Below are 57,671 nucleotides of genomic sequence, written 5' to 3' on the forward strand. Positions count from 1 at the left end.
ATCGCGCGATCTTAATAAACCGTGGATGCTGGTCGTAAATGAAGATTACCATTACACAGTTAAAATGCTTTAAAACCCCTTGATTTTACTGAGGTCTTAAAGCATTTTCTGATCTCAGATGTTACGCTCTCTAAAATGGCAGATCATCGTCAGAGATATCGATTGGCTCTGGATTCCCATACTGTGAATTATCATAATTTGAGCGTGAATTAGATTCAGTTTGACGATTAGTCTGATGGTTATTATTGCTTCGGTTTGATTCAAGAAAACGAACATTATCAGCAATAACCTCTGTAACGTATACCCGTTTTCCTTCATTATTTTCGTAGTTTCTGACCTGTAATCTACCTTCAACCGCTACTAATCTACCTTTTCTACAGTAGTTTGCTACGGTCTCAGCGAGTTGTCTCCATACTATAATCGGAATGAAATCCGTCTCTTGTTCACCTTGATTCTTATATGGACGGTCTACGGCGATTGTAAACTTCGTTATAGCTACACCCGCCGGTGTATACCTCAAATCCGGGTCTCTAGTTAATCTACCCGTAAGGATTACACGGTTTAACATAGGATACTAGCCTCTTCTCTTGTTATTGTCTTAAAGATGATTGATAAACCTCTTTGAGTCCCCGAGAAATATTATTTACTCCTTCAGCCCAGGTAGGTGATTGATTACCAGATCCATAAGCCTCCAATACTTCATCCACCAAATTGTGGTCTAGTTCTTTAGATAGGTTCTCCAGGTGTTCAATACCTTGCTGAAACTGGTTATTCTCAATGCACAAAATTAAATGGACCAATGCATCTCGTTTTTTAGAGTCAAGATATTGAAGCCATTCAGCCCAAATCCAATCATTGATTTTTTTTATATAGTTCTTGTCACGAACTTTCTTTTGAGGGGTTCTATTATCTAAAAAACCGATTAATTTAAGCTGAGTAGCACTTAATAACTCAGCGGGATGCTTTTTATTTCTCCGCTTCTGGAGCTTCGCTAAATTAACCCCGTTTTTCTGACGAAGGCCATTCAGGATCTCTTCTCGAGGTCGGTTCTCTATTTTTTGAATAAAATCTAGAATCCCCCCGTGTTCTGCACAAGTAAAGCATTTATAAACACCTTTTAAGCGGTTTAATGAGAGTTTATATTTGCCTTTGGACAAGCTCTCACCACACCAAGGACAGCAAAATTCTGTTTGCTCTTTATTAAGTGTATTGGATCTTACTTGCAAACCGGCCGATACAGCATATTCCACAATATCAGGCAAGTAACTTGCGGTGCTCATTTTGATTCACCCCTTGGATGTATGAATGCGGGATCTGAACCCAGTCCCTTTTCATCGTTATCTTTTTAGACATGAAAACAGTTCTAGCCGATGCAATCTCTGGCTGATGACTAAAGATAGTCTGGAAGATATACAAAACCACCTCTGTATGCCAGCACGATCGTTTAAGTTGGATTGCGGGACAATCATGTGCAATGACAATCTGTCCCTTTATGTAAGTAGCTGCAACGAGATAGTTACCTTCCCCTTTTGAAGAAGATAATGCTACAAAAATAGTGAGCGGGTTTGTCTCGTTCTGATTTTGTTGTGTAAATACAGCTTTTACTTGATCAAGTTTTTTTGGTTTTGTACTCTCCACAGGAGATTCCTCCTTAATTTTGAATTTATAAAGCAAAAAAAGCCCACATCCGTTTGGGATGTAGACTTTTTGGAAGATCACCTAAAGTGATTATGTATTTAAAATTAAATTATCGAAAGCATGAAGAAACCAAGTAATTAAGATAGGAAAAGTAAAACCTTTACAGATCCTTCAACATAACATTGCCCTTTCATAAATGAATCCGCAATTATACCAATAGCTCTTAATATACAGTAGTATATCGATCCATTCATTTCACAGAGGTTTTATCATCATCTTATAGACGTTCATAAAAACTGTGAGATTGTATTGGTATCCAAAAATTAAATATAAACTAATTATACTGACATGAATTCACTTTTTCAAGTGCATCTAACCTTAAGTTTGCCGAATTATTATGTTAATTTGTGTGTTATAATTCATGCATTCAATGAAACATAATTATGGGAGGACAACATGAGAAAATTAATAGTTATTCTGCTCTGTTTTCTGCTAGTTACACCAGCACTAAACGGTAAAAGAGCACAAGCTTCAGGTCTAAGCACGGAAACAAGCATTAAACAAATTGAAACATCTGGGAATTTAACGATGTACTTGAGCAATAATGGTGATTTAATGAGTTGGACTACAATACAGGATGGCAGCCCAAATATTAAGAAAGTTGCGGGCGACATTCAACAATTTAGTCTGGATTCATCTAGTGGATACATAGCAATTAAAAGTAACGGAGAAGTCATAAACAAATCAAATAGATTTTCTAATGATGAAGTAGACTTGAAAAGAATTGGAAAAGTCAAACAGGTGGCTCACAACATTTATGAATATCGCTTTATTAATGAGAAAAATGAATTATGGGCGTTTTCCATGAATGCTTGGGGTAATCCGGTCACTCAACCTGAAAAAGTAATGGATAACGTAAAACAGGTATCGACGTCTGATAGCGGAACCTTTATCGTAACGACTAAAGATGAATTATGGGCTTATGGAAATAGTATGAGCTATGCTATAGATGCAGGCTTTGAGCTCGAGAACGGGCCTGTTAAAATAATGGATAATGTGGAAAAGGTTCAGTTAGGTTCAGATTACGATTCATTTGTTATAGCGTTAAAAACGAATGGTGAGGTATGGGGATGGGGAAAAAACCCCTCCTATCAGATAGGTAAAAACTTACCTGATATCGTAGAAGAGCCTTCCTTCATTATAAGTGACATTATTGACTTGAGCGTTGGTGCGAATTACTCTATGGCGATTGATAGCGAAGGACAGCTATGGGGTTGGGGAGGCAATATATATGGCCAAATTGGAAATGATTCAGTCGATGCTGTAGGCACACCAAAAATGGTCATGCAAAATGTTTCAAAAGTAGCAACATCTCTAAATGATTGGGACAAAGCAACTTTTGTAGTTCGCAATGATAATACTATTTGGGGTTGGGGTAGTAATAGCTACAACATCCTAAGTTCTTCTACTTCCAAGGACATCTTAACACCAATAAAAATTATTGAAATTCAGAATAAACCTTCTGTTGTTACAGGAGTGTATAATAACGCGAGTGAGTGGGCTAAGCCAGAATTGGTCGAAGCGGAGAAAAAAGGACTTCTCTCTCCAGTTATTAATGAGTCATTCAAGGCGAAAATAACAAGAGAGAAATTTAGCGAAATAGTTATTAAGTTCTACGAGGCACTTACGGGTGAGTCTCTTGCTACAGTAGCTAAAAATCCTTTTACCGACACTGTTAACGCAGAAGTCTTGAAAGCATACGATCTAGGAATTGTTAAAGGTATCTCTCCAAGCAAGTTTAGTCCGAACAATTTTATAACGCGAGAAGAAATGAGTGTAATGCTCATAAGAGCCTTAGATAAGGCTAAACCGGAGTTTGATTACAATTATGATTATTTTAGATTCGAGGATGAAAAAGAATTTTCAACATGGTCCCAGTCTTCTATTAAACTTCTGAGATCTATGGGTATAATTCTAGGTGATACTAATAATAATTTTAATCCCAAAAAGTCGACTACAATCGAAGAAGCTTCAGTTATGGTGTATAGACTTTTGAAAGCTGCTGACAAATAAAAAAGCCCTTTAGGGGCTTTTTTTATTCGCTAACAGCACTTAACAGACGTGTAATAGCTTCATTTGATACGGGTTGGATTGGTTCTTGTACCACTTTGGGACGACTTTTAAATGGAGGGATAAGCTCAGATTTTAACTCACCATTTTCAACATATGAGAAGCTAACAGAGAGATCTTCTTTCAGAAGATTATGGTCCGTTGTTATTCTAAACAAATGAGTTTCCTTAATATCTAGAAATGCGTTTGCTTCAGTAAACTGACTAGCGACAATAAGAACCTTTTCCTTATTATCCCCGAACCGAATCTGATTCAGAACCTTCTCACGCTGGCCCTTGTCTCTTAAGGTGGCAATCTGAAATTGCATGCCTCGGACTGTGCAAAGGGCATCAAACGGCACATGTGAGGCTTCCATCTGGGTAGCTGGATCTACCTCGTAAAAGCGTGAATAAAACTGGGAAACCATTAATTTACTTAAAACCTCTACCGTTAGAGCTTTTTGAAACTTCTGATATCCAAGTAACTTACGAGCCGGATTAGATAAGCTATAGATTGGTAACATTTTATTATTCTCTTTTCCTGTCATCGTGTGCTCAACCAGGTATCCCTTATCCAACAGGAAAGAAACGTTCTTTTTACCTCGTCTGATGTTCCCAGGGTTTAATATTTTCGCTAATTGTACCCTGGTTGCAAAGTAGAGGAACCCCATCTTCTCTACCACCAGTCGTTGTGCGGTATTCAATGTTGAGGGCTTTAGTTTGATCGTATCAGAGGGCTGCCGTCCCCAATTTATAAAATACTTGTTGCCTATATGAAATGGCGAAAGATCCGAACTCATGATGAATGTCCTCCCTGTTTTAAAGGGGAGACCATGTTGGCCTCCCCTTCGTTTCGTTTTAAATCGTAAAGGCGTTAAATGGCAAATCAATCAGAGTTAAATCACTTTACTTTGGATACTGCCACCCATTTCACTTTTCGTAACATCAATTCGTTGCACTCGAACACGCACGGTATCTCCCTTTTTAACTTTACCTACCTTCGGTTTCGGCTGCCGGCACAGGATGTCTACCCCTTCTGATAAATTGACGAACACACCGTACTCAACAACGCCCGAAACGCGGCCCTTGTAGATATTGCCCTCCGTGTATCGGGTAGCGCATTCTGGCCAAGGGTTTTTATAAAGCTGTTTGCTGCTTACTTTCAGCGTCTTACTTTCCTTCTCCAATCCGATGACCTTAACCCGAATGCTCTCCCCAGTTTTATAACGATCATGCATGTTGTCGATCCACTCATAGGATACCTCGTCCGCTTGAAGGTATGTTTTGATGGCTCCAACATCCAGATGCAAAGAGCGATTATTGACACGAGTAATTTTAGCTTCAATGATCATATTCTCTCGAAGCCGATCCCAAGTCAGTCCTTGAAGATGGTCAATAGCTTGTTTACTTGATGCACCAAAAATTGCTGAATTACGGTCAAGTTGAAGAACTTTATAATAGATTGTTGTACCGACGGCATCTCTCAATTGTGCTCCGTTTTCAAACTCAGTTTCGTCGATAGGGATAATTCCTTTGATATGACCTACGAATACAATACCGCACACCTTGCCGGCATGAGTTTCAACACCATCCAGTTCAGCTTGCATAATACTGCGGTTCTGACGGGCTTGATAGACCAATTCCCAGGCTTCTTGCTCAATTTGGCTTTGCAGTTGCTCCTCATTTTCATTTACGACCTTCAACAGGACATCATTTTGGACAATATTACTCATTTGTATTTCCTCCTTGAAATGGGTTATTCTTTAAATTTCCAGAAACTATTAGTGGTATCAGGTATTTCTTCTTCAATAACCGTTGGCTGATCTGATGTCTTCTCTTGTATATCCTTTTGGGATTCTTGTTGAGCATCCGTCCTGGATTCTGATTTGATCCTTTCCGGATGGGATTTGTTCAGGCGCCGATCAGGAGGTGGCTCTGGCAGAGGAGCTTCTGCATAAAATCCTGAGATTTCTTTTTCACTGATCGCTGGCTTCACCTTTTCCTGCTGGGTCTGTATCGGTTCCACTTTTGGCTCTTTGTCTGCTTGATAGTCAATAATTTTGAATTCTGAATCTTCTTCAACTGTTGTAAATTCGTCATCTTGGCCATTAGTATCAAAGAATTCATTCTTTTCTACCAAGATGTTGTTATTATCCAATGTATCTCTCGCAAGAATGGGAGTTTCCAGAGTCAGTTCTGTTTGAAGAACCTCTTCGGTTTGAGAAGGTTTTTCTTCCTTGTGAGAAAGGATCAGTTTAGTTTTAAGAACAGAAAGTGCAGCAAACTTATCAGATAGATTTTGTGATATTATCTTCCATTGCTTCTCGTCTTTTTCGAGTCTCTTTTTAAAATCAAATTCGAAATCTTCCCAGGTGTATATGCGGTTGATGGGGATTTTCAGACTCTTCACAGATTTGACGTAAATAAAAGATAGGATCAGCATGCCAATTAGACATATCAGGCAGAATACATTAGTTAACACAGGCATCGTATTGCCAGAAAAGTTACTCATCATCCGGTTGATTATGCTTCCGATCATCCAGTCAAACGAAAGGATGCAACCATAAAGTGACAGGTAGTTAACTTTTTTAACGCACTTGTATACGACAATATGTCCTGTTAAGCCAAGGATCCATATGAAGAACGGGATACCAAACCCCAATGGATATAATCCAAGAAATAAAGCCATTAATCCGATTAAAGAAAAGAAGAACAAAGATGGTATGTAAAGCCGTAAAGCGATGGGTACGTATTTTAAAAGGATTTTCACGACATTAATTTGTACCTCCTTCAATAGCACCATCGACGAAGTTAACAACAATCTCTGATCCTGTAGCGTCAGAATATGCTAACAATGGTACATAGACAGAACAAGCTTTATCGATTTCATGAGATAAGATTGTAGTGAGCTGTTCCCTCTTATGTGGGGATAGTTGATGGATTCTTTCAACCAACGAATGGTCAGTTACACAATTTATAGCAAACTGGATTGCATTTGCTGCGTTCGTTTGGGTATTCAATGCCAAATCACTCCTTTCAATAGAAATAAAAAATGCGGCGTACTGAGAGTCCACATAATAAGAAGACTCTAGCACGCCGCATCTACGGTAGTGTTAGTTAAAGTGTATTCAATTAATACTTCACTAGTTTATCATGATTTACATCAACAATCAAATTAAACTTGATATACCACTCACATTTAACCCTATCTGTAGTATAAATCTATCCTCAATACCTGTTAGTTTAAGGAGTTACCAAGTAAGCCAACCACTCGTGCGTTTATAATTATGTAAGAGCTCGTATTGCTCGCTACGCATGAGTCGTTTCATTTTTGTTCTATATTGTTGGTAATCATGCTTTCTATCAGCTTTACTTTCTTTGTTATAATGAACACTTTTTATTCCCTTACGGAAATCTTTGACCTTTTCTTTTCTGGGATCTTTGAGCTTAATACGATTTTCCAGACTTTGCTGGTGCACCTTTTCCCCGAAATACATCTCTTCCCACGCGAACATCTTCATCCCCGTTATGCCGGGTTAGATTTGGCTTTTGAAGCCATGACCTAGGCATAACTAATAGAAGAAGATCTTTGGATTAAACATGTAATCACCTCAGATAGTGTTAACCCTTATTTTAACATATAACTCTTCATTGATGTATCACTTCCTGTTGACACTGCTACTACACGGTAGGTGCTAAGGCAGCTTGTCCTTAATTTTATTGATAATCTTAATCTTATACGTTAGTTCAACGACATAGGAAACATGCAAATAATCGGTAAATTTTCTAAGTAGCCCTAATACTTCGTTTATTCAATAAGAAAAGTCCTTCCACTTAGTTAATACTTGGGTTATGTCTACTTTCAACTATTGAATTAAAAAAATCATAATAAAGGGTTGTACATCTCCTTGGAAAATCACCTACATAGTGAAGAGGGAAAACCACTTCTCACAAAATGATTAACTTCTACTAATGGCTGCTACATAGTGAGGGATACACTAGGCAGTTATATCCCTAGGAGTTAAACAGGTTGTGAAACACATTTAAATTAAAAGGGGATATTTCTATGTCTTGTAATCAAACTTCTAAAACTAAAGTTTCGTTTCCCATTCCAGAGTCTGCACCAAGCCAGCTTGTTGGTACGAAAGCAAATACGAGTACTCGTTTTGTAATCTCTGATAACCATGAAACGATCAATGCAAACACCCCATTTACGAATGGGTACTGCACACTATGGCATGATACCTCTACAGGGAAGACTTCAGTAAAATACCGCATGTTCGTATGGCACCTTAATAATAGAGGAGCTAGCATGAAGTATGGTATCACAATAGGTAACAATAATACTTCGGCTTACTCTATTCATAACGTTAAAAGTACTATTGCGCCAGTAACTTCATTTGTTGAACATGGTAGATGTACAGCAGCTGCTTTGGTCGGTGAAACGATGGATTCCATCTCGCCAACGGACACCTCTGTACCAGCAGGTAAACTTGGGGTTGTTAAGGAGTGGATCGTGCCTAACAACCAGTTAATTGGTGGAATCATTGAGTTTACCGTCACCAATACTGCTTCAACTGCAATGTCTTATCGGTTGCGATCGGTTGCTGCAACAAGCACAACAGCAGATTTGAGACTGAATCAAAGTCCGGTTGTCTCCTACTTTACTGGTAGTAACGGTTCTATTCACCCACGCGGATCTTGGGATTTTGCTGAGATTGCAAGTAGTGTAAGTTACTCCGCAGGTAGTGGGTGGAAATACTACAATATGAGCAATGGTGCAACTGATAACCTGATGACCAGTGCAACATCGTACGACAGTGCAAACGCAGCTGATAGTAACAAAGGTCATTATGGAGCCAAATATACTCTCACGGTCAATCTTTCTAATCCTACAACAAGCGCAAAAACAATTAACATTTACATGGGTTCTCGCGTGAAGCCATACGGTGGAGCGGTTAAATGGAGCGGCAACAATGTAACATACAAAGTGCCAACTCTAGCGAGTCCTCCTGATAAAGTAGCCGGTACTACACAATATCAAGAAGGAGTATTGGTTGCCGAAGTCACCTTGTCTGCAGGGCAAAGTCTTTCACGCACTATTACTGCAGCTTCAGCAGGCGGATTATCGACCCCAGCACTAATTAGTTTCCAAACAAAATAATATAATTTTAAAAAAACAAAGGGCGACTTATATAGTCGCACCTTTGTTTTTTACCTTATTTACTTAGAGGATTCTATTGTGTATCCTGGGAATACGCGCTGAACCTTAACTGGAGAAGATTTCACGACATCGCGTTTGCTTACAACGTATTCCATTTTCCCCCCAGTCGATATGGTTGTTCCATTATCAACAGCTGGAGCCAATGTGACTGTCAGATCCCAATAATCGACTTTTAGTTCATCTCCCCCCTTTTGAATTCCTACTCTTACTAAATATTCTGGTCTTTGACCATTCTGATTCTTTTTAATAGTCTTCATATCGATTATTTTTGTTGACAACATTGTTGGTCCCATAGATGATGCTTCTTGTTTCAAACGATCAACATCTAAGCTTGTTGTTGATTTTTTTAAGAGATCTTCATCTCCTATATCAACTCCTGTAAGGAAAACCTGCACCGTATTATTAATACTTGCTAATTGAAGCTGTCCTACTTCCTTCATGTTCTCATCCCAAACATTTTCAGAAGGGATGCCAGTCGCATTAATAGAGACAGTCTGTGTCTTCTCATTCCATGCCACAGATGCACCTAGTGCCTTGGAGACAAAACTGATTGGTACCATTACACGGTTATTGACCATTTTTGGAGCTACATCTGTTTGTAGATTGTTTCCATTAACATTCAGCTTGATCACACCAGCTGCGTAAGCAGAACCTAACGCTCCAGTCATAACCGTGACAGTAGTTAAGATTGAAAAAATAATCTTTTTTTTCATATGATTGAAATCCCTCCCATTTACCAATATAAACGAATTTTACCCAAATAAGTTACAGAAAAAACGAATTTATTTTGCACATTGTACCTTAGAGGGAATTCCAAACTTTTTGATAAACCACAGCGTTTAGATTATAACTTTCTTTGGAGGCGAAGATTATATGAAACGTATTGTTAAAATTGGACTCGCAGGAGTGTTGCTCACTTCTGTGTTTAGCGCAGGTGCGTATGCAGCATCTGTAGTTCCTAAGGTCTTTATTCATGGTAACGACATTAAAAGCAGCAGTACAGCTCCAAAACTGATAGATGGTTCAGTATATGTTGCACTTCGTACCATTTCGGAGGGACTTGGAGCAGATATCCAATGGGACAACAAAAGCAAAACTGTTTACGTCAATTCTGATCCAAAATTCGACGGAGAATCGAGTAGTGTTTCCTATGTAAATGAACGGAATTTGGCATTCAATTGGATCATGGCTTACGATGAAAGACGAAGAGAAGATGTGTTTGCCTTAAATGCTTCTGGCTTCAAAACTGATATTTACAACGAAAGTTTCCCTTCTGGAACTTACAATATGGGCACGATAGTAGAAATGCAGCCTGTAGACCATGATGCTAAGAGCCTCACCGTACGTATCATACAGCGAGTTACCGCTGAGGATGACTACAACGTAAAAATAGAAAATTGGAAATTCACGTTTGAGGGGACGGATAAAATTAAATCGGTTTTAGTCGTACCGAAATCTACTCAGTACTTAGACCGCTACACCTTGTTCCCAGGAACAAGTTTTGGCATGTAATACTGTAAAGTAACCGTTTTAGGGTGGCTGCTTCGCAGCCACCCTAAAGCTGGTGCAATAGCTGATGTCTTAAGTAAATTAGCCAGCAGCACGATAATTCTGTAAGCTTGATCTTCTTTTAAAACTTCCTCAATCCTCAGCGTCTTATTTTTGTTCAAATCTAATCGTAATCTCCAATATTCTTTAGAAATTCAGAAATTGCAGAGGATATTTGTACTGTATTGTACTGTATGAAAAGTCATTCCAATCCTGATTGGATACATAGTAGTTCCTCATTTATTTTCTCTTTTAGATACGAATTGCTCATGATCGAACGATACAAATCTCCGTTAAATCGATGGATGACCTTTGCAGCAACCCTACGGCCGTAAATGTCATTTAAAGCATCAGATGCTTGGCCCTTGGTCCATCCTTGATCATAATCAATTCGATTTCTCTCGAGTTGGTCTCGTTGAGCAGGGCTCATCGCTAGATTACGCCACCTTGCCTCTTTCAATATTATTTTTGTCTTTATATTGCTAAGGAAATTCTCCGCAATTCCTTGAGCGTACTCCAGGGATAATGGTTCGTGATGTAAAGGATATAACTGCTTGTTTTGATTTTCGAAGATGATCCACCAGTGCTCTTCCTCTTTAATCAGGTAACAATACTGTTGGTTTCCGATACTGATATAGTACGCTCGATCCGAAAATGAATTCCAAAGGTAGATCGTTTTGGTGGAGAAAAGGTTTATTTCGCGCATTTTTTTGCCATACTCGAATGCTATTTGTTTTAACCTCTCGTGAAATTCGACAACGGATTCTCCTTCTTCCATGACAACACCAAGGAATAGGTCAAGTTCCTCTTCCTCTTCTTCCCCCAAGTCCAATCGTCCAGGAGGGAAAAGATTGCTCAATGTCATCAGGGAGTGATCTTCAGTGACACCTACCACATCTAAAACCAAACAATCCATTTTATCCGGATATAGACGGGTACCACGACCAATGCACTGAATGTAAAGACTTTCGCTCTTCGTTGGACGGGCCATGAGGATACAACTTACACTTGGTTCATCGAAACCTTCTGTAAGGATCATGCAATTGACCAGCACTTGAATAACACCGGTTGAAAATTCCTGGAGTATTTTAGACCTGGCCTCCTCTGGCAAAGATCCATCTATCGCTTTAGCCCTAACATCATACTTGGCAAGACCTTCTGCTATATCGTAGGCCTGCTTAACGTTAACAGCAAAAACAATGGTTTTACGAGATTCACCGTGCTCCAGATAAGCTTGCACGATCGTGTCAATGACGCTCTCTTTACCCATCTGTTCTCCAAGCTGCTTCTCATTATAATCTCCAGCCATCGTTTCAACAGACTGAAGATCTAATTCATCAATGACGATTTTTTTTCCTCGGACATCACAAAGGTAACGTGCAAGGATGAGATCCAGTATGGATTTTTCCAACACGATTTCTTCGTAGACTTGACCCAATGCTTGTCGATCCAAACGATTAGGGGTAGCTGTGATGCCTAACAGGGGGGGACCGTCTGCCTCAAAACAACCTAAACTCTCCAATACTTTCATGGATCCTTTAGATACACTGTGATGAGCTTCATCATAAATGACCAGGCCTGGCTTTACCATTTGTCTCCCTCGGATAAGGGTTTGGGTGGATGCAACGATTACGTCAGCTTCTTGTTCATTATCCACCCCTTTGACTTTGCCGACTTTAACGTCACCCCAGACCAATTTCATTTTTTCTGCAGTCTGTTTGAGCAGTTCATCACGGTGGGCGATAAAGACGATCGGCAAGCCGTTATTGTATCGGTCCCTGAACAGCTTAGAGATGGAGGCTGCAACGATCGTTTTACCTGCGCCTGTTGGCAAAACAATGAGCTGCCTTTTTACACCCAGTATCAGTTTGTTGAAAAAGGTCTTTTGAGCCTCTATTTGATAATCTCTTAAAGCGATTTCCAAAGAAACCAACCCCTTTTATTCATTTAGCTGAAATGGATCAGCCTCAAAATCCTCAATCTCAGTAATTCCATATAATGCTCGGAGTGAGTCAAATTCCTCAGCAAAGTTCGGATCCCCACCTCTTACTCTCTTAAGATAATCTTCTTCTTCAAAGTAGAAGATCTTATCGACTGTGGCCGCATCAAGATAGTCAGATATAATAAGGGCCTTTTGCGGATTGAGTCGTCTGACCTCATCTGATGTGACTGCCTGCCTTTCGGCCGTAGAAACCGTCTTTTTATCCGGAACCAAACCAAAAACGCTAGACGATACGCTCTCAATAGGTATAGTAGCTGTTCCACAGAACCAAGAAGCATACTCACTGGATACTTGGGAAAGACCGCTTAAAAATACTTTGGTCTTCAAGTTGTTTAAAAGGTTGGCTGCCTTATCCTCTCCATACTTTTGTCTTAGCTGTTCCACCCCTTGAATACCCAGGGCCAGACCCATACGTCTCGAGCGAGCTGTTGCTGCGACCGTGTCAATGATCGGAATAATTCCCAAGTTTGCAAACTCGTCCAAAAAGAACAGAACTGGGAAGCCATCGGTGATGTCCTGGAGCCTTTGGAGGAGCTGTTGGTACAGTACAGCCATAAGTGGGGCAGCATAAAGCGATTTGGTCTCTGGAACAGATACAAAAAGAACCACAGGCTTCTTTTGGTCACCATTCATTCCATACCTTAAATGCCGTGGTTGGATATCATTTCGTTCAGCAAAATGGACTACTCGATCATCCATAAATAGCTGCATATTCGTAGCAATAGTCACTTTGATACTCGCTAAAATCTTTTCAGAACCCGCTGCTTGTTTAAAGAGTGCATATTCACGCCGGCATAATTTATACTTGGCAAATAGAACGTCCATCTCTTCCATATCCATGAAGAGAATGATGTCCATGGCTTCCCCGATTCGAGGGCATTCCGGATTACGATATTTAACATAGAGGAAAGCTGAAACTAAAAGCGGTAATGACATATTAAGCCATGTTGAGTCCCCTCCCCCCTTCCCTTGTATTTCGAAGGCCAGACCCCCATTCATCAATATGAGTTGGGCTATTTCTTTGATTTCCGCATAATCCTTTGCAACAGCAAGCGGATTGTATCCTGGGAAATGATTTTCAAATGGTGATAAACGTATCGTTTCGAAACCACGGCGACGCAATTCCGGACCGGTCTTCCAGTACAGTTCTCCCTTGGGGTCGGTGACAACTGCAGATACTCCTTCATCTAAATCTAAAAGGTTAGGAATAAAAAAAGTACTCGACTTACCTGAACCGGTAGGTCCTACTAAGGCTAGGTGTTCATAGGATAGTTTCTGTGACATTCGAACATTTTGACCGAGGATAAACCCACCTTTCCCCATAATCGGTCGTAAGGTTCTGTAATCCATCAGACTTGCGGTACCGCGGTTATTTGTAGATGCTGCAGCTGAGCTCATTTGGACCTGCCTCCTTCGTTTATTGAAGAACAAAAAAGGCGTCTGAAGAAACCAGGGGATGCCCTGTGTCTCTCCAAACGCCTTACTTGGGGTAGTTTGGTTAAGGATATGTCTTTGTACAAATTCTAACCTATAACCAGTGGCGGTGACAACTGTCCACTATTGGTTACTCAGAAGCATTGTCGGAACTCACTCGTTTCTCTCGGGTCTGTTTACGCTTCTTTTTTATGGCGATATCCATCTCAATTACGATGATGAAGACAACTGCAAACAATAACACCGTTAGCCAGGGGATATCGATACCAAAAATAAGGCTGCAAAGTACAACAGTAACAACGTAACCCGAGATGTTCTTCAAATATAATCCTGATCTGCTTTTAAAGAATTCTTTCATCATTCTGACCCACTCCCCATATAAGAACATTCTACAGGAAATGATGGTAGTAAGTATGTACCGGTCTCTTTGGATGAACGAATTGGGAAAATATCAAAAAGCATACGAAGTTCATAAGAAGAATCTAGATGATAGTTCTCTCTAAAATATGAAATGAGTTCAGAGGTAACTTCTGGTGTATCAAAGAAAGAAGGATCTACATAGACGGATAGCTGCTCAGTCATATATCCATACTGTATGACACTAAAGAGGATCACATCTACATACTGGCTTTGATTAGTGTTGTGAGAATGACGGCTACTAAGAATGACATTTTTGTTCTCAAATTGGCTTCCTACATAAGTTGGCTTTGAAAATCGAGCTCTTTCAATGAAATAATTCTTTTTTTCAAAGATGGGCTTGCCGTGAAGCGTGGTGAATTTCGGAACGATATTCTTACGCATGGCCAGCTGAGAAATCGTCCGAAGTCTCCGGTAATACTGTGCATAGGATGTAGCAGCGTCAACTATAGGATCAGAAAGATCATTGTTATCTACGTATTCTTTAAATGAGTAGAATATTAATTCGGCTACTTCTGCAGGAGCATTGTCCATAATGAATGACATATCATTATAAATCGAAAGCTCCGGGGCAAACGTGACATTAGGATTGTTTTCTTGGATGTTGCGGATTTGTAACGTCGCTTGACTCTGGTTACCAAACGGCAGGCAACAGAACACATACCATTGTTGATTATGGTTTGTAAAATACTGCAGAAGCGGTCGCAGTTTTAGATCACTCAGTGCGTCTACTCTGGCAACCTGCCAATGTTGCATAGTTAATTCCTTAAGGTCAGCTTCTTCTACATTAATGGGTGCCTCGATATACAAGATTTGCCCAGACGCTTGATTAAAGTGAACCTTAAGATCAATATATCGGTCGTTAAGCAGTTGGAAATGAATTTTTATTCTATTCAGCTCATCGAGCGATACAGATTCATTTGAAAAACGAATTTTATAGTGAGTAAATCGATTTACTATATCCATACTCAGTCTCCTTCTGATTTATCATCAGAAGTGCTGATCTCCATTTATATTTGATGAGCTTTAAAATGAGCTTTAAAAGCACATCTCCAACGATAAAGTTGGCTTGGAGCTCCATTCGTGCCGGGAGGTGCTCATTACCGGATAAAGAGAAAGTGGGAATTAATATGTGTACGAGGAAGCCTTGTCTAGAGCGTCCTTGCATAATGTGAGTGCAGCGCTCAACTCAGATTTCGTTGTTTGATACAGTTCTTCGTGAGGCTCACTTGAGCTTAAATCGACTATTTCACTTAACTGCTTGAGTGCTTTGAACAAATCTGGAGCTGCTGCCATGAGTTTAGCTAATTCTAATGCTTGCTCCTTAGGGAGTGATGGTTGAACAAGAACTGTGGCTAACGCCTCATCTGAATCAGGTTGAAACGTTTGGTGCGTGTCTTGAAATAAGTCTGGTCCAGTTAAGACTTGGCGTCGGATCGAATAATCACTAGATTCTACACAAAGTTGTAGACCTGTTACATTTGTAATTGCTGGTGTTTCTTTAAATGTTGAATTCATGGTAATAACCTCCTGAAATGATGTTGGATATTCTATACATGAAGCATAAGTCTGTTTATAAATATTACAACTCTATCAAATCATTGAAGAAATTTAATGATGTCATTCCAAGTGGCTAATATCGTTAGTCCGATCATTAATAGAAATCCTGCAAAGTGTATCCAGCCCTCTTTTTCTGCAGAGATTGGACGAACCATTCCAATCAAAGTTACGAGAACTCTACCACCATCCAGAGCCGGCAAGGGCAGCAAGTTGAAAATGGCTACATTGAGATTCATGATTGCGGCCCAAATCATTAAATTTTGAATCGTTGAATAACTTGCTATATCGAATGTCTGTTTCATTACTCCTGCAGGACCTGATAGGTTAGATAACGCTTCGTTCCCTAAAATGATGTCCTTTAAACCGTAAATCAAGATAGTAGAGTAATGCCAGGCATCCTTCAATGTCTTTTCAAACACGTTCATAGACGAAAAATAGGAAAACAAGATATTGGTCAACAAGATAAGAGCAAGTGCCACCAGGATATTTGCTAATGGACCAGCTAAAAGAATACTTAACTTTTGAATAGATGATTTACTTGATAATAATGAATCATAGTTAGATACCGGGATGATCCTTCTTCTTTTGCCAACGCATATATAGGCATTCTCACTGAGAGGGAGCGTAAACAGATCCTCACCTTTTAAAAATGTTAATTTCCGATGTTTGTGATCTAGTTTTTTGATTAACACCTTCTCCAGATCTTGATCGTCATTAACCCTATCATAAATGGCAGCTATTCCTTCTTCATTTTTATCAAGGTAAAGCTCCTGATCAATAATAAAGTAGGTTTCATCGTCCCCGGCCATTCGTACATAACCACCAATCGGAAATAAGCGTAGGACAAATCTAGTTTGTTTCATCGTAAAAGAAAATAGTCTGGGGCCCATTCCTATAGAGAATTCTGGGCATCCTACATTAGCTTTTTTCGCGATAATAAAATGGCCAAATTCATGGGAGATAACCAGCAACATGAATATCATAACAACGGCCAAAATGGAAAGTATCATCTATTTCCTCCTAAATACTCTGGTAGTGAGAAAAATGATTGCCTATAGTAATTTTTCATGACTTTGAGGAGGAGGATATTTTGAAGCATTATAAAATGCCATCTTCAAACCCATTGATTAATATCATTAATTAAAACAATAAATTAATACCATTAAGGAATGGAAAAGAACCCTACTAGCCCTTGCACAGCGCAGGTTTCCGGGTATCGCTCTATTTTTTTCCTACTTAATCAATTCATGATAGGCAACGTATAAAACAGCAATCCCAATCCACATATTCAACGGATAACCAAAGCAATCATTAAACCCATGTTAAGCAATCCATCAACACAACATGTTTGATATTACCAACAAATATGATTATCAGGTAACACATGCTTATACTCGTTATCCACAACCTAAAAGGATATAAAAAACCGATTTCGTTTTTTAGTATTTTTGAAATTTAATTGGTTAGTACCGTTTTTTTGATTTTTAATTATAAAACAAACATGAGACATCTCAACATTCTTTTAGTTTTCAGCCAGCCAAAATTCGTACATTAAACTTTGGAGATCTTTCATCTTATGAAGAACCGTTTGGAGTTTTGAATCGCGCTGGTTGAGATAGATAGAACGATTACCCCTTTGCAAAGCATGGATCCACATGGATTCAATAAGGTGTAATTTCTTCTCTAAGTTATTTCGGTGTGCTTTAGCATCGAGAAGCTCTTTGATCTTGTTCGGATCCTTCCCTTCTTTTTTTGCAATCCGTGAAGCATCTTCTATTAATGAAGATGTTAAATCGTATTCTAATGTGATACCTAATGCAACAAATCGTTCTGATGATTCAGCTACATTTTTGAAATAAGCGGAAATCTCATCTAGCTGTTTCTCATCTTGAATTTCTGAGTAAATCATAGAGTGAAAGGCAGATGAATACAGTAGATCATCAAGAGCTCCAACAAAAATATTGTATGCCAGGTCATAACCCACTTGGCTATAATAGTACTCCATGACTTTTGCCAACTGATTTTTAACTCGTTGGTCGATGACTTCTACAACAAAGCCAGCAGCATACATTTTTTGAGAAACCCAAAGCAGAGCTCCTTCACTATCGAAAGAGCCCATTTCTTCAAATTCAGGATTCAATCCATGTACGACGACAAGCCAATCTCTTTTTTGCCTACATTCCAACCGTAAATTGAGATACTTGCCGGCTTTTTCAATAATGCTATTCATTTCTCCAACCGTTCGAACATTGAACGTACCGGAATCACGAGTGCCAGACGAGATGAGGTTTTTAACATATGTGACGTATTTTCTACTGGGTAAATAAACATGCTGACATAGCATGTCCAGAACAAATCGTTGTACACGGCGATCCTCCGCCATAAATTCAGGTGAGGATAAGAATTTGAAATACTTCACATAGAGGGCTGTGTCTGTACCGCAGTAATCAACAATCGATGATGGATTTACAAAAAGCCTACCATCCTTCTCGTAGATTTCCCCTGTATATTTTGATTCAGATATAATTCGTTTTAATGCGGAAATAGATATGGAAAGCCTATCTTTAATTTCATTTCGTGTTAATGGGATCTCGCCATTGTAAGCAGCGATATTCCCGAGGAGTAGTTTGAATTGAAGTTTCTTTGGAGTATCGTACGTAGTATTTGAAGCTTTAAACATTTCTACCGAATGTTTCATTTTAAGAATCCCTTTCTCCTCACAACCTAAGAAGCGGCATAGAAAAATAAAGGGTTTTGCTTGGAAAATCGAAAAAAATATGATAAAATAATCTCAATAAGTTTCGTTTCCTTACAAAACCCTGCCAGGTGAATTTCTAATAGAGGTTGGTCGGTCAAAACTCTCCTCTACTAGAAATAGGTTGGGTTTTTTTTTATGTATTTTTCTTGAAAATGAAAACGCACTTGCTGATTAGCATGTGCGTATGGTGGTCTCGTAAATGAAAAAGATGACCTTCGCTAGAATCACAACTAGAGAGTTACCCTATAACATGGTCGTATCTTTCTTGTTGCAAAGCATGAGCATGCTAAGTTATTCATAGAATACAGCACTTTTAAAATGAACCCTTCAAATAGGTACTAAATTTTTTGTAACTATTATCTCCTACTTTATTTAATGAAGAGATCTTTTAAAATGGTTTTTCTACTGATGTCAATTATAACAGTCATTAAATTGTATATCAAGATAAACACATTTTTTTTCATTGATTACACTCTACTTTTATTTATTTATGTATCGTTCTAATGAACATCAGATGAATATATATTTTGACTAACGTTCCCTATTTTCACAAGCTACTGCATTGTAATTGTAGCCAAATTGGTGTGCTGCTTAAGTTGTTCGCTGTGCCCCTTGAGGGTCCTGGTCTTTGGCGGCAACCCGTGCAGCAGAGATTGCCCTTCGGCTCGATAGTCCTTGGCCAAGGTAAAAATCAAAATACTCGTCGTTCTCTTAATCTTTGTTGAATGAAGAGGTAGGCGGCAGAAAGCAGGACTCGAACCGACTAGAACTGGTTGAATGCTGTCACAGACGCAACAACATGCTATTCTGTGGAAAAAGAGACCAGGAGGTTCAAAGAAATGAAAATTCCGAAACTTAAATACCCTGAGTTATACCAATGGATTACCGAATTTAAGGAAAAAACAAAATTTAAACGTAAAATCAATCTCAAATACACAAACGGCAAAGGAGTATTGGGGAGAGTAACCGTATTTGGTAATATAGAACTTGAAAAAGGATTCATTAAACATTTTATGTCTTTACAACCTAACGTTGTCAAGTTCATTCTCGCTCATGAATTCATTCACATATTTCAAGAAGAGCTCGTTAGCCTACACCAAATATTAAATTCTAAATCTCACAGATCTGTTGTTCTACGTCATGAAATGAGAGCAAATATCAACGGCGCGGCGCTTACTGGGCTGACCAACGAAGAAATTCGTGAGGCCCAGATCCAACTTTGGTTATATGAAGGACATAAGCGAAAACAACTCAACTATAAAAGTGGTTATCCCAGCCGTATGCAAATCATCAAGTTTGTAAGTAAATATAATCGTTACAGTGATGATGTAGGTTATGAGCTGTTAAATGATTATTACGAAGTATCAGGCGAAGTGCCAAGCGGACAGATAAAATCAATCAAACCAACAAAGTTTTTCTGAACATTTATTGCTAAAGGATCTTGTTCTTAGCTTAGACAAAACTGTTCCAGCAGTGAAGACCGACGAGTTAGCAAATTACTGTGATGTAATGGAGTCACGGCAGTTTGCTCCGGAATAACTTCAGCAAAAAACCACCATCAGGTCCCAACCTTACGCGGTGGTTTTTCGTTTTGGCTTGCTGTCTACGACGTTTGATCAACATATGGAGAATCCATATATAGCACCGACCGTGCTAATGCAGACCATCCTCTGGTGATCCATGCAAAAACCAACAACATTGTCTTCTTTCGGAGGCAAAAACACCTGATCAAAACTCCATCCTACTCGATTAAATCCTCGCTTGGTGATTGAAACATTGAACTCTTTACTCAACCGCTATATCAAATGTAACATCTGCTACCTTCCATGGTCGGAGTGAGCTTTCTCTGAAAAAGTGAACGTGAATGGATAAATCATGATCAAATTGTTCGCCCATTTCGCTTCCTTTCTCTGATGCAACTACTTTTAGTACCGCTGTGGTATCACTCTTTTGAACGGAAGATAGGTCAACCTCTAAATTGTAAAGCTCACGTATGATCTTTCTCGATTTAGCAACTTGTTCATTCCTTTTTCTTAGCTGATTCAAAGCAGTTTGATAACCAGGTGAAAGGTAGGCGTTGGATCCATTCATGTATTCGGAAGTATCTTCATAATCAATGTTTCTCAAGTCTTGGGCTACAACCATCGCGATTTCTTCTACACTTAATGAAGGTTCGGCAATGTCTGCAGTTGTTTCATTTGATGGCTGGGAAACTTCTATGGTTTGCTCCGTTGTAGGGTTGGATATTGGGGCTTCCTTGGCCTGTGTATCATGGATTTCGTACGCGCTTAGCGGGCCATTTACGGTGCACCCACCAAGGAGAGCGGAAATAATGATGGTAAACATAATCCTGCTGCAATGCATGATTTCTCTTCCTCCTTGCAGAAAATTAGGGTTGATTAAATGGCTAAGGGAAGGTAAAATCGCCTCTTTTTCCTGGCTTTGCAATATACAATACTTACGTAGTATTTTTATACTGCGTCAGTTTCTTGCCGGGATTGTATTCGATCGTATTCTCCATACTCTCCCTCCCCATCACTTCAGTGTTAAAACGCTCTCTTATGAGCTAAGGAAAAAGGGATAAGTTATCCCCTACCCCTCTAGTCTCTGGTATGAAAAATCGTTGGTCACAATTGTTCCGCTGAAGCCGATTTTACCCTCATAAAGTACCTTTCCTTCGCTGTTAGTCAATGATCCGACACCTATCTTTTGGTCATCAGATATGGTTCCTTTAAAGACTCTCTTATCTGGCAGTATTAAGGCTCCTTCTTTAAGAGATTGACGCCCAAATGTCCCCTCAAAGAAAGCAGATCCATTTGCAGAAAGTACGCCGCTTACAATCTCACCTTTATTAAAAAAACCTTTGATTTTTATCTTACCATCGCTTGATAGGTTCACGGTCCCTTCTCCATTCGGGAGACCATTTAACCAGGTACCCGTATATACAATATCTAATTTCTGTGAGAGCAGCGTTCCCTGTCCATTTGGTTTGTCCGATTGATTCATCTGTCCAACATACTTACTTCCCCAATTTATCTTCATACCACTATTCCCTGGTATAGCCCAACCATCATTCGTAAAGATTCGTACGTCCTGCGTAGTCACCTCATTTAGTTCAGGAAGATTTACATCGACTGTTTGACCCATGGATATCCAGTGAACAGTACCTCCTATTGTCTCCACGAAGGAGATCGGCACAAACGTTTCCTTATTAATCAGTACGGCCGGGCTGCCCATGTCCTTTCGTTCTCCATTGAACAAAATGTAACGAGAGCCGGCATTCTCACCTACGCCTGATCCAGAATGAACTATTATTTCTTGGCCATTCTGAATTTTAATGAGGGCATCCATCGTGTTATCCTGGTACTTGATTTCGGCACCCAATGGTTCAAGTATTTTTCTTACCGGTACCATTGTAATTTCTCCAATTTTAAATGGTTTTGAGCCAGCTAACTCTTGTGATACTCCATCAATAAAGATATGTACTGGGGCGTCTTCTTGAGCAAACACTTGTTGTATATTGGGTGCTGAGCAAGCCGTTGTTAATAAAACAGTACTTATGGATAACAATACTGCCATTCTTCTAATTGTCATCAATTTACCTCCAGGTAGTATTTTCTCTATCAATTGTAATCCATTTATACTTACTGTGTAAATCATGTATTACATTAATTGATTATAATTTTTTTCTTTTTTTGTTATGTTTCTATACATGAGTGGTGTGCAATTCATTATCCTCAACTGTGCATAGAATAAATGGGTCTAGCAACAAAAAAAGAGTAGTCTGTTAAACTAACAGACCACTCACTGAGCTAACGTTCCCTTTGGCTAATTGACACTTTATAACAAAATGGAGAATTCAGTTAATTTCAGGTTTTTGTAAGAGTTTCGGTAATTCCAAGTTTTTTCATCTCGCTCATATGAAACCTTCTCCAGGCCTTATACTCCTCACGATGTTTAAAGAATATTACGTTATGGATCTTGTAATATTCCTCAACATCGGGATCTCCATATGGTCCTGAAAGTTCGTTGCTTGTCCGCTGTAACAATTGGAATAGAGCATCATCCATACCTTCCTCGTTATCAAAACTACTGGAAGAATACATACTACTCACAAACGCCCTTATCTCCATTTCCTTGCAATTGGAACTTAGATGTATAGAGAGATTTTTAAAATTTATAAATGGAGAGCGCATTAAGAAAGTTGCTAAGTCTGACATTAAAGGTACATTAATAATCGGGGCGGTGTAAATACTTTAGCCATTAAAAATCAACCATAAAGTCGAAACTTGCATTCACATAATCAGCAGGATACACCGGAAGATTAATTCTTTTCTCAAAACCCAATCCAAAAAAAGATGATGGATTTTATATTATAGGAGATGAAAGTGCTTTATTAATCTCAAAGATCTTCTCAGAACGTAAAGATCAATCACGAATGACAAAAAAGCTGTTAAATATATTGCTAAAATTTGTGAAACCTAAGCAAAAAATTTCGCTATGATGAGGAAGCATTAGCTTCCTCTTTCTTTATGTAGTTTTCATACACATACCTTTTAATTAACTTCTGAATTAAACGTAGTATGAAATATCTCCAAAATCATTTTCGTTAATTATTGTAATGATTCCCCCTTATTCTATGAAATATCAATATTACCGAGACTAAGGATTACATAGTCTATGGTCTCGGTAAATAGTTTATTTGAGATTCAACTTTCGAAAAACTGCAAGCATTTCTCTCAGATAATCAACTTCGCGCTTAGAAAGATTACTATCAACCTTTTCCCAGTTAACAAAATTACTATCTTGCTTCTCAATGTAATCTTGCAAAGTTGTTGCAATATCCAGTGCTTTTTCATCATTAGCATAATCTTCCGGAACTACACCAAACAACTCACTAAACTTCTTACCCAGTACCTTGCAAATTCTAAGAGCTTCTTCGATCTCTACAGGTCTATCTTTGTAAAAAGTTTGCCTGATATCTTCGAGTCTCTGATAATTAATTCCAGTATCAATAGAAACTTGAATTTTCAATTCATTATCCTCAAAAGCATGATGAAGTGATGCCAATGCTGTAATGGAGTAAGAAGAACTTAATAAATTTCTCACTTCCTCTAATGGAATAACAGTTCCTGTTATATCCACACCTATTATGGGGGTATTTACATAGTAGGAAAGCAAGATCGTGTAATCACTGAGACCCATTATTTTTTTCCCTAAATACAACGCCTTTTCTAAGGGAATCCAAACATCAGCTGCTCTCTCATAATTTTGTAAACTTTTCTCAGAATATTTGCTTTTAGCTGCTAACTCTCTTCTGCTCATACCGTGGGCTTCCCTGTAATCTAAAATAATATCGTGGATTCTTTTTAACATAAATTACCCTCCTTTTTAAATTAAAATATACCAAAACAGGCAATTTGTAAATACCTAAACAGGCATTAATAATAGTGATCGCATCTTTATTTTACTTGGTCAGATTTATTCAAGTATTGCGTTAATTCTTACATCCTGCACTCTTTGCTATTTATTAAGTGTAATTTCTCTATTATTTGTCTACTTCTTTACTAATCTACTTCATTGTTTCCCAAATACTGTGCTTAGTTTCTATAGAAAGAAACATTATTAAGTTTCAAACAAAACAAAAAAAACCCATTGGTGGGTTTTATATGTGTGAAATCTACATTTTATTTAGTCTTCATCAAAATTGGTTCCAAATAATTGTTTGAAAGTTCCTCCAGCATACCCAAGGCATTTTCTTGAGATGAAAACCCTTGTCCAGCAGAAGGAAATGGTATTAAGAAAATATACAAGGTCTTGTTATCTAATGGTACTTCTGCTTTAAATGCTTTTTGTAACTGTCCCTTGCTGTTTCTCATATCACATGTAAAAGGTATTGTTGAAAAAATATCTTTTCCAAACATTACTTCAAGAGCATCCTTTTTAAAGCCACCTGCTCCACCAATCCCTAGAAGAATTTGCGCTTTCGATTTTATTAAAGCATTTTTTATTATACTTGCTCTAAAATTCATATCTTCTTTGAAGTCACTAAAACTTGTAGTGGTATACTTTTTGGGATTGAATCTGCCTTTAGGTTTATTGAACACCGCTAAATAGGGATTATCTTGATTCGGTTTGTCTTCAGGTGATGCTGCAACGGCTCCATATTCAATCGGCCAGATTCTTTCTGTTAACCTAGGGAGTGGCCTCCAGTCAATCAAAGCAGTTTGAATTCCCTCAGCTCTTGGCTTATAAAGTCTTCTACTAATGTACTCTTTGATTGCTTCATATGCCAGTACATTAGCAGCACCTTGAAACCAATTGTTGCTTGAGCTTCTTTCATGGGCTAAACAAAGCCTTGCAATGGCGGCATTAAATACACCAGCAGTAAAATCTTTTGTCCGTTTATTCTCATGAGTTGCAAGAAGTTGATCTGAATCTGGATAAAAAAATCCCTCTCGCCAATTTTTAGCCTCAATACTGTAATTGCTAACATCCCCACCAGCTAAAATTAACTGCGTTCTGGCTTTCACATTCTCTGTTACACTATACCCGCCTGTCCCTTCTTCATTGCCGAAAACTAAGATATCAGCATTAGGAATATCGCCACAGCCTATGTATGAGAGAAGTATTTTATATTCTTCTTTGCTTAGCCTCCAGTTTTCCACCACAAATACCCTCCTTCTAAATTTTAATCAAACTAGCATTTTACCATCATTAAAGGGAAAGGTTATCTCTTCTTCTTCTTTGGTGGATCATACGCATGATTCATCTTCCATAATTCATATCGATAAACTAAATACTGTGTAACGCATGCAGCGGTGACTAAGTAACCAACATACTCGTGTATCATAAAGGAAACAATCAGTATTAAAATTATCCCCTGTATTCGAGCGTAACTCAAAACTAATCCTCCTTATCATGCTATCAATCACCAGAATACTTATTCTCCTTTATAGGATAATGATATATTTCAATATCTTCATCTATAAACCCTCTACGTTGAGCAGCTAGCAGTGTCTCATACATGTTTGTGCGTCCAACTGGATTGTCAGTATGCAGATAGATCTTATCTGCTCTCAAAGTATTCTCACAAAAGTACTTAACCAAGTCGTATCCATTGGGCAACTCTTTACCATCTACATCTTCCCCCAAGTCATGGTCTAGGGTGAGAATAGACACACTATTGCTCTCCAGGATGTGTATTGCTTCGTAATATGTACGAGCGACCACGAAGCCTTCTGGACAGTCTCTCAGATCATCAACTAGAGGTTAATCTTATTTGTCATAGTCGCCCCTCCTTCCCTCTAAAACACATCTTTTATCATGCGATTTTTTTAAATGTATACAAGGAGTTGCTACCCTTTCCAATAGCTTCAAATTCAAAATGTTTGCTTACGAATTCATCTTTAAATATAAAGCGTTCAATTTTCTGGTATGTTGAAACCTCCTGAAATCCACATACGTAATTCGTAGCTTTATAAATAAATGAATTAAACATTACTTCATAATCAGATAACTCTGCAGCATCAATTATGATAATTCCACCCATTTTTATTGACTTATAATACTCTTTAAAAACACGAGTAATTCCCTCGCCATTTTTATCATCTTTATTCGTTGAGTACCATAAGCAACCTCTGATGTCCATTATTATGTCTGCAAACTTTATATCTACTTTGGAAAGGTTCTCTTTTAAGTTATTACCATTAAAAGAACCATCTACATAAGTAAATTTCCCATTGCTCTTGGTGGTAACTTTTCCTTCAATATTTCTGACATAATCCATCAATAGGAAATCTATTTTTTTTGGAAATATATCATAAAGCTTCTCCTCAATTCTACCCTTATTAGCACTTGGACTGACAAATACCACATTAGGCAATTTATAAATATGAGAAGCCACTTTTCTGGTATCTAAATAGAATTGGTCATACCATTTTATCTTTTTCAGGTATCTATATGTAGCATCTGGCCACTTGTATAGTTTTCCTCCCTTTATATAATCCCAATCAGACATATCAAGTACTTTGTGTTTCTTTAAATTTTTGAAACTTGATATCGTTATAATTTGATATGTTACAAGCGCAAAGCCTATACTGACTGCAAATAAAATGAAATTTAGTAACACTAGAGCTGAATTATGTAACTCTGAAGAGTGTGTATGAAAACCAACGTTCATGATTATAAATGCTATAGACCATGGAATTAAAATTACCATAAACCAAAACACAGCTATATATGTTAGTCTATCCAATGTGGTATTTAATCTGTTCAAAATATTGGAAAAATTAATCCACTTATATCTTAACAAAGAGTATAGAAGTCCAGAAAAAGTCAGCCCAATGAAAATACTAGTTCCCCAGTACCTCATAAAAATAATCAGTAATTCAACTGGTGACGATAACATTGATGATTCAATCACTTGTATTTTCCTTTCCTTTTGTAATAGCCATTTCATATACACATTTCATTCCTAGAATGTTTTCCACTCGTCCTTGTATTCGTCCATTGTCACTTGCACTGTGGAACTTTCTCGCCGAACTACTAATCTATGTCTTTCCTCCACATTTACTAATAATGATAGTAAAACGATTGCTTCTCGAGAATATTTCATTAGTTCTAATGTTGCAGACTGAAAACTTCTGAGATCAACTGAATGCGCAAGAGTATCCATGGAATTTTCATTTTGATGAAGTAATGAGTCATGAATTTTAAGGTAACGATGTTCCAATGCATTTCTTAAAACAGATAAAGCCTCAATAGAAGGATCTAAATACTTGTGTTTCACCTGTTTCTTGGCAATATCTTTGCATAACCAATATAAACCGACACCAGGATGATTGTATGTCTCATTATCTGTAATATGCTTCTTTAGATCCAGCTTGTAATCATACCCATTCTTGCCGTATTTTTTATTGTGCCAAATTGTTTTATAAGAAACATCCTGTTCTTTTATACCTAAATCGAAGTACTCATTTAGAAAATATGCTATTCTATCAAAAATTGAATAAAGACTTCTAAAACCAAATTTTATTTTTTCTATCCCAATACCATATATAGGATAATCCAAAGTGTTATACATAAAAACGTCTTTGTCTGAGAAATGTGGAGTGTTGTTGTTAATTCCATCATAAATAACAAATCTTGCTGATACATATTCTTGCTTTAACTGACTAAATAAACCATGATATTTTGGGCCAATGTTTATCTCAGTTACAATGTCGGGAAGGTGTAGAACGTCGCATGCAACCATCGAAACGTAAAAATAATCATTCAGTGTATTCAAAAATAAGTTGTTGTGTAAACACCAAGATCTATAGTCTTGCTCTTTGTCAGAAGACCCAAGTGAAAATTCATCAAAAGTATTCTCATTAACATAGTCCTTAACACGTTCAACTTCAGCATTGAACACAATACGTGCATTATCATCTACGTCAGGACTTATAAGAGCTTGCCTCAGTAATCGACTTCCTTCGTTAAGTAAAACCTGACTATGTCCCTCATCGTAGTTAATTCGAGCATAATCTATAAGTTTAAGTCCCATACTTCCTAGAGCCATAGGGAATTCTTCATTTACTCCGTGTTTTAACTGATCGATTGATCTGGTTATTCTTCCGATACTATGTAATTCGTTTGCATAATTTGTAGTTGAACTTAACAAATAGACAGTGTAATACGCCTCATCTTCCCTTGTAGCTGAAGCCCTTTGCACCGATTCACTTTTATACTTGCTAAAGTACTCCAGCGACTTACGATATAAGTACAAACTTAATTCAAAATTTTCTTCATTATTATTTTCATCTGAATGTTCTAGTTGCCCACTATAGATCAGACCATTTCTATTTCCTTGAGATGTCGCACCAAGATACGCAAATATAGCTCTTTCAAGATCGTTATAATCTGACGAATCTATAATCTCAAGACACTCTCCCACTATCGCTTCTAAAGAATGAATATCTTTTTCATCGAATGCTTGATCTGCTCTGCGAGCAACACTAAATACATTAGGATGCATTGTTTAAACTCTCCCCTTAAACCCACAAAATAAACAACCATTAATTACACTAAAGACTTATCCACTCTTTAATTTCTTTTACAAATTTATACGCTTTAACATGCAGCTTGTTGTTATTTAAATACTCCTCACCCTTTTCCGTTAATTTGGAGTTATAGTAGTAAATCGTATCGCCAGCATAAAAAGGTTTGGTTAAGTATCCCTCTCTGACCAAAAAGTTAACTTGCTCCTCAAATTCTTCCCATCCAAATCCTAGATCCGGTTGCTCGAAATTACTCTTGTCAGCATTATTAAATAGCTCGTCTTTCTCAGTTTCTTTGAGAATTACGTATCTAATCTTTTCTTTGTTCATGTCATCATCTCCCTATAAAATAGTTATTTGATCAAGCTGTGCCACGATCCAAGTACATTGTCATAATACTTATGTTCTTTCGCATAAATTGTTCGTGATTTCTAAGCCTCAACTTGGCACTTTTAGAAAAGACTTGGATAGACAATAGTTCGTGAATCAAATTTTCTTGATGTAACACTAAAGTCATACCTTCCTCTAATTCGTCTAGAAACATCCGATTAACTGTTCTTCTTTTTCCCTCGTATCAGTTTGAACATGAAATTTTACATTACATTTCGTACATTTCCATTTATTTTCAAGAATTTATTGTAATCATCTAAACTTTGTCTGCAATCCGGACAATAGATAACTTCACCATCAATGTAGTTGAAGTGTATACGATATCCTAAACTTTTAACTACTCACGATTTTATACCCATTACTTTGCCTCCTACTTTTCATCTCTTTATGAAATAATAACCCCTTTTATCTTCAAGAAGATTACATCTTTTAATTTAATTTTTGATCATTTCTTTACTCAGTTCTCACATTAACGTATTATTTTCCTTGTTCAAGCAACCAATCTCCCAAAACTCCCTGGTTTCCATGACTGGAAAATCCATTTACAATCGACTTTTCTTTTGATGAATCTTGGATTGTGAAAGTATCTTGAATGGTGTCACAACTCCAACAAGTTCTTTTCTTCAACTCATTTGAATCCCAAAACCCGTATTCTGCGTCAACTTCTCTAACTAATTCAGCAAATTGCAGCCTACATAGCTTTTTTACTTCAGTTTCATTTATTTGAAATGAGATCATAGCCTTATCTTCCATAATTTCATCACACCTTAGAGTCAAAATTCTTTATCATACGCACTTGCAAAGGTAATTCCAGCAACTTGTACTGAATCATAACCATTAAACTCCTCAAGAGTCTCAACAAATCCCTCCACGACACTTGCTGCTCTTTGGGTCAATTCATCTTTACCTAGCTTTTCATCATTATTGATCCTTACATTCTTATTTAAGTAATCCTTTATTCCGGCCTTACTGGTAAACAAGCTAACAATAACAGTGTATGAAAAGCGGTAATTACATTGTTTTCTTACATGATCTGGCATCGGATAGTATTGCAACTTACCCACCTCACTTTTGATCAAATGTACCGTTTTATCAACTTTAACGTTCTAAATGATAGGCTTCGCTTAAGGCTTTACGATACATCGTACAAATTTGTTCTTCATCCGCCAAATCAATATTTCTTTTAAAGTATGATTCTAAATCTTTAAGGAGCCCCATATAGCGCACCAAGTCACTCTTTCCATCAGGTAGCTTATATAATGTGACCACAAAATCAATATCACTTAATTCAGTCTCTTCTCTCTTTGAAACAGATCCCATGATACGAACGTTACTTGCACCATATCTATCAAATATATCAAGAATATTGTCTTTGTCTTTCTCTATCTCATCCAACAGCATTGACTAACTCTCCCTATAAAATATTTGTTTTATCTTCAATCAAAAAGTAATCGAGCAATTTCAACTAACTTTCTCTTTTCGGTTAATGTCATTGCCTTGTCTCTATACAACAGGTCATTGCTCAAAAATTCTTCGCTTGTTAGTTCAATACCCTTCGTTTTAGGAACTTCTACACTAGATAGAGGTATACCAGTAATGACCCAATCAATAGTCACATTATAAAGATTGCACAGTCTAGCCAAAGATTTATAGTCTGGTTCACTAGTCCCAACTTCATATCCGCTAAGGGTTTTGTTATTGATTCCGATCTTTTCATAAACCTCAATCTGTGTAAGATTTGTATGTTTTCTTGCTTTCTTTAGTCTCTCACCTATGGCATTATCCATAATACCCTCCAGGTATCTATTCTATCTTTATCATATACGTGTACAGCAGTCTTTGATTATTGGGCAATCCAAAGTCATGATGAAAATGTCCGAAGTACCACTGCTTGTATTCAGCCTTCTGCTCAATGCCATAAAAGTAAGGATGCATTTCATCTCGATTCATTCGTATATTGCAACGCTGCTCAATATATAGTAGAGCAAGCGTGTGTAAGTATCTTCCAATCATGTTCCTCTAAATTCTTCAATTCTTCTTCGTATTCCTCTTGAGATGGCATCTCACTCTCAAAAACCTGTCCGCGCATCAGATGAATAACACTATCGTTAATTCTATGTACTTTACCACCATTCCAGATCTCCACTGGATACTCTTCAAGCAAATCGAAGTTCTCATGATTGCCATCTATAAACAGTGTCGTAAATGGCTTAGTTTTGTCTAACCACTTGAGCCAATATTGATTCTCTTTACTTCCATCCCATATTAGTCCAAAATCTCCAGTTATGATGAGATAATCATCCTTGGTTAGTTGTTTCTGCTGTGGAAAGTTCTTTGAATTAAACCTCTTGTTTGCGCTGATCGTTCCGTGTATGTCCAGTAATATAAATCATTTTTTTTATCCTCCACTATGTAATTCTAGCTATAGAGTTTGGATGGGATATGCATTCTCTAATGATGCTTGCAATAAATTGTATTTTCATTTTATCCTTAGTATCCGCATCCTGATTTATTAATCTTCCAGCACAGATAAGAATTTCTTTAAATGCTGTTACAGCCTCATTTCTATCGTTTGTCACTTTGACACTAGTTTCTTGGTCCAGATTCTTTTCATCATCCCAGAATCTTTTCTTGACCAGGTATGTAGGCATTTGCTCCATCTCCTTACATGTAGAGGCATTACCATGAATGGCATCAATCAATATCCATTATTATATTCAATGCAACGCTGTTATTATCCTGTCCTTTAGTTGAACAAAAGCAGCTAATCCACGTGATCAGCTGCTTTGTTAGTTATATTGAGTTATAGTTCCTGGTTAGCTAATTCATTTTTTTATTTTAAGGTTTGAACAGGCGACTTGTTTAAAACATATCGAGTAATCTGACTGCTGTCGTTCATGTAATATAGAATACCTCCACCCTCATACACAAACGAGAACGGAGAACCATCGATTTCAGAGGTATTCATGGTATACAACAATTTTAATTTGGTTGTCGCCGACTTGCTTGCCTGATAGATGGATACTTTGGAATCCTCAACCAGCATCACTGTACCATCTGACGCCGTCTGATAGCTCTTTGCAGAAGCCTTAACTGTTTGCATAACACCTTTACGGTCTATAAAAATAAAGTTGCCATTAGATAGAATTCCTGTAAATCCAAATGAAAACACATCCTTACTTACACGCTCTGAATTATTCTGACCTTCTCGGTAAATTAAGTTACTTATCTTTTTAGTCCAAACTACTTTACCTTCCTTTGTTTTTGCTGTAAAGCTTGTAACGTTGTTACCAAGATTCTTTTCTAAATATAGATATCCGTCATAACCCAGGCCAGCAAATACTCCCTCTTTGAAATCAAAATTATATCGAAATTGTTCTTTTAATTTTGAATCATAATAAGTCATACGACTTGAAGTTTTGCTTGTCCTATTAATGGTCTGCAGATAACCATCTACAAAGCCGTAATATATCGATGCATTCCAAATATTCTTGCCCAAAAACTCACCTTTGGGGGTATACCGGTAACTAATAACACGATCAGAGGCTGTCTCCAGGTATACGAACAGGTTACCGTCAGGCATCAATGACACTCCCGACAACGAACGTATCTTCTCATTAAAGTACTTATCCCATAGCACATGTCCGTCCGGGTGATAAGCTCTTAAACGCTGTTTTACAACCCCAGCCGCATTTTTGATCGGTGTGAGAATATACACTATACCATTTTGATCGACTTGCGCGTATGTACCGAAGAAGCTAAAGCTAAGATTAGTTCCTGCTGTATAGCTGGTGCTGGACATTAGTTTGCCGGTCTTTTTGTTAAGAATGTACATCTGGTTGTCCATGCTCAAATAATTGTACGTTGTATCAGTAATTCTAACGTTGCTATTCGACATGTAAGTGTGTTCTTCTGGAACTGAAAATGTCCAATCCGGCTTGGGCAGACTTGCAAATTGGTTGGCAGATACACTGCCTGGATTGAGGCTGCAAACAAATAAAACAATTACGAATGCGAGTAAACCGTGTGCACGTTTCAAAAAAAGTCACCTTCTCTATAATTTTGTAGGATTTACAACTGATTTATCGTCATTTAATTCGATATTATGAATAGACGAAACGTTTAGTGCATAGGAAAACACTCAGTTAGCTTTCAAGCATTATCTCTATTTAATGAGGTGCTAAATTGATTTAAAAAGAAGCACTCAACTCAGATCTCTTATAATTAGAGAAAGAGTGAGTGCTCCTTTAAAAAAATTAGTTCACATTAAATACGAATTCAGCAGCCTCACCGGATGTTGATCCTCGTTTGCCTTTAATCAAAAGCGTATATTCACCAGGAATCATACTTGAGGCAGAACGCTTAAATGTATATACGATACGATCATCGACTAGTTTACCCACTCCATACGTGAAACGTTTATCTTCCGGATCACGGACTTCAAAAGTAAACTTCTGAGCAACACCATCTACATTATTAGCTACTGAAGCAGTGAATACCACGTAATCACCTTCAACCTGTGCAGAGTACTGCACGTTACTGGCAACCGGTGGTTCAATCATGGAAGAAAGTACAGTAACCGTTTTGGCTTCTGAGTAGGAAGATACTTTCCCAGAAGTGCTGTATGCCTCAACCTTTACAGTGTATACACCAGCAGTGTTAAATACGTACGTCTTCTCTTCACCACTCACCAGGGATGCTCTTGTCTGTTGTACACCTTTTTCATTGTGTACGACATAATACAATGTCTATTGATCCTGCCCTGTCCCTGTAACATGCAACACACCATCTTCATCAACGGAAGCAGAGACCAGTGTAGGTACAGGTGGCAGGTCTACAACAAATTTACTAGCGACTATTTCTTTCGGTTCTCCCAGTATGGAACCTGCTTTTGGAGTAATGCGATAACTGTATTCTGTATTTAACTCCAATCCAACATCCTTGTACGTACTTTGCGTTGTCAGATTGTAGGTTTTAAGAACAGCTCCGTTAAGCATGCGTTCCAGCTTATAACCAGTAGCTCCATCGACTTTATCCCACACAAGTGTATTCGTGTTTTTGGTCTGTGTTTTTACTTCGAACCGTGTCATTTTTAAGTTTTGTTTAACCAAACCATTTTTGATTGCAGTGATACGTTTATTAAGTTGTGTTTTTCTTGAACTTGTTTTCAGCTGACCCACTGCAACAGATGCTAATTCATAGTCGTTTTCTAGCAAGCTAGTTTCAGCAAATTCTACAAGTGTTTCAGCGTCCATGATCAACTCATCATCTGTGCGAGTAGTATCTATCTTCGTTTTAAGAGCTTCAAGTTTTGTTAGCATATCGCTCTTAGATGAATCCGGAAGAGGATTTACCAAAGCTAGGGCATAATAATAGGTATCCCACGTTTTTGCACTTGTTGCACGGGTTACAGCTAAATTAGCATTCTGTACGGCTTTTGTGAGGCTCACTTCGGCCTGCAGCTTAGCTAAGCTCTCTGTTAGTGCATTTTTCTCCATACTTGCCGGCAAAGCATCAATAGCTGTTTTAGCCTTCGTCAGATCCGCTTGTTTTTTCGAACTCTCAGCTGCACTTAATTTCTCTTTTGCAGCATTGATTGCATCCTGGCTTTCTCCTACAGTCGTGATCTTCAATTGAACATCGTTAAGAATTTCAACCAGATAAGATTTCCATGCACCTTCTCTGAGCTTGTCCACGAGGCCTTTAGCCGTATCCAGATCAGTCTGCAGCTGACTTTCTTCGGCTTTGAAAACAGCCTCTTTTGCTGGACCAAGATTCAGTTTAAAGTCAATAATGGATTGGACACTATCCAGCCGAAGATTCAGTTTAGATTGATCCTCAGGTTTCAGCTCAGCTACCTGAGTTCGAGCAACATCTACGTCCTCTTGATTTCTAGACAGTTCTGCAACCCGGACCGAATTTGTTGCTTCAGCCAGTTGATTATTGTACTTGTCTCTTTCATCAATGATGTTTTGCAACGCATCAAGACGGCTTTGGAATGCAGTTTGATCAACTGGAAGCAAGGAGTTTACGAGTTCACGCGCATCATCCAGGTCATCTTGCAGCACTGTTGATTCTGCCTTCTTTACAGCATCTTCCGCTTCCTGTAGCTTTTCTTGATAGTTTTTATTAGAATCGATCAACTCTTGAACCACATCAAGCCGTGTACCAAGCGTCGCTTTATCATAGGCTCTCAGTGCTTTGATTAAGTTACGAGCAGCTGTAACATCCTCTTGTAACAAGCTTGTTTCAGCCTTCTCAACGGCTTGTGTAGCCAATTTTAAGGTTTGTTCATAAGAATCATCAATGATCTCTTGAAGATTATCGAGGCGCTCTGATAAGTCGACCTGATCTTTGTCTTTCAGTTTGTCTACCAGATCTCTAGCATGATCAAGATCGGCTTGATCCTTTGTCGATTCTGCCTTGTTAACCGCTTCAATTGCTTCTTCCAGTTGCTTTGTATATTCTTGATCACCGTTAATCTCCGTTTGGATTTTATCCAATCTTGCTGTAAGTGCTGCTTGGTCTCTAGTGCGCAATTTCAGCACCAAGGATCTCGCCGTATCTACATCCACTTGGGATTTAGACAATTCTGCCTTTGCAACAGCATTTTTAGTTTCTGCAAGTTGAATTTGATAAGCCTTCTCGGCAACGATTTTATCTTGGACAGTATTAAGGCGATTCTGAAGATTAGCTTTATCTCTTTTTGTAGCCTCATCATATGGGTTTAGATCATTAACAAAATTCCACGCTTTTTCCACATCATCCTGTATTTCAGTTACCTCAGCTCTCATAACAAAAGCAAGTGCTAGATTATATTGATCAATATAATCAATCTTGCCTTGTACAACGTCCAGTCGTGCTGTAAGATCTACCTGGTCTTCATCTCTCAGCATAGCAACTAACACTCTTGCTGTTTCAAGCTCTGTTTGTAACAAAGAGGCTTCCGCATTTTCCGTAGCAATCGTAGCGGAACGGACCTTGTTAGCATAATCCTTTTCCTCGTTAATAATGGTTTGAACTGCATGCAGCCGTAAATCCAAATTACCACGTTCAAAACCTGCACGAAGAGAGGAAACGAGTAAACGAGCAGCATCAACATCTACTTGTAATTTACTTTGCTCTGCCTTTTCTACAGCTGCGGTTGCCTCAGCGACTTGTTGTGCATGCGCTTTATCTAACTCAGCTTGTACAGCATTTAATCTTGTATATAGCATATTTTTATTCACTTGGTCTGCCTGACTCATTTCACTTACCAATTGACGGGCTGTGTCCACATCTGTTTGGGAAAGCGATCGTTCAGCTTGTAATACACCTGCAAGTGCTTTTTCAAAAGTATCTAATCGTTGTTGAACGACATCCAAACGATCCGAAAGATCTTTTTTATCTGTTTCCTTTAATTCACTTACAGATGCTCGTGCAGCATCAATCATAAATTGATCGAGTATGGATTCAGCATCTTCAACGGCTTTTTTGGCCGCCAAAAGTTTATTAGCGTAATCCGCATCACCATCAATCCAAGTTTGGACTGCGTCTAAACGAGCAGAAAGTTCGTCCTTTACAGTTCCACGAATCAGTTCTACCTTATCGCGTGCTGCATCCACATCGCTCTGTGTCTTGGATGTTTCAGCTTTGATAACCGCATCTGTAGCATCCTGTACCTTCTGTTTATACATAGGATCATTTTGATCAACGATTTCTTGAACAGCGTCTAGACGTGCATTCAAGGATTCTCTGTTTTCATCTTTCAAGGCTAAATTAGCAACAAATTCTCTTGCTTCATCAATATAAACCTGTTGCTTCATTACTTCCGCTAAGAAAACCTTACCGATACCTGAAGCATAGTTATCTTCTAAATATAGAAAATCAATAACATAGCTTGCTTCAGAGTATTTCCCGTACTGATTAGTTGCTCTTGCATAGTAAGTTGTATCTTTTTGAACGTATATCCCAGACGAAGTACCATAATCGGCCCAATAATCGTTACCCTCTGATCTATATTGACGTTTAGTTGCATCAGATGGCCAGTTAATGATTAGCGTAGTCGTACCATCTTTATCACTCGTATCTTTAAGCGTAAAGGTTGGCGGTGCTGGGACTGAATCATCGATTGCACTAATCGTAAATTCGTTAATATCCGAGGAAACTCCATATTCATTCGTGACACGTGCTTCAAGTAGTCCATTCTCTATGAAGGTTACTGTTTCACCTGAGTTTACAGTTGTCCATTCACCATTCTTAAAACGATATTCCAGTTTCAACTCATCAACACTTGTCGGACTAGTAAAAAGAATTATCATCTCATTATTACTGTACTTAGCAGTCATTTCAGGTTTCGCAGGCTTGCTACCAATCCCCTTAATCAAGTACGTTCCAACTTTCGATGTTCCTTGTGGATTGGTTACTCTTGCCTCAAGTGTTCCATTCTCAGATAAAGTGATGGTATCTCCGGAATTGATCGTTTTCCACCCGGAGCCGTTAAACCGATATTCCAGTATAAGTGTTGTATAGTAATCTGGATTTGTAATGGTAACATCGATTGTGTTGTCCTTCACTTGGCCCACTTTAAAAGTCGGATCCGCCAGTTGCTGGTTTGCAACATTCAGCAATACAGGTACTTTTACAGCGTTCTGTTTGAATCCAAGTTGGCCGACCGAACTATTACCCCAACCCCAGACGTTTCCATCATGATCAATAGCAACAGCATGATAAGAGCCCATATAGATATTTTTAATATTCAATGAATTATTGACCAGGACAGGCCGTGGATTTGTATTTTCTTTTGCATCTGCAAGTGTACCGGAAGAACTTGTTCCGGCACCCCACACTGATCCATCCGAACGTACGACTAAAGAGCTTCTAGATGATATAGCGATGTCAATAACATCGTGAATTTGAGCATCTTCACCAGTATTCAAGGTGCCAAACTTATGTGGAGAAGTCGCATAAGTAAGGATGCTACCAGACGAATTTCCATAACCAGTTTGTCCATAATCTGTCTTTCCCCAGCCCCAAACCGTACCATCATTCTTTAACGCCAACGTTGAGAACTCGTGACTTACAACTTTCTTGACGTTTGTAAGTACTTGAACCGGAGCCGTGACTGAAGTTCGATCACCATTTCCAACCTGTCCATAGTCATTACTTCCCCATGCCCAGAGGGTTCCGTCGCTTTTGATTGCATATGGTGTTCTATAACCGGCAACAATCTGTACGACATCGGTGAGACCGGCGACCTGTTTTGGGATATGCTTCGTTCCGTCTTCGCTCTCCCAGTACATTTTGCCCCAGGTCCATACCGTACCGTCACTTTTCAGCGCCATGGAGTAGCTGATTCCGGAAGCAACTTGGATTACATCACTGATTCCCTCTACTAGTTGAGGGGTATTAACATCATTGCGACTAGCATTTCCTAAACGACTACTACCGATAGATTGGCCCCAGGCATATACACGACCATCTGAACGGACAGCTAATGTAGCGTCTTGGCCATAGGCAACATCAACAATGTTATCCAATCCAAATTGATTAAAAAACAGAACATTAGTCCGTTCATTAGTAGCTAGTTGGTACTCCGCGTTGTCACCCGTTCCATACCAATTGTTATCGCTTGTTTGGATCAGCGTCGTGTCATAATTTAAAGCAGCCTTGACTCCTGTAAAAGACGAAGCTGCACTTGTTTTATCTGGGTATATAAATGAACCAGATAGCATGGATGCTGCGATCACAGCCGACAACATCCCTTTCAAAAATCTACGCTTCTTCATTTCTTGCTTTCACTCTCCATCTATGTAATATTTTTATCATCGCTTTTAATGATACATGTTTTAACGAGATTTGTAGGCAACCAGACGAGTACATTATGTTCCCCAAACGGGTACATTTTCGAAGAGATTTAAGTAAGTACTACATTTATGTAAAATACATGTAAATCGTTGGAGCGGCCCAATAAGTTCACAAAAAAAACTAGCCAATGTTTTTACCACTGGCTAGCTTGTCTTTACTGTAACGTAATATCGTGCGAAACAGGTTCGCTGTAATCGGATCCTCTTTTTCCTTTGACAGTAATCGTATATGTTCCTGCTGGAGTCGTCTTTACTGATCTACGGATGATTTCGTAAGAAACTCCTCAACGACCTTGAGTCTCTTGTTTTTTAGATGAACTGTTTTGTGAACTACTCCGACTAATCTACCGTTAGAAGTCGGAGCTTCTTGGGAAGAACCCATACTTGACCCGGATGGCATACATTCGAGCAGCGGTTAGGTTTATCAGCCAAGCGATTCCCGCAGTTCCTGCGGTTCGGTGTTCGTTAAAGGGAGTTGGTTAGATTTATCAGGCGCAGGCCTGCAGCTCGAATATTCAAACTCGCGTTAACGTCCCGGTCATGCTGAACACCGCAGCTGGGACAACTCCACTCCCGGATATGTAGCTCTTTCTTTCCATCCTGATGTCCGCAAACGGAACAGATCTGGCTAGAAGCGAACCAGCGTCTGATCGGTATCACTTGTTTCCCGTACCAAGTTGCTTTATAGGTTAGTTTGGATAAGAAGCTCGACCAAGAGACATCGTGAAGGGAGCGGGCCCACCGACGATGTCGTACCATGCTTTGAATATTCAGTGATTCCACAAAGATCACGTCGTGGTTGTTGACGAGATCTGTACTTCGCTTATGAAGATAGTCGTTTCGTTGATGGGCTATTTTTTCATGCAGCTTGGCGACGACTATACGCTGCTTTTGGTAGTTGCGGCTTTCTGCGAGCAAGCGCCCCTGTTTCTTCGCGACTTGGGCTCTGTGAGAGAGTTTACGCTGTGCCTTAGCGAGCTTGACCGCCGTCTTCGCCAGGTGCTTTGGGTTCAGAATCTTCGTTGAATCCGAGAGCACAGCCATATGAGTCAAGCCCAAATCCATACCGATAATGGAGCCGGTTTTAGGCTTCTGCTGCACATCGGTTTCGCACAAAATGGAGACGTAAAACTTCCCCGATGCTGCTTGGGAAATCGTCGCCGACTTGATCATCCCTCGGGGGTGTCGATGTAACTTGATACGCACCGGCTTCATTTTTGGCAGCTTCAAATACCGACCGTCCACAATCGCAATCGTACCGTTTTGATTATTTGTGGTGTAGGACTGTAACGGATTCTTACGCGATTTCCACTTTGGAAAACCTGCGGCTGGACGTTTGAAGAATTGTTGATACGCCTTGTTCAAGTGGAGCTGCGCGTTAGCAAGTGCCAAACTGTCGACTTCTTTCAAAAAAGGAAATTCTTTTTTGTACCGAGCTGGCGTAGGTAACTTGATTTTCTCGCCGCTTTCCTGACTTCTTTTAAACGATTCAATCCGGTCGTTGAGCATGAGGTTGTAGACTTTACGAACGCAGCCAAACGTTTTGATAAAGAATTCTTCTTGTTCAGAATTAGGAACTAATCGATATCGATAAGCTTTCAGCATCGGGTTCACCTTCGTTCTATTCGAAGATTTCGGAACACACGTTCTCATTTATCTATACTAGCGGATTCGCCTTGAAAAATCAAACCGTTTGTCATTCATCGTTTTATTACTTTCTGCTCGTTCTACAGAACTGTAGCATACCAAAGGACCATTTCTTCTACTTATGCACTTCAACACCCCTTACCCCTTCGTCAATATTCCTTTTAGCAGTACCATTAACAAGTAAATCGAAGCGATATCCTGCTGCGGACGTATTTAAACTCAGGGCTCAACGTCTTCCCATCACAAACCATTGACGTCGTGGTGGCTGCAGCTTTCCCTGGCTGATATATACTATTGTGCACAAGATCATCAAGATAAGCACCCATAACTTTACCTTTCGAGTCATCTGATTATTGAGCTTATCTTTTGATATTAAAAGAGCACCTTCGAAGGAAGGTGCTCTTTGGGTTGTTTTACTGGCGGATCCAGCCATCTGGGGTTCCAGAAGGGTTTGTATCCGGATCGATACCGCCGGTAGCGACTGTATCCATGTTTGTGAGAACTGTGTTACTGGAGTCACGCATGTATTGGGATACCAGGAAGCCTACACCTACCGCGAGGGCGATCCCTCCCAACATCAACATTCCATTTTCAGTCGTTAAGGATGCGGACTGTTCGTTTTTCATCCAGTTACGGATTTTTTTGCTCATGAACTTCTTCACCTCCATTGAAATATTTATAAATCCTTTGTCAAATATTAAACGTATTAAGTATTAATAAGACGTTGTTACACGAATTTTTCTTATGATACTCGCCATAATCATTCATCTAGGGGCGTCAGAGGTTCTCTCCGTCTACCAGAGATGAACAAGGACGGGCCTGAAGTTATCAGTGTATTATTGGCGAATCCAGCCGTCTGGTGTACCTGATGGATTTGTATCCGGATCGATACCGCCGGCAGCGACTGTGTCCATGTTGGTCAGTACTGTATTGCTTGAGTCACGCATGTATTGGGATACCAGGAAGCCTACACCTACCGCGAGGGCGATCCCTCCCAACATCAACATTCCGTTTTCCGTCGTAAGAGATGCGGATTGTTCGTTTTTCATCCAGTTTGTAACTTTTGTTTTTGCAGCTTGAATCATTTCTTTTATTCCTCCATATATGTGATTTTTCGGTTAAACCGCTCATTGCCGTTCACCGTTCTACATGAATAATCATACTAAAAATGCTTGGGTTTCGTAAGTTTCTTATCGGGTACATTTTTATCCCCCTTTGGGTAATTTTCTTGAAATTTAAGAGATAATCCTTACTAAGAGCAAAACAGAATGTAACAAATATATCTAATCGAATCTAACAGGAGACCCACTACTTAATAATTAGTTGAATATACAAAAGTACGTTTTATATAGTTGTAATAATCCGAAAGATGTATAATATTCTTATAAAACGCTTATAAGTTGAATTTTTCGGAGGCTATTTTCATGAAAATATTGGTTATTGGAAATGGATTTGATCTGGCTCATGAATTGCCAACAAAATACAATGACTTTTTAGATTTTCTAACATTAATAATAAAAATGTCCAGATATTCTAGCACTACAGTCGATTTTATCTCAAAACAATTAAATGAATCATTTGCTAACATTCACATCAAAAATTATATTCACAATTTAATTAAAGAAATAACTGAGGAATATAAAAGAAACAACGAGAATGCTGTTTTAAAGTTTTTGAGTCTTAATACTTTAGTAAACAAGTCAGAAAACAAAGTGCTTCGAGAATTAATTGAGTATACTGAAGGGAATGTGTGGTATGAACATTTCGTTATTGCTAAATCATACATAAATGAAGGATGGATAGATTTTGAATCAGAAATTTCTAGAGTGATACAGCTTCTTGAGAAATATAAATCAAATGGGCTATTTGAATTGCAAGATTTAGAAGAGAAAGAAACCAAGAAAATTGTTTTGTCAGTTAGCACACCAGATGGTAATTCAAAAAAGTTTAGAGTTGATGAGAAACTAATCCAAAACCTTGAATTAGATCTAAATAAGTTAATACGTAGTCTGGAACTATATCTAGAGGAATGTGTTGGTAAAATTAATATTGATCATATCCTTCCTGACATATACGGGCAAAGATTTACCAAAATATTAAGCTTTAATTATACAAACACTTTTAAGAAAATTTATGAGCCTTATTTGATGAAGCTAACCTATGCGCCAAGTCAATTAGAATATGACTTTATTCATGGGAAATCAAATATTGAAAATGATCTTGAAACGAACAACATGGTCTTGGGAATCGATGAATACTTAAACAATATGGAAACTAACCAGAATACATCTTTTATATTCTTTAAAAAATATTTCCAAAGAATACACAAGGAAACTGGTTGCGAATATAAGGACTGGGTAAGTAATATTCGGAGTTCACACTCCCCAACCGAACTCTATATTTTTGGACATTCACTCGATATAACCGATAAGGATGTTATTCGGGAGTTGATTCTAAGCAATAATGTTAAAACTACAATTTTTTACTACAACAAAAAAGTATATGCTTCTCAGATTGCAAATTTAGTTAAAGTATTAGGTAAGGATGACCTGATTAGTCGAGTCCACGGTAGCAAAAGGAGTATTACTTTTAAACAGCAGGAAGGTCTAAAAAGTACAACGTTATCGGAAACATTGGAATTGATAGTTCCAGGTAATTAACACGGCTTAGGAAATTTGCAAGCGTATTGCGACTAAACTGAATTGTATTGAGCAGATTTTTATAAGAATATAGGGAATCAAAATGCATAAAAAAACACCTTCATTTATGTAAAGGTGTTTTTTTATTACGCCGAGAGGCAGAAACTAGTGGTTTTCATAAATTCTACTGACGACTCCACCATAACAAATCGAATTAGTAAATGAATTTCTTCAACTCGCCAAATGAAAGATGCACTTCCCCTTCAATATATAAAAGATAGAGAGTTAATTGTCAGTGTTTTGCTTATGTTAGGATTGTGCATGTCCCTCTCAAAGTACCGATATTTCCTATCCACTAGGATATTCAGACATTACACCCTCCTCACACAAGGTCATGACAATCTATTTTCACAGTACAGCCGAGTTTGCAAGGATACTGGCTGGCAGAGACACCAATATCTATTCATTATTTTAATCCAAAGGCGTTATGCTAAAAGATATTTGATTTAATAGTGGGCTGATTCGCTTTTTGTTAGAGAACACAGGTTTCTCTTCGAGGTATTCCCACCAGAAAAGAATTTTATTATCACCTAGATTAGATTCAATGATATGTACCATGTTAATGATATTATCAAGCCCATCTATTACATAGTTCATGTCAATATTGATAAGTCTTTGCATTCTCGAACGTTCAGAGTGGTCCTCTGTAAAAGCTGAAATATGTACGAACGCATCTCTGTAATCAAGCATATCTTTATAATTGTCATAACGTGTTTCCAGCTCAGTTCTCAATGCTGGGTACTCAATAAATAGTAAATCATCTATAATCTGTTTGTCGCTAATTTTTCTGATATCATTCCTCTTTATTAACTTATTTTCTGGAAACACCCCTATGTTTTTTAAATTATAGTAAAGAGAGTAAAGATAAGTTTCTAAAAAATGAACTCCAAAAATCAGTACCGTTCGTAAAGATGAAAAATACGAATATCTCAATTCTCTTGTTTCTGGGCTATTCCAGTTAAACTCCTTTTCTTGTGTCTCATAGAATTTATTAATAGTATCGTTCCATAAATTTATTAAATCTACGTAAGCAAAGTATTCTGGAATAGTAGGAACAGGTTTTTCGTAAATAAATTGCGGTAAATCGATCCAATAATGAGGAAGCAACTTAATACCTGTGAAATGAGAACTTAGATCCCAGAACCCTTCAATTTCAGAATATCTGTACAATGTCGTCGGATCTGCTTGATTTATGTTATCTTTATATTTATTAAAGAAATCAGCAGCCATCAATAAGTTTTCCTGAATAATATAATCTTCACCAATGGTCTTCTCTCCATCGACTAACTTCAAACCACATATGGCAGTTAGATACATTGAAGTATTTAAATCGATATCTAATAAATCTTCAATTTTAATTTCACCTACACGCTTAAGGTAGGCTCCAGCATGCATTTTATTTAAGTGCTTATATGCATAAAAAAACTGCTCATCATGATTAAAGAAACTTGAGGTAAAAAACTGAATCATTAACAATCTATATGTCTGCCTGTACTGTCCCGAGAATTGCCGGATCTTACTTTTTTCAAACATTCCCAAAGTTATTGCGCTAGAAAACAAACCTCGTTTATCCATAAATTGATACCTCCTCATTAATTATTGAATAAAAATAGTACTAACAGTCACGACTTAGCTTCTTTCTATTGAAGCATAAGTTTCATTGATATGCTACTGACATTATTCCTTCTCTAACCTTCCTATTTAAAGTTATTTCGCAAAAGTAAGTTGACTGAGTTAGTACGAATGAAATCGTTGATGGAAGTAAGTAGTAAGTTCACTTTTACTTAAGTCACTTAAATAGTTCGTTGACATTTCAATAGAGAGAATATATTTATCCAAAGCTGTTTTAAAAGATAAGAAATCGCCTGTTCTAACGAGACCAATGCTTTTTCGGAAGTAGTACTCTACTATGGATAGAGGTGTTTGAACTAATTCTTTAAAAGAGTTATCACCAAATTTCTCAATATAATCTGCAGGATCTAAATCTTGAGGCATGTGTGCGATCCAGAGACGAATCCCATAACGCTGCAGATTATGAATTGCTTTTGAAGTTGCTTTTTGACCGGCGAGATCACCGTCAAAACATATAATAGCTTGATCTGTATATTCACTAACCATACGAGAATGGTGGTTGGATACAGAAATCCCCAAGGAAGCAACGCCAGTCTTACAACCAGATTGCCAGGCTGCCACAACATCTACGTATCCTTCAAAGAACACTAATTTTGTGTCTTCTGAGATCTGACCTTTTACTCTATTAAAATTGTACAAATGTTCGCTCTTTTTAAAGATCGGTGTTTCTTTCGTATTCAGATACTTCGGTTTTATCTTATCGTTCATTGCTCTGCCGCCGAAACCAACTACCTTCGAATCTGTGTCATAGATTGGAAAGACAATTCTACCTCGGAAATAATCATAATATTTTCCGGCATTATCATTTCGGCCGACCAAACCACATTCCAACATTAAAGCTAAATTAAAACCTGCAGCCTGCAGGCTTTCGGTAGCGAACCCATTGATGTCAGGGGCATATCCGATATTAAATTCCTTGATAGCTTCGAGCGTGATTCCCCTTTTTTCTGTGAGATAAGTTAAGGCTAACTTTCCATTACTACTTAGCAAATATTCATGATAGACAGTAGCCAGGTAATCGTGGGCTTCGTACATCGATTTTACCTCATTAAAGCGTTCCGATGATTTACGCAGGAGGTGACTGTAGTTTTCGCCAATATAATCTTCCTGGATCTGCTTTATAACTTCGGTTGCAGTAGAATCCGGTTTTGATTTCTTAGCCATAGCAGATAAAAAATCATAGTAGTCGCCCATTTTTCCGCATACAGGACAGTTGAAAGATTGTTCTCTTTGGTCCACCATAAAAGTTGCTTTCGAGTCATCATGGAAGGGACAGAACGAAAAGAAATGTTGACCCGATTGGCGTAATACGAGGAAGTCTTGTATCACGGTTACGATGTCTATCTTTTGGGCAGCTTTTGTTGCAAAATCTCTACACATCTCATCAAGACCAGTCATTTGAATCATTATTGGTTTCCTCCATTAAGTTTAATTGTTTTCTAGCGTTTTTAAGTATTGTGGGATCGATATCCGTTTCAGCTGGTGATCCTCTGTATTCTCTAGAATTACCGAAGGGAAAGTACCCTTGAGAAGAAATGATTTCATGAGTAAAGCATCTCCATCAAACGTGACCAGCTTACCTACTTTAGTCTTGAATGTTTTAGATAATTCATCCGTAAAGACCAAGTAAGCTAAACTACTTACGTTTTCAATCTCGAGACTATAATCAATATTTTGTCTTTCGCAGAAGGACGCTATAAATGAAGAGAGTCTGGCAAGTTCATTTTCTTCAGGCTGCCAGATACTACTGTACCCGTTATCCAGAGCATCTTGGAAAATAGCTAAAATCTTCTTCTCCCAATCTGGATCATGTATATGGTTCATTTCCAGCTCTTGCTCCAGTTTCAACATATGGAGTTGAGTGAAACTCTCACGTATATCTTTTACATGCCCAATAACCTCGATTAAGAGTTCTTCGTTAAGAATGCCGGCCATATTGCAAGACATTATGGCGAACCCGGTTGCCGTGGTTACCCTTTTGGATAAAAGCTCCTTGAATGAAGCCTCATCACTCGAGATCAGTTCTTCCAGATTTACACCTACAACAGCTCGTATTTTTTTTTCAGTCCCTGCTTGTAAGATAAGGTCGTCTTTGCAATAAGGCTCTTGAATAAATAAACGGTTCATAATATCTCCCCTATAAAATAGTAAAAAGCAGAAGGTAACTACCCCTCTGCTCTTTCAATGCTTTTGAAATCGGCTGCTATCCAATTTGGTTTAAAATTGTTGTTATTTGCTCTTGATGTTGCTTAATAATTTGCTCAATCAAACTCATGTCTTGTCTCGCTTGAACTATACGTTTTTCTGCAGCTGCCAGTATTTCCTCAGCAGCATTCAAGACAGCGATGGAATGCCCTTGAACTGAGCCCCACTGACGAATCTCGGTACGCGTTTTATGGATCATCTCCGTTTTAGCTTGGAGTTCATCGAAATCCAGCTTTTTAGATCTTCCGATACTGTCTACTAAAGCTGTTACATTCGCGAGTTCTCGTTCGATCTTGTTTTGGTAGATTTCTCTCTCATGTTTAGAGTCTCCATTCAACGCATCCAGCTTTTCTTTAGCGTACATCGATGCCCCTAATGATTGGCCTGCTAATCCTTCAAGTCGTTGTAGATCTAGCTTAACTTGGTTCCTCTGCAATAAGTCTAGGTTTTTCTGTATCTTTGTAGGTAAGGTTACTCCAGGATCTGCAGCAATATTTTGTGCATCGATCTCCTGTTTTAACTCTATTAGGTCTGTAGGAGTCGAAGGATAATCATTTGATTCCATATCCCTTTTGATATCTGACAAGACGCCTACCTGGAGATCAGAATATTCGATCTCAGAGCGGAAATCATTGTTTCCACATCCATATAGTACGCTTAGGGTAAGGATGAGGACTGTTACTTTAAGCAGGTTGTTTTTCATTTTCATTATAAAACCTCCATGAAAAAGATTATTATTTTGTTCGTTGCTAGAAGCCTCTCTATAAAAAATAAAAAAAGAGCAACATTCTAATGAATGTGCTCTCTTGAAATTCCACTTAAGGAAATTATGTATTTTTAAAATAAACCATGAATTACTAAATAAATACCTTTGTCACCGTTGCTTTCAACATTACTATGTAGTAAGTTGAACAACCACTTTTCTCAAATCCACATGAATTCGTACTCATGAGTCCATCGTTACAAAATTCATTTTTTTGTCTTCATGAAATGCATGTACACAAATTTGAATTTTGCTAAATGAGATAAGCTACAAATTGATTTACTCTCTTCATATTATATCGAACCCAGAATTTTGTAAACAGGATTGGTAAATAATCCTCCTGGAGAACATTCAAAAACTGAAAATATAATCTACGCTCTTATGCCATTATCAATGTCATATAGGTTTTGCTGTAGTAAGAATTACTTTTTCGCTTGGTAGAATTGTAGAGACGCCATGTTTAAAAATAAAATTTTGCTTTCGATCTGGAGAGTTTAAAACAAGAGAGTATTTATCATAATGAGATATCGTGCCAGTCATCTTTTTCCCATTAATTAAGTACAGTTCGACTGGTATCTTTTTCATTAGGCAATGCGATAATAGATCGTTTGAATGAAGCTCAACATTGCATTTTTGCCTTGCAGTGATACCAACAGCAAATACAGGAACAATTGAAAGAATAGCATGCTTATAAATAAAAGCTTGGTAACCGCCTTTCTCAACTTCAATGACTATGGAGTAAGCATCATAGTGTATGATTTTACCCATCATTGGTACACCATTGGCCAGAAAGATGGTCACTTTCACTTTCTCTCTCCGACATTGATTTAAAAAGAGATCCTGGACATTATTGCTCATTTATACCACTCCATCCTATTTATTCGTGTAAAGATTTTGTTGTGCAACACAATTGTGTGACTATAGCAACACTTTAATATAGAAATTTATTACTAATCCAAGCGTTGTGTTTCTTCGTTAAGGTAGCGAGATCAGGGTACATTTTTGTTTGATAGATTAAATTCTCACTTAACACATTAAGGACAGATTCACTAAATTCTTTCAGATTTATTGGTGTAGATTTGTGAAATTTAAAAGTAGTCAGCCCTTTAATCATCGAGTGAAGGTCGTAAGAATCCATAATCTGCGAACTCGAACCATTGCTACTTTTTTGACCACTAATAACCTTCCATAGGAAGCCCCAAAATTCTAATTCCTTGGTAAGAAGATGTGTATTAAGCAAAGGCTGGACAAATCCAAACATGGTTAGGTATGACGAATATTCACCTATAGTTTTATCTTCGTCAATACTATATGACCAGAGAAACCGATAAAAGAGGTCGATGATGAGTTCAGTAGTTGAAGTCCAATCAACTATTGTATCCCTAGGGAAAGTTAATATAAAATAATCATGCCTTTTCTCCAGTACAAGAGGTCCACTTGTCTTATCAATAATACTTGTAAGATTCAATATTCAATCCTCCGATATTAATCATAAATCCATTATCAATTTTTACAAATATATTGATAATACGTTGTTTAAAGAATTTCAAGCAACCAAATCGATAAATCCTTATCCTAAGTGTTCCTTACATCGTCTTTTTATATTTATATGATGAAAACAAAAATCAAGCCTGTAACTCCCATTACAAACTGTGTAAATCCAGATCCGAAATCATCATTCTTCATTAGAAGTGATCCCGTGTATACAAATAGCACAGAACTTATTGGTAGAATTGATAGAACTAAAATTTCAAACAAATGATCATGGATGTTCAGTTTTGACCACCCAAATCCTACTGCCAAACATAGGGGTAAAATAAAAAGACCTATTAATAAAACCTTCCTTCCCCAAGAGAAGTCTTTGATTCTGATCGTAGCTAAGCCATCTATCCCACATGCAGCTGCTGCATGAACAATTACACAAAATACGAGAATTGGAATAGAAACTCCAAAAATTCCGTAAATATAATAAAGGATCCCCATTAGTGAAGGTCTCGTTTCTCAGGTGCACTGAAAATATAAATATGACTTACCATATGGATGAAGACTGCTGCAATGATAATAGTAAGAACCCACCAATCCAGGTTAATCTCTAAATTAAAATTCACATCTGTTATTCTCATGAAACCGATAGCCACCACGAGTAATACTATGATTTGAGTGCTACTAAGTAAGAATCCACCTGCTATCTGTTTTAATTTCAACCCAAGTCCCCCTTATCCATCTATGTAAACAAAGTATACCATTTGGCTACCAAAATGTATATCATGATTTACATTTATGCATCTTATCATTTACTTCTCTTTTCACTATCATTAAAGTGAAAAAAGTAGAGTGCAGCACCCTACTTTTAAAATCCTTTATGCCAAGAACTTATTTTGTTTTACCCGTGAGAATGCTAGCATATGGCGAATCTGCAGGGATCATAATAACAGGTTCACCTTGTAGTGAGGTCACATAGGATTGGAGTGTACGATATAGGTCATAAAACTCTGTATCTCGGCTGTACGCTTCATTATAAATTCGAGCTGCTTCTTGTTCACCCTCTGCAAGGGTCTTTTGAGCTACCAAATTGCCTTCAGATTCAATAATCCTTGCTTCCCGGTCTGCCTCAGAGGTTTTTTTCTTAGCCTCTTCTTCCCCTTCGCTAAGGTAATTTGCTGCTATAGAATCTCTTTCTGAAATCATTCGTTTATAAACACTTTGTTTATTCTCTTCTGGAAGATCAGTCGTCTTTATTTTGATATCCACAATGGAAATCCCGTAGTTCTCTTCCATAAGGTTTCTTACCTCTGTCGTGATACTAGCGTTGAGATCGTTCCGGGATCCCGAAGCATTCTTTTGTAGTGATGTATTAATGATGGCACCATATTCAGATTCCGAGAGTTTTCTTCGTACAGTATTGTACACTGCAGCATCAATCCGTTCTTCGCCGGATTTTACTGTCTGTACACTTTTCAAAAATTTGTTTACACTACTAATTCTCCATACCGTATAATTGTCCACCATCATGGGTTTTTTATCTTTAGTAAGAATAGAAGTGGATTTAGATGTATATATTTTTTGCTCTTTAGGAAGTCGAGTTATTTTTTCAATTAGGGGAACCTTCAGCTTTAACCCAGCAACATTTTGGACACGCACAATTTCGCCAAACCTAGTAACGACTGCATATTCGTTTTCTTTTACTTTGAAAGTAAAAAGTGACATCACGACAAAGGCGCCCAGTATCAAAATGATCGTCAATCGAATGAACCATGATTTATATGAGAATTTGAAGGTAACGTTCATGCGAGGTACTCCTCTCTAATCACTTTATTTTTTAGTCAAATCAGTTAAAGGGAGATAGTTGACCGTCTGGCCATTCCCATCAACAATAAAGATCTTGGCTTTGGGGTAGACTTTCTCAATGGTCTCCAGGATCAATCGCTTTTTTGTGATTTGGGGATTTTTTTTGTATTCCTCATAAATGGCGTTAAACTCCTGTACATCCCCCTTTGCACCATTGATGCGTTCTGTCTTTTCACTGAGTGCCTGTTCTTTAGCAGCATTGGCAGCTGCTCTGGCTTGAGGGATTACTTGGTTGCGGTGTTTTTCTGCCTGGTTAATCTTTGTATTCTTCTCTTCTCTAGCATCGGTAACAGCAACAAACGCTTTGGAAACCTCTCCCTCAGGCGGTTCAATGTCTTGGAATTTGACATCGAGAATATGTATTCCTGTGTTGTACAGGTCGTTTGAAGCAATCAGTAATTCTTTTACCTCTGCCTGGATTTCCGTTTTGCCCTCTGTGATAACATAATCCAGTTTTTTGCTACCAATTACGCTGCGGATCGCGGCTACAGTAGCATTACCGAGGAAATTCTCAGGACTATCAGTGTTATATAAGTAGTTTTTTGCATTCGAGATATTGTATTCTACGATCGCATCAGCCCAAACGATGTTCTCATCACCAGTGATCATGAGAGCTTCGCTTTCTACTGAGACAGCCTTGTCCCCATCCTGCCTAAATCCAATCTCAATACGATGTGTCTTGTTCGCATCAACTTTCTCTACACTTTGAATCGGCCATGGCCATTTTAGATGTAACCCTTGAGTACTCTCATTTGTTACCTTTCCGAATGTCGTCACAACTGCTACTTCTTTTTCTTGTACAGTATAGGTTGAATTAAACAACAAGAATCCGCCAAGCAAAACAAAAAAGAGGCTCTTCTCTGTGATTTTCATACTAAATCCTCCCATTTTAGATAATGCTTTTAAATCTAATTTTTCCGGTTTGATCGCTAGTTACCGAGGTGATATCATCAATAGTGCATGCTTGGGTGAATGACTGAACATGACGAACCGAAACAATATAATGAAGATTCGATGCCAGCCAGCGCTGATTGAAAAGCATATCTTCTTGGCTAAGATCATCTACGTAGGATAGATTAAATAATCTACTGAGTTTTCTAATTGCATGTTCTGGATCTTTAGCTACCAGAGTAGTCATGCATCCCTTCATTCCTTTTCCTATCAGATCAAAATATTTGCTTATCTCAGTCGTTCCTCTTAATTCAGACACGTATAAATAATCCGCACGTAGTAAAAGTGCTTGATCAAATAAAGATAACTTTTGTTTGCTGTTAGATGCAGTGAATAGAATAGAATCCGAGTTAGGGACGTATACAGCTGGTCGGTGATCCTCAATCACCAAACTTCTAAATCCTACTTTAGCGTTGGATGCGGCAAGGGAATACAGCAGGCTGGTTGCACCTTTACCATCTTCAGTAATCAAAAGGATGTTCTTTTTTTGAGCTATTAAGGATGATATTTGCTCCATAGCGTTTGTTGGTTTTGTTGTCGTTTGCATACATTTGTACTCCTTCATAGATCTTTAATTTTTATGTATCCTCTACAAGTACTTTTTCTTGATATCATTTCTTCGATCTTGTATTGGATGTGAATTTGTTGCTACAATCGCTTGTTTCAACATGTCAGAAAATCCGGAATTCCCACTGGTACTTGATGACGAGTCTTTTTTGAGTTCACTTGCTTTCGGTACCGGTGGTTTCATTGTTACTAAAGGAAACACTTCTATTATTCTCATTAATAGTACGCTCCTGTTGTTTCAAACTAAGTACGTTGGTGAACATGGTTTAACTTCTACTTCTTGAAGATCGTAGTTCTGAACTGTTCTCCGATCCTGGTTATAAAGAATTAATCTTTGATCAACATTAGAGATAATATTTCCGTAGAATGGTTGGCTACTCCCCAGAGGACGTATACAAAGCAAATTGCCTTGTTTTATCCAGATTTCAATCATTCCTTCGCTGACCTCAAGATCCATCAAAATAAACGCCTCTTTCATAAGAACAAATATTGTAATCCACAACGTACATAATTGTACACCATGATTTACATTTTGGAAAGGTTTTATTGATTTCCTCTTACTGTACCTAACAGACACAGGGCTTCTTCAATAGCTCCGGTAGCTCCTCTACCATCATGAAACCCCAATAGTTTGTTGTACTCTTTTGCTAGATCTTTTGCCTTCCACATAGACACATGTTGCAGTGCCCCCTTCAAAATGATAATTACATCACTCTTCCGGATTAGAGGCTCGAGTTGCTTCTCAACCTTTCGCTTACAGAGACCGTGGTGATGATTCACATCAAGCCCATATTTTTTTCCAATCTGTTTAAATGTTTCTGTCTGAGTACCGCCGATAATAGCCAATTTCATATTCGAAAACCTCCATTTTTTAGATATGTCAAATCATAACCTGGAAGAGAACAATGACAAGTTCAACAATCTAACGTTAAAAAACCGACCCTCAGATAGGGTCGGTTTTTAGTATCAGGATTCTGTGGCTGAATCGACAAAGTCGATCTCAATGTCATCGGGGTCAAAGTTAGTGCATAACTTTTTGAAAAACTCCTGTACAGTCATCGCTTCTGGATCAATCTCACCCTCCGGATAGAGAAAACATTTGTCCCCCTTTTTTTGAATCCACCATATGGCTGGTTTTGGGTGAATAACTTTAAATGATATCGGTTGATCACTTAGGCCCATAGTCATCGTCGTATACTCAAGTCGGCTGTATTTCTCAATACCAAGAACTTTAATGATTGCATTACGCTGGCCTATCCCTTCTAAGAGTCCAAGTGCTAACTCTTTAGACACCCCACTTTTCATATGTGACAATATACTTTTATACTCCTGTAGGGTTGCAGCTTTTTTATAATCAAACAAGATATCTGAGATACTGTATTCAACTAACTGGTCCTTGACCTGGTATGAAAATCGGCTTTGAAGGGAGATCCCCTTTTGAATAACGAGTTTCACGAGCTTATCCACTGTACAACAACCCCTTATGAAATGTAAATCATGTTATACATTAAGTTATCACTTCTTTTCCCTCACGTCTATTCCTTATCACAATCTAAATAAATTATGTGAGTATTTTTTCCTATATTCCAATTTCAAATTGTTACCTTTATCCTAAAAATTGTGATATATTACCTTATGTATTTCAATAAAACAGAGGCCAATAGCTCCTCAACCATGGTTTGTTTTAACAAATGAGCTGCCAAAACAGTAGAGAACACATCTAGTAGAAATATGAACGCGAGAGGAAGATTAGATTGGGGAAGTTGAAGAAGGTATCAGCTACAATATTAGCAACATCCTTGCTTGCTGTTGGGTCGACTGAGGTAATGAAACTACCGGTAGCCTCAGCTGACGCACAGATCCTTAATGTTGTGACTACAGGTAATACATACGATGCTCCAACTCAGTTTAAGTCTGAAATTACCTCGGAATCAAGTTTGCTCTTATCCTGGAGTTATCTTGATGCACCGGAGTATAAAGTAACTAGAGATGGTGAAGTTATTCAGACGATTCAAAACTCTGGTCAAGAGACCCCTTCATTTGAAGACACAGGGCTGACTCTGGGTAATACGTACACTTACCAAGTCTACGCCACTAACGGAGTAGAATTAGGTGCAGCTGCCACTTTAGAGGTAACATTTGCTCCTATAGCTAAACCTACAATTAATACACTTGATCCCGAATTTAATCCAAATAGATTTAGTTGGGAACCCATCCCTGGGGCAACAGGATATAATATTTTCAGAGACGGTTTTTACGTAGGAACTAAGCTTCCTGATGAAAAGCTGATTTGGCATGAAGCGGGAATCGAACCAGATAAAACTTATACTTATAGTGTGGTAGCTTTAAATGGTGTCTTGGAGAGTGAGCCTGCTACGGTCCAATTAACGACGACACTTGAACGAATTGAACAACCTGCTAATACTATAGCGACTGTAATTGGTGAAAACTCGATCAAGGTAAGTTGGGACCAAGTGCCATATGCCACTTCTTACAAACTATACCTTACTGGATCTGCCGCAAATTATTTTGAAAGTCAAGTAATTTCAGATCATGAATACATTTTTACAAATCTGCGCAAAGGTATAACTTACACAATCGCTGTAGAGGCTAAACGTGGAGATCTAACCAGTACAGTGAGTCGAGTAGTAGCTACAACTGAAGGTGCATTAATTCCCTTACCTACTAATTTGCAGTGGCAGGCGAATGATCAAGTTGGCGTAGATTTATCTTGGGATGCTGTGGAAGGAGCATCTGGTTATAAAGTATATAGAGATACGGATTATGTAAAAACAGTTACCTCCCCTTCGTTCCATGACTGGGGACTTCGATCAAATTGGACTTATGGTTATGAAGTATCGGCTATACAAGGCGACATTGAAGGGCCACGTTCGAATATAGTGGCTATAACAAAACTGATGGATGAAATCCCTATTCCTATCCCCTCTCTTAAAGTAACAGGGAAAACTTACTCGTCTGTAAGTTTAAGCTGGACAGAAGTTGATGGAGCAACAAATTACGGTGTTTACAGTGGTGGTGACCATTCAGATATCATCCCAAAAAACGCAAAGTTGGTTTACTATGGTCATGATCTGGAAGCCATAGATACAGGTCTAATAGCAAACACGGAGTACGATTACTATGTGTATGCTTACAAAGGAGGGAGTCGTAGTGAACCCGCTAAATTAAAAGTGGTGACAGCCCCTGTTGAGGTTGTAATTATACCTGAACCAACACCTGACTCTGGTTCCAATGGGGGTGGTGCCGGTGGATCATCTAGCGGTTCTAATGCTTCTCCATCAGGAACTGGTGTAACAACACCAACAACCATAACTCCACCTGATACGAGCTCGACTTCAACTGAAACAGAAACAGAAACGAATCAGCAGCCTACACTAATCGAACCTTTACCCATGCAATTCAAAGACCTTTCTAGAGACCACTTTGCAAATGTGTCTATTAATAGATTAGTATCTGATGGAACTATTAAAGGGTATAAAGATGGATCGTTTAAACCAAATCAAAAAGTGACTCGAGCTGAGTTTATATCTCTACTGGTTCGTGCTCTGAAGCTTGAAGATACTGAGAGTTACAAAACAACTTTCACTGACGTTCACTCTAGTGCCTGGTACACAAACGAGCTCTCAATTGCTTTACAGATAGGTCTTATCAAGGGCTACTCTGATAACACTTTTAGACCAAGAGAAGGAATGACGCGTGAACAAGTAGCAAGTATAGTTTCCAATATACTTGTTAAAGCAGGTAAAGCAGGAGAACGGGCTGATCTTGCCAAATTTAATGATGAGCTCAGCAGCTCTACTTGGGCTAAAGAAGGAATGGCCATTGCTGTCTCCTCTGGCATCATGTCTGGTTATAAAGATGGAACTTTGCGTCCAAAACAAACAGTGACCAGAGCAGAAACAGCTGTAATCATTACTCGATTGCTTGATGCATTGTAATAAATGAATGGCCACCCTACGTCAACACTTGACCTAGGGTGGCCTTAATTATAAATTTTTAAACCTTCTCACTCACTGCTCTTGATCGGATGTAGTTGTTTAAGCTAATAATGAATTCTCGGTTAGTAGGTTTACGCTCATATCCAGGAAATACAGACTGAAAGTAACTCTCTCTGCCTTTTATCTTCCCCCATGTAGTAATAATAGAGTGCCTTATGGAACGTTCAACATTAGCTGGACTTGTATTCTGCTGTTCAGCAATTAATTTGTAAAGCAAGGTACTACTTATGTTTCGTTTATAATAAAGAACCGACATCGCCTCTACTAAGAATTTATGTCCTTGATAACGTGATGTTAAACCGAGCTTATGTAATGTCGTCATTGCTGCTTCTCTATGTAATGCAGCCGAATCATCACGAATATCCTTCGTAATTTCGATCATCCTTCCATCTGCGCATATCTTAAATATCTGTAGTTTATTTTCCGGTAGACCGGCAAATTCATCATTCTTTGATATAATCGAGCCAAGCATCTGCAGATCTTGATATGTTGTATGTTCCAATTCCTCCATTTCCACAATTAACTTTTGAATGGATTGGGTTTCATCAACCCATACATAGAAGTATTTGGCTATCGTCATGTTCATTCCCCTATTCGCGCAGTATTTTAGTTGGAGCTGGATATGCTCACACTGGAGAAAGAAAAATCCGCGCTCATACTGAGCACGGATCCTGAGATACTTCTTATGCAGTTAAGCGATATTTCTCATTTGTTGTAACAAAGAATCCGCAAAGGAGATGATATTCTCCTGCTGCTCATCAGTCGCATTTTGCATTACAGCAATCACTGTCGGTTTCATATCACTCAAATACAACAAATGCATTCCCAGGGCCCGTGCAATGGCTTGTTGCTTTTCAACTTCGTTTAGGCTTTCCT

General features: G+C 38.2%; 57 protein-coding genes (1 of these 57 running past the window's edge). 6 read left to right on the plus strand and 51 right to left on the minus strand.

What is annotated here, in order from left to right; all coding sequences use genetic code 11:
• Positions 1-130 precede the first annotated feature (130 nt).
• The 3 genes from ssb to HP552_RS04940 are packed head-to-tail and all read right to left on the minus strand — an operon-like array spanning position 131 to position 1,638.
• A complete protein-coding gene (gene ssb / locus HP552_RS04930; RefSeq protein WP_175394491.1) occupies positions 131-568 on the minus strand; it encodes a single-stranded DNA-binding protein in 438 nt (145 codons plus the stop codon).
• A gap of 22 nt (positions 569-590) precedes the next feature.
• Positions 591-1,280, minus strand: coding sequence for a CHC2 zinc finger domain-containing protein (locus HP552_RS04935; RefSeq protein ID WP_175394492.1), 690 nt, complete (start codon positions 1,278-1,280; stop codon positions 591-593).
• Positions 1,255-1,638, minus strand: coding sequence for a hypothetical protein (locus tag HP552_RS04940; protein WP_175394493.1), 384 nt, complete (start codon positions 1,636-1,638; stop codon positions 1,255-1,257). The genes HP552_RS04935 and HP552_RS04940 overlap by 26 nt, the downstream gene beginning before the upstream one ends.
• Before the next feature lie 456 nt (positions 1,639-2,094).
• On the opposite strand from HP552_RS04940, the gene HP552_RS04945 reads away from it, so the two are divergent.
• Positions 2,095-3,711, plus strand: coding sequence for an S-layer homology domain-containing protein (locus tag HP552_RS04945; RefSeq protein WP_175394494.1), 1,617 nt, complete (start codon positions 2,095-2,097; stop codon positions 3,709-3,711).
• Between the two features lie 22 nt (positions 3,712-3,733).
• On the opposite strand, the gene HP552_RS04950 is transcribed toward HP552_RS04945, so the two are convergent.
• The 5 genes from HP552_RS04950 to HP552_RS04970 form a co-directional block, all read right to left on the minus strand.
• Positions 3,734-4,546, minus strand: coding sequence for a hypothetical protein (locus HP552_RS04950; RefSeq protein ID WP_175394495.1), 813 nt, complete (start codon positions 4,544-4,546; stop codon positions 3,734-3,736).
• Positions 4,547-4,642: 96 nt separating this feature from the next.
• Positions 4,643-5,479, minus strand: coding sequence for a S1 RNA-binding domain-containing protein (locus tag HP552_RS04955; RefSeq protein WP_024630871.1), 837 nt, complete (start codon positions 5,477-5,479; stop codon positions 4,643-4,645).
• A 23-nt stretch (positions 5,480-5,502) separates the two neighbouring features.
• Positions 5,503-6,516 (minus strand): hypothetical protein, encoded by a 1,014-nt coding sequence (locus tag HP552_RS04960; protein WP_175394496.1) that lies wholly within the window; start codon positions 6,514-6,516, stop codon positions 5,503-5,505.
• Positions 6,517-6,520: 4 nt separating this feature from the next.
• Positions 6,521-6,766: a hypothetical protein gene (locus HP552_RS04965; RefSeq protein WP_175394497.1), complete on the minus strand. Its 246-nt coding sequence runs from the start codon at positions 6,764-6,766 to the stop codon at positions 6,521-6,523.
• Between the two features lie 231 nt (positions 6,767-6,997).
• Positions 6,998-7,261 (minus strand): hypothetical protein, encoded by a 264-nt coding sequence (locus tag HP552_RS04970; protein WP_246310765.1) that lies wholly within the window; start codon positions 7,259-7,261, stop codon positions 6,998-7,000.
• A gap of 551 nt (positions 7,262-7,812) precedes the next feature.
• Here HP552_RS04970 and HP552_RS04975 point away from each other — a divergent pair.
• Positions 7,813-8,910: a hypothetical protein gene (locus tag HP552_RS04975; protein ID WP_175394499.1), complete on the plus strand. Its 1,098-nt coding sequence runs from the start codon at positions 7,813-7,815 to the stop codon at positions 8,908-8,910.
• A 59-nt stretch (positions 8,911-8,969) separates the two neighbouring features.
• Here the strand turns inward: HP552_RS04975 and HP552_RS04980 are convergent, their stop codons facing one another.
• On the minus strand, positions 8,970-9,683 hold the full coding sequence (locus tag HP552_RS04980; protein WP_175394500.1) for a copper amine oxidase N-terminal domain-containing protein: 714 nt from the start codon (positions 9,681-9,683) through the stop codon (positions 8,970-8,972).
• A gap of 160 nt (positions 9,684-9,843) precedes the next feature.
• On the opposite strand from HP552_RS04980, the gene HP552_RS04985 reads away from it, so the two are divergent.
• The gene (locus HP552_RS04985) at positions 9,844-10,482 is read left to right on the plus strand and encodes a stalk domain-containing protein (RefSeq protein WP_175394501.1); all 639 of its coding nucleotides are present in this window, start codon (positions 9,844-9,846) and stop codon (positions 10,480-10,482) included.
• A gap of 238 nt (positions 10,483-10,720) precedes the next feature.
• Here HP552_RS04985 and HP552_RS04990 read toward each other — a convergent pair whose 3' ends face one another.
• The 7 genes from HP552_RS04990 to HP552_RS05020 form a co-directional block, all read right to left on the minus strand.
• Entirely contained in the window at positions 10,721-12,442 is a 1,722-nt protein-coding gene (locus tag HP552_RS04990; protein WP_175394502.1) for a DEAD/DEAH box helicase, read from the minus strand.
• Positions 12,443-12,457: 15 nt separating this feature from the next.
• A complete protein-coding gene (locus HP552_RS04995; protein WP_175394503.1) occupies positions 12,458-13,918 on the minus strand; it encodes a type IV secretory system conjugative DNA transfer family protein in 1,461 nt (486 codons plus the stop codon).
• Positions 13,919-14,084: 166 nt separating this feature from the next.
• Positions 14,085-14,315: a hypothetical protein gene (locus tag HP552_RS05000; RefSeq protein ID WP_024630879.1), complete on the minus strand. Its 231-nt coding sequence runs from the start codon at positions 14,313-14,315 to the stop codon at positions 14,085-14,087.
• Positions 14,312-15,337: a hypothetical protein gene (locus HP552_RS05005; protein WP_175394504.1), complete on the minus strand. Its 1,026-nt coding sequence runs from the start codon at positions 15,335-15,337 to the stop codon at positions 14,312-14,314. The genes HP552_RS05000 and HP552_RS05005 overlap by 4 nt, the downstream gene beginning before the upstream one ends.
• A 159-nt stretch (positions 15,338-15,496) precedes the next feature.
• Positions 15,497-15,889 carry an XkdD/Y8K6 family phage-associated protein gene (locus tag HP552_RS05010; protein WP_175394505.1) on the minus strand — a complete coding sequence of 131 codons (393 nt, stop codon included), beginning with the start codon at positions 15,887-15,889 and terminating at the stop codon, positions 15,497-15,499.
• 80 nt (positions 15,890-15,969) lie between these two features.
• The gene (locus HP552_RS05015; RefSeq protein ID WP_175394506.1) at positions 15,970-16,941 is read right to left on the minus strand and encodes a site-2 protease family protein; all 972 of its coding nucleotides are present in this window, start codon (positions 16,939-16,941) and stop codon (positions 15,970-15,972) included.
• Between the two features lie 512 nt (positions 16,942-17,453).
• Positions 17,454-18,629 (minus strand): hypothetical protein, encoded by a 1,176-nt coding sequence (locus tag HP552_RS05020; protein ID WP_175394507.1) that lies wholly within the window; start codon positions 18,627-18,629, stop codon positions 17,454-17,456.
• Between the two features lie 899 nt (positions 18,630-19,528).
• On the opposite strand from HP552_RS05020, the gene HP552_RS05025 reads away from it, so the two are divergent.
• Positions 19,529-20,110: a hypothetical protein gene (locus HP552_RS05025; RefSeq protein WP_175394508.1), complete on the plus strand. Its 582-nt coding sequence runs from the start codon at positions 19,529-19,531 to the stop codon at positions 20,108-20,110.
• Between the two features lie 364 nt (positions 20,111-20,474).
• On the opposite strand, the gene HP552_RS05030 is transcribed toward HP552_RS05025, so the two are convergent.
• The 20 genes from HP552_RS05030 to HP552_RS05125 form a co-directional block, all read right to left on the minus strand.
• Positions 20,475-21,053, minus strand: a complete 579-nt coding sequence (locus HP552_RS05030) for a hypothetical protein (RefSeq protein WP_175394509.1) — start codon at positions 21,051-21,053, stop codon at positions 20,475-20,477.
• A 228-nt stretch (positions 21,054-21,281) separates the two neighbouring features.
• A complete protein-coding gene (locus HP552_RS05035) occupies positions 21,282-22,283 on the minus strand; it encodes a stalk domain-containing protein (protein ID WP_175394510.1) in 1,002 nt (333 codons plus the stop codon).
• Positions 22,284-23,387: 1,104 nt separating this feature from the next.
• Entirely contained in the window at positions 23,388-24,065 is a 678-nt protein-coding gene (locus HP552_RS05040) for a helix-turn-helix domain-containing protein (RefSeq protein WP_175394511.1), read from the minus strand.
• A 311-nt stretch (positions 24,066-24,376) separates the two neighbouring features.
• Positions 24,377-25,360, minus strand: coding sequence for a hypothetical protein (locus tag HP552_RS05045; RefSeq protein ID WP_175394512.1), 984 nt, complete (start codon positions 25,358-25,360; stop codon positions 24,377-24,379).
• A 256-nt stretch (positions 25,361-25,616) separates the two neighbouring features.
• A complete protein-coding gene (locus HP552_RS05050; RefSeq protein ID WP_312884212.1) occupies positions 25,617-25,922 on the minus strand; it encodes a cyclic-phosphate processing receiver domain-containing protein in 306 nt (101 codons plus the stop codon).
• A gap of 91 nt (positions 25,923-26,013) precedes the next feature.
• Positions 26,014-27,114: a hypothetical protein gene (locus HP552_RS05055; RefSeq protein WP_175394513.1), complete on the minus strand. Its 1,101-nt coding sequence runs from the start codon at positions 27,112-27,114 to the stop codon at positions 26,014-26,016.
• Positions 27,115-27,165: 51 nt separating this feature from the next.
• Positions 27,166-28,707, minus strand: coding sequence for an LA2681 family HEPN domain-containing protein (locus HP552_RS05060; protein ID WP_175394514.1), 1,542 nt, complete (start codon positions 28,705-28,707; stop codon positions 27,166-27,168).
• 49 nt (positions 28,708-28,756) lie between these two features.
• Positions 28,757-29,059: a YjcQ family protein gene (locus HP552_RS05065; protein ID WP_175394515.1), complete on the minus strand. Its 303-nt coding sequence runs from the start codon at positions 29,057-29,059 to the stop codon at positions 28,757-28,759.
• A 537-nt stretch (positions 29,060-29,596) separates the two neighbouring features.
• Positions 29,597-29,872, minus strand: a complete 276-nt coding sequence (locus HP552_RS05070; protein ID WP_246310766.1) for a group-specific protein — start codon at positions 29,870-29,872, stop codon at positions 29,597-29,599.
• Between the two features lie 20 nt (positions 29,873-29,892).
• On the minus strand, positions 29,893-30,174 hold the full coding sequence (locus HP552_RS05075) for a hypothetical protein (RefSeq protein WP_175394516.1): 282 nt from the start codon (positions 30,172-30,174) through the stop codon (positions 29,893-29,895).
• Between the two features lie 43 nt (positions 30,175-30,217).
• Positions 30,218-30,520: a nucleotidyltransferase family protein gene (locus HP552_RS05080; protein ID WP_175394517.1), complete on the minus strand. Its 303-nt coding sequence runs from the start codon at positions 30,518-30,520 to the stop codon at positions 30,218-30,220.
• Positions 30,521-30,555: 35 nt separating this feature from the next.
• Positions 30,556-30,906 carry a helix-turn-helix domain-containing protein gene (locus HP552_RS05085; protein ID WP_175394518.1) on the minus strand — a complete coding sequence of 117 codons (351 nt, stop codon included), beginning with the start codon at positions 30,904-30,906 and terminating at the stop codon, positions 30,556-30,558.
• Between the two features lie 182 nt (positions 30,907-31,088).
• Positions 31,089-31,505, minus strand: a complete 417-nt coding sequence (locus tag HP552_RS05090) for a metallophosphoesterase family protein (RefSeq protein ID WP_312884213.1) — start codon at positions 31,503-31,505, stop codon at positions 31,089-31,091.
• A gap of 22 nt (positions 31,506-31,527) precedes the next feature.
• A complete protein-coding gene (locus HP552_RS05095; RefSeq protein ID WP_175394519.1) occupies positions 31,528-31,770 on the minus strand; it encodes a hypothetical protein in 243 nt (80 codons plus the stop codon).
• A 182-nt stretch (positions 31,771-31,952) separates the two neighbouring features.
• Entirely contained in the window at positions 31,953-33,158 is a 1,206-nt protein-coding gene (locus HP552_RS05100) for a hypothetical protein (protein WP_175394520.1), read from the minus strand.
• Between the two features lie 217 nt (positions 33,159-33,375).
• A complete protein-coding gene (locus HP552_RS05105; RefSeq protein WP_175394521.1) occupies positions 33,376-33,864 on the minus strand; it encodes a hypothetical protein in 489 nt (162 codons plus the stop codon).
• A 3-nt stretch (positions 33,865-33,867) separates the two neighbouring features.
• On the minus strand, positions 33,868-38,886 hold the full coding sequence (locus tag HP552_RS05110; protein WP_175394522.1) for an RCC1 domain-containing protein: 5,019 nt from the start codon (positions 38,884-38,886) through the stop codon (positions 33,868-33,870).
• A 543-nt stretch (positions 38,887-39,429) separates the two neighbouring features.
• A complete protein-coding gene (tnpB, locus tag HP552_RS05115; protein WP_175394523.1) occupies positions 39,430-40,569 on the minus strand; it encodes an IS200/IS605 family element RNA-guided endonuclease TnpB in 1,140 nt (379 codons plus the stop codon).
• A gap of 455 nt (positions 40,570-41,024) precedes the next feature.
• A complete protein-coding gene (locus HP552_RS05120; RefSeq protein ID WP_175394524.1) occupies positions 41,025-41,261 on the minus strand; it encodes a hypothetical protein in 237 nt (78 codons plus the stop codon).
• A 186-nt stretch (positions 41,262-41,447) separates the two neighbouring features.
• Positions 41,448-41,696 (minus strand): hypothetical protein, encoded by a 249-nt coding sequence (locus HP552_RS05125; RefSeq protein WP_175394525.1) that lies wholly within the window; start codon positions 41,694-41,696, stop codon positions 41,448-41,450.
• Between the two features lie 339 nt (positions 41,697-42,035).
• Here HP552_RS05125 and HP552_RS05130 point away from each other — a divergent pair, with 339 nt between their 5' ends.
• Positions 42,036-43,271 carry an AbiH family protein gene (locus HP552_RS05130; RefSeq protein WP_175394526.1) on the plus strand — a complete coding sequence of 412 codons (1,236 nt, stop codon included), beginning with the start codon at positions 42,036-42,038 and terminating at the stop codon, positions 43,269-43,271.
• A 450-nt stretch (positions 43,272-43,721) separates the two neighbouring features.
• Here the strand turns inward: HP552_RS05130 and HP552_RS05135 are convergent, their stop codons facing one another.
• The 13 genes from HP552_RS05135 to HP552_RS05195 all read right to left on the minus strand — a co-directional run bounded on the left by HP552_RS05135 (position 43,722) and on the right by HP552_RS05195 (position 54,243).
• Positions 43,722-44,885: a hypothetical protein gene (locus HP552_RS05135; RefSeq protein ID WP_175394527.1), complete on the minus strand. Its 1,164-nt coding sequence runs from the start codon at positions 44,883-44,885 to the stop codon at positions 43,722-43,724.
• A gap of 159 nt (positions 44,886-45,044) precedes the next feature.
• Positions 45,045-46,349, minus strand: a complete 1,305-nt coding sequence (dnaG, locus tag HP552_RS05140) for a DNA primase (RefSeq protein WP_175394528.1) — start codon at positions 46,347-46,349, stop codon at positions 45,045-45,047.
• 21 nt (positions 46,350-46,370) lie between these two features.
• Complete coding sequence (locus tag HP552_RS05145; RefSeq protein WP_175394529.1) at positions 46,371-47,069, minus strand: hypothetical protein; 699 nt, start codon at positions 47,067-47,069, stop codon at positions 46,371-46,373.
• Positions 47,070-47,145: 76 nt separating this feature from the next.
• Positions 47,146-47,856, minus strand: a complete 711-nt coding sequence (locus tag HP552_RS05150; RefSeq protein ID WP_175394530.1) for a hypothetical protein — start codon at positions 47,854-47,856, stop codon at positions 47,146-47,148.
• Between the two features lie 450 nt (positions 47,857-48,306).
• Positions 48,307-48,768: an RNA chaperone Hfq gene (hfq, locus tag HP552_RS05155; RefSeq protein WP_175394531.1), complete on the minus strand. Its 462-nt coding sequence runs from the start codon at positions 48,766-48,768 to the stop codon at positions 48,307-48,309.
• Positions 48,769-48,841: 73 nt separating this feature from the next.
• Positions 48,842-49,378: a hypothetical protein gene (locus HP552_RS05160; RefSeq protein ID WP_175394532.1), complete on the minus strand. Its 537-nt coding sequence runs from the start codon at positions 49,376-49,378 to the stop codon at positions 48,842-48,844.
• A gap of 137 nt (positions 49,379-49,515) precedes the next feature.
• Positions 49,516-49,893, minus strand: coding sequence for a hypothetical protein (locus HP552_RS05165; RefSeq protein ID WP_175394533.1), 378 nt, complete (start codon positions 49,891-49,893; stop codon positions 49,516-49,518).
• Positions 49,893-50,114 carry a hypothetical protein gene (locus HP552_RS05170; protein ID WP_175394534.1) on the minus strand — a complete coding sequence of 74 codons (222 nt, stop codon included), beginning with the start codon at positions 50,112-50,114 and terminating at the stop codon, positions 49,893-49,895. The genes HP552_RS05165 and HP552_RS05170 overlap by 1 nt, the downstream gene beginning before the upstream one ends.
• Before the next feature lie 169 nt (positions 50,115-50,283).
• The gene (gene hflC, locus HP552_RS05175; protein WP_175394535.1) at positions 50,284-51,198 is read right to left on the minus strand and encodes a protease modulator HflC; all 915 of its coding nucleotides are present in this window, start codon (positions 51,196-51,198) and stop codon (positions 50,284-50,286) included.
• A 24-nt stretch (positions 51,199-51,222) separates the two neighbouring features.
• Positions 51,223-52,131 (minus strand): FtsH protease activity modulator HflK, encoded by a 909-nt coding sequence (gene hflK, locus HP552_RS05180; RefSeq protein WP_175394536.1) that lies wholly within the window; start codon positions 52,129-52,131, stop codon positions 51,223-51,225.
• A gap of 16 nt (positions 52,132-52,147) precedes the next feature.
• Complete coding sequence (locus HP552_RS05185; RefSeq protein WP_175394537.1) at positions 52,148-52,756, minus strand: P-loop NTPase family protein; 609 nt, start codon at positions 52,754-52,756, stop codon at positions 52,148-52,150.
• A 563-nt stretch (positions 52,757-53,319) separates the two neighbouring features.
• Positions 53,320-53,628, minus strand: coding sequence for a DUF2325 domain-containing protein (locus HP552_RS05190; RefSeq protein ID WP_024630920.1), 309 nt, complete (start codon positions 53,626-53,628; stop codon positions 53,320-53,322).
• A gap of 114 nt (positions 53,629-53,742) precedes the next feature.
• Positions 53,743-54,243 (minus strand): hypothetical protein, encoded by a 501-nt coding sequence (locus HP552_RS05195; protein ID WP_175394538.1) that lies wholly within the window; start codon positions 54,241-54,243, stop codon positions 53,743-53,745.
• A gap of 287 nt (positions 54,244-54,530) precedes the next feature.
• Between HP552_RS05195 and HP552_RS05200 the strand changes: the two genes are divergently transcribed.
• A complete protein-coding gene (locus tag HP552_RS05200; RefSeq protein ID WP_175394539.1) occupies positions 54,531-56,735 on the plus strand; it encodes an S-layer homology domain-containing protein in 2,205 nt (734 codons plus the stop codon).
• 58 nt (positions 56,736-56,793) lie between these two features.
• Here HP552_RS05200 and HP552_RS05205 read toward each other — a convergent pair whose 3' ends face one another.
• A complete protein-coding gene (locus HP552_RS05205) occupies positions 56,794-57,375 on the minus strand; it encodes a sporulation initiation factor Spo0A C-terminal domain-containing protein (protein ID WP_175394540.1) in 582 nt (193 codons plus the stop codon).
• Positions 57,376-57,486: 111 nt separating this feature from the next.
• A protein-coding gene (locus HP552_RS05210; protein ID WP_175394541.1) for a hypothetical protein crosses the window boundary here: on the minus strand, positions 57,487-57,671 show its 3' portion. The gene runs 178 nt beyond the window's last position; only the last 185 of its 363 coding nucleotides appear in the window; its start codon lies beyond the right edge, outside the window; its stop codon occupies positions 57,487-57,489.

Source organism: Paenibacillus xylanilyticus (assembly GCF_013359935.1).
Classification (GTDB): domain Bacteria; phylum Bacillota; class Bacilli; order Paenibacillales; family Paenibacillaceae; genus Paenibacillus; species Paenibacillus xylanilyticus.

Coding starts and splice junctions, on each gene's coding strand:
- ssb (WP_175394491.1), bottom strand. CDS start 568: ATGTTAAACCGTGTAATCCTTACGGGTAGATTAACTAGAGACCCGGAT.
- HP552_RS04935 (WP_175394492.1), bottom strand. CDS start 1,280: ATGAGCACCGCAAGTTACTTGCCTGATATTGTGGAATATGCTGTATCG.
- HP552_RS04945 (WP_175394494.1), top strand. CDS start 2,095: ATGAGAAAATTAATAGTTATTCTGCTCTGTTTTCTGCTAGTTACACCA.
- HP552_RS04950 (WP_175394495.1), bottom strand. CDS start 4,546: ATGAGTTCGGATCTTTCGCCATTTCATATAGGCAACAAGTATTTTATA.
- HP552_RS04955 (WP_024630871.1), bottom strand. CDS start 5,479: ATGAGTAATATTGTCCAAAATGATGTCCTGTTGAAGGTCGTAAATGAA.
- HP552_RS04970 (WP_246310765.1), bottom strand. CDS start 7,261: ATGTTCGCGTGGGAAGAGATGTATTTCGGGGAAAAGGTGCACCAGCAA.
- HP552_RS04975 (WP_175394499.1), top strand. CDS start 7,813: ATGTCTTGTAATCAAACTTCTAAAACTAAAGTTTCGTTTCCCATTCCA.
- HP552_RS04980 (WP_175394500.1), bottom strand. CDS start 9,683: ATGAAAAAAAAGATTATTTTTTCAATCTTAACTACTGTCACGGTTATG.
- HP552_RS04985 (WP_175394501.1), top strand. CDS start 9,844: ATGAAACGTATTGTTAAAATTGGACTCGCAGGAGTGTTGCTCACTTCT.
- HP552_RS04995 (WP_175394503.1), bottom strand. CDS start 13,918: ATGAGCTCAGCTGCAGCATCTACAAATAACCGCGGTACCGCAAGTCTG.
- HP552_RS05000 (WP_024630879.1), bottom strand. CDS start 14,315: ATGATGAAAGAATTCTTTAAAAGCAGATCAGGATTATATTTGAAGAAC.
- HP552_RS05005 (WP_175394504.1), bottom strand. CDS start 15,337: ATGGATATAGTAAATCGATTTACTCACTATAAAATTCGTTTTTCAAAT.
- HP552_RS05010 (WP_175394505.1), bottom strand. CDS start 15,889: ATGAATTCAACATTTAAAGAAACACCAGCAATTACAAATGTAACAGGT.
- HP552_RS05015 (WP_175394506.1), bottom strand. CDS start 16,941: ATGATACTTTCCATTTTGGCCGTTGTTATGATATTCATGTTGCTGGTT.
- HP552_RS05020 (WP_175394507.1), bottom strand. CDS start 18,629: ATGAAACATTCGGTAGAAATGTTTAAAGCTTCAAATACTACGTACGAT.
- HP552_RS05025 (WP_175394508.1), top strand. CDS start 19,529: ATGAAAATTCCGAAACTTAAATACCCTGAGTTATACCAATGGATTACC.
- HP552_RS05030 (WP_175394509.1), bottom strand. CDS start 21,053: ATGCATTGCAGCAGGATTATGTTTACCATCATTATTTCCGCTCTCCTT.
- HP552_RS05035 (WP_175394510.1), bottom strand. CDS start 22,283: ATGACAATTAGAAGAATGGCAGTATTGTTATCCATAAGTACTGTTTTA.
- HP552_RS05040 (WP_175394511.1), bottom strand. CDS start 24,065: ATGTTAAAAAGAATCCACGATATTATTTTAGATTACAGGGAAGCCCAC.
- HP552_RS05060 (WP_175394514.1), bottom strand. CDS start 28,707: ATGCATCCTAATGTATTTAGTGTTGCTCGCAGAGCAGATCAAGCATTC.
- HP552_RS05065 (WP_175394515.1), bottom strand. CDS start 29,059: ATGAACAAAGAAAAGATTAGATACGTAATTCTCAAAGAAACTGAGAAA.
- HP552_RS05070 (WP_246310766.1), bottom strand. CDS start 29,872: ATGGAAGATAAGGCTATGATCTCATTTCAAATAAATGAAACTGAAGTA.
- HP552_RS05080 (WP_175394517.1), bottom strand. CDS start 30,520: ATGCTGTTGGATGAGATAGAGAAAGACAAAGACAATATTCTTGATATA.
- HP552_RS05085 (WP_175394518.1), bottom strand. CDS start 30,906: ATGGATAATGCCATAGGTGAGAGACTAAAGAAAGCAAGAAAACATACA.
- HP552_RS05095 (WP_175394519.1), bottom strand. CDS start 31,770: ATGCCTACATACCTGGTCAAGAAAAGATTCTGGGATGATGAAAAGAAT.
- HP552_RS05110 (WP_175394522.1), bottom strand. CDS start 38,886: ATGAAGAAGCGTAGATTTTTGAAAGGGATGTTGTCGGCTGTGATCGCA.
- tnpB (WP_175394523.1), bottom strand. CDS start 40,569: ATGCTGAAAGCTTATCGATATCGATTAGTTCCTAATTCTGAACAAGAA.
- HP552_RS05120 (WP_175394524.1), bottom strand. CDS start 41,261: ATGAGCAAAAAAATCCGTAACTGGATGAAAAACGAACAGTCCGCATCC.
- HP552_RS05125 (WP_175394525.1), bottom strand. CDS start 41,696: ATGATTCAAGCTGCAAAAACAAAAGTTACAAACTGGATGAAAAACGAA.
- HP552_RS05130 (WP_175394526.1), top strand. CDS start 42,036: ATGAAAATATTGGTTATTGGAAATGGATTTGATCTGGCTCATGAATTG.
- HP552_RS05135 (WP_175394527.1), bottom strand. CDS start 44,885: ATGGATAAACGAGGTTTGTTTTCTAGCGCAATAACTTTGGGAATGTTT.
- dnaG (WP_175394528.1), bottom strand. CDS start 46,349: ATGATTCAAATGACTGGTCTTGATGAGATGTGTAGAGATTTTGCAACA.
- HP552_RS05145 (WP_175394529.1), bottom strand. CDS start 47,069: ATGAACCGTTTATTTATTCAAGAGCCTTATTGCAAAGACGACCTTATC.
- HP552_RS05150 (WP_175394530.1), bottom strand. CDS start 47,856: ATGAAAATGAAAAACAACCTGCTTAAAGTAACAGTCCTCATCCTTACC.
- hfq (WP_175394531.1), bottom strand. CDS start 48,768: ATGAGCAATAATGTCCAGGATCTCTTTTTAAATCAATGTCGGAGAGAG.
- HP552_RS05165 (WP_175394533.1), bottom strand. CDS start 49,893: ATGGGGATCCTTTATTATATTTACGGAATTTTTGGAGTTTCTATTCCA.
- hflC (WP_175394535.1), bottom strand. CDS start 51,198: ATGAACGTTACCTTCAAATTCTCATATAAATCATGGTTCATTCGATTG.
- hflK (WP_175394536.1), bottom strand. CDS start 52,131: ATGAAAATCACAGAGAAGAGCCTCTTTTTTGTTTTGCTTGGCGGATTC.
- HP552_RS05185 (WP_175394537.1), bottom strand. CDS start 52,756: ATGCAAACGACAACAAAACCAACAAACGCTATGGAGCAAATATCATCC.
- HP552_RS05190 (WP_024630920.1), bottom strand. CDS start 53,628: ATGAAATTGGCTATTATCGGCGGTACTCAGACAGAAACATTTAAACAG.
- HP552_RS05205 (WP_175394540.1), bottom strand. CDS start 57,375: ATGACGATAGCCAAATACTTCTATGTATGGGTTGATGAAACCCAATCC.